This is a genomic window from Clostridium magnum DSM 2767 (genome assembly GCF_001623875.1).
GTDB lineage: Bacteria > Bacillota > Clostridia > Clostridiales > Clostridiaceae > Clostridium_AM > Clostridium_AM magnum.
This window is the reverse complement of the sequence record NZ_LWAE01000003.1, coordinates 692059-740872: the sequence shown is the minus strand read 5'-3', so window position 1 is coordinate 740872 and position 48814 is coordinate 692059. Positions and strand designations below refer to the sequence as shown.

The 48814-nt window shown below is 30.9% G+C and carries 50 protein-coding genes, 1 pseudogene and 1 riboswitch (1 of these 52 cut by a window edge); of the genes and pseudogenes, 38 read left to right on the top strand and 13 right to left on the bottom strand.

All coding sequences use genetic code 11. The features are described 5' to 3' along the window. Positions 1 to 459, top strand: a 459-nt coding sequence (locus tag CLMAG_RS16840; RefSeq protein WP_153040995.1) for a transposase, incomplete at its 5' end; no start/stop codon positions are given. Between the two features lie 501 nt (positions 460 to 960). Here CLMAG_RS16840 and CLMAG_RS16835 read toward each other — a convergent pair. From CLMAG_RS16835 to CLMAG_RS35015, 4 genes are read right to left on the bottom strand one after another with little or no spacing between them, the layout of a single operon-like run. Beyond that, on the bottom strand, positions 961 to 1479 hold the full coding sequence (locus tag CLMAG_RS16835; protein ID WP_066624991.1) for a transposase: 519 nt from the start codon (positions 1477 to 1479) through the stop codon (positions 961 to 963). Further along, positions 1460 to 1654 (bottom strand): transposase, encoded by a 195-nt coding sequence (locus tag CLMAG_RS16830; protein ID WP_161486993.1) that lies wholly within the window; start codon positions 1652 to 1654, stop codon positions 1460 to 1462. The genes CLMAG_RS16835 and CLMAG_RS16830 overlap by 20 nt, the downstream gene beginning before the upstream one ends. Further along, entirely contained in the window at positions 1638 to 1841 is a 204-nt protein-coding gene (locus CLMAG_RS31820) for a hypothetical protein (RefSeq protein WP_278330862.1), read from the bottom strand. The genes CLMAG_RS16830 and CLMAG_RS31820 overlap by 17 nt, the downstream gene beginning before the upstream one ends. Further along, positions 1811 to 2077, bottom strand: a complete 267-nt coding sequence (locus CLMAG_RS35015) for a transposase family protein (protein ID WP_423231081.1) — start codon at positions 2075 to 2077, stop codon at positions 1811 to 1813. Before CLMAG_RS35015 ends, CLMAG_RS31820 begins: the two co-directional genes overlap by 31 nt. 396 nt (positions 2078 to 2473) lie before the next feature. On the opposite strand from CLMAG_RS35015, the gene CLMAG_RS30905 reads away from it, so the two are divergent. The 5 genes from CLMAG_RS30905 to CLMAG_RS16815 all read left to right on the top strand — a co-directional run bounded on the left by CLMAG_RS30905 (position 2474) and on the right by CLMAG_RS16815 (position 5455). After that, complete coding sequence (locus CLMAG_RS30905; RefSeq protein WP_082831969.1) at positions 2474 to 2782, top strand: ATP-binding protein; 309 nt, start codon at positions 2474 to 2476, stop codon at positions 2780 to 2782. A 311-nt stretch (positions 2783 to 3093) separates the two neighbouring features. Next, positions 3094 to 3264, top strand: coding sequence for a hypothetical protein (locus CLMAG_RS33800; protein ID WP_242873054.1), 171 nt, complete (start codon positions 3094 to 3096; stop codon positions 3262 to 3264). A 95-nt stretch (positions 3265 to 3359) separates the two neighbouring features. Continuing rightward, a complete protein-coding gene (locus CLMAG_RS33795) occupies positions 3360 to 4040 on the top strand; it encodes a methyl-accepting chemotaxis protein (RefSeq protein ID WP_066624980.1) in 681 nt (226 codons plus the stop codon). A 12-nt stretch (positions 4041 to 4052) separates the two neighbouring features. Continuing rightward, positions 4053 to 4331, top strand: a complete 279-nt coding sequence (locus CLMAG_RS16820; RefSeq protein WP_066624978.1) for an STAS domain-containing protein — start codon at positions 4053 to 4055, stop codon at positions 4329 to 4331. 209 nt (positions 4332 to 4540) lie between these two features. Next, positions 4541 to 5455 (top strand): cellulose biosynthesis cyclic di-GMP-binding regulatory protein BcsB, encoded by a 915-nt coding sequence (locus CLMAG_RS16815; RefSeq protein WP_082831968.1) that lies wholly within the window; start codon positions 4541 to 4543, stop codon positions 5453 to 5455. A 236-nt stretch (positions 5456 to 5691) separates the two neighbouring features. Here the strand turns inward: CLMAG_RS16815 and CLMAG_RS30895 are convergent, their stop codons facing one another. Further along, positions 5692 to 6291: a transposase gene (locus CLMAG_RS30895; RefSeq protein WP_082831967.1), complete on the bottom strand. Its 600-nt coding sequence runs from the start codon at positions 6289 to 6291 to the stop codon at positions 5692 to 5694. Continuing rightward, positions 6230 to 6769, bottom strand: a complete 540-nt coding sequence (locus tag CLMAG_RS30890; protein ID WP_082831966.1) for a helix-turn-helix domain-containing protein — start codon at positions 6767 to 6769, stop codon at positions 6230 to 6232. The genes CLMAG_RS30895 and CLMAG_RS30890 overlap by 62 nt, the downstream gene beginning before the upstream one ends. A 416-nt stretch (positions 6770 to 7185) precedes the next feature. Between CLMAG_RS30890 and CLMAG_RS16805 the strand changes: the two genes are divergently transcribed. Further along, complete coding sequence (locus CLMAG_RS16805) at positions 7186 to 8043, top strand: DMT family transporter (protein ID WP_066624968.1); 858 nt, start codon at positions 7186 to 7188, stop codon at positions 8041 to 8043. 103 nt (positions 8044 to 8146) lie between these two features. Further along, entirely contained in the window at positions 8147 to 8413 is a 267-nt protein-coding gene (locus CLMAG_RS16800) for a metal-sensing transcriptional repressor (protein ID WP_066624960.1), read from the top strand. 106 nt (positions 8414 to 8519) lie between these two features. Here the strand turns inward: CLMAG_RS16800 and CLMAG_RS16795 are convergent, their stop codons facing one another. Next, positions 8520 to 8705 (bottom strand): hypothetical protein, encoded by a 186-nt coding sequence (locus CLMAG_RS16795; RefSeq protein ID WP_066624955.1) that lies wholly within the window; start codon positions 8703 to 8705, stop codon positions 8520 to 8522. A 137-nt stretch (positions 8706 to 8842) separates the two neighbouring features. Here CLMAG_RS16795 and CLMAG_RS16790 point away from each other — a divergent pair, with 137 nt between their 5' ends. The 8 genes from CLMAG_RS16790 (at position 8843) to CLMAG_RS16755 (ending at position 24379) form a co-directional block, all read left to right on the top strand. Beyond that, entirely contained in the window at positions 8843 to 9319 is a 477-nt protein-coding gene (locus tag CLMAG_RS16790; protein WP_139264288.1) for a hypothetical protein, read from the top strand. A 271-nt stretch (positions 9320 to 9590) separates the two neighbouring features. Further along, the gene (gene iscB, locus CLMAG_RS16785; protein ID WP_066624950.1) at positions 9591 to 10892 is read left to right on the top strand and encodes an RNA-guided endonuclease IscB; all 1302 of its coding nucleotides are present in this window, start codon (positions 9591 to 9593) and stop codon (positions 10890 to 10892) included. A 186-nt stretch (positions 10893 to 11078) separates the two neighbouring features. Next, positions 11079 to 14375, top strand: a complete 3297-nt coding sequence (locus CLMAG_RS16780; protein WP_066624949.1) for a type IV secretory system conjugative DNA transfer family protein — start codon at positions 11079 to 11081, stop codon at positions 14373 to 14375. Next, entirely contained in the window at positions 14360 to 14569 is a 210-nt protein-coding gene (locus CLMAG_RS16775; protein ID WP_066624948.1) for a hypothetical protein, read from the top strand. The genes CLMAG_RS16780 and CLMAG_RS16775 overlap by 16 nt, the downstream gene beginning before the upstream one ends. A gap of 215 nt (positions 14570 to 14784) precedes the next feature. Then, positions 14785 to 15768, top strand: coding sequence for a hypothetical protein (locus tag CLMAG_RS16770; protein WP_066624947.1), 984 nt, complete (start codon positions 14785 to 14787; stop codon positions 15766 to 15768). Positions 15769 to 16260: 492 nt separating this feature from the next. After that, positions 16261 to 17640: a cell wall-binding repeat-containing protein gene (locus CLMAG_RS16765; RefSeq protein ID WP_066624946.1), complete on the top strand. Its 1380-nt coding sequence runs from the start codon at positions 16261 to 16263 to the stop codon at positions 17638 to 17640. A 32-nt stretch (positions 17641 to 17672) separates the two neighbouring features. Then, entirely contained in the window at positions 17673 to 23669 is a 5997-nt protein-coding gene (locus tag CLMAG_RS16760; RefSeq protein WP_139264289.1) for a CARDB domain-containing protein, read from the top strand. A gap of 266 nt (positions 23670 to 23935) precedes the next feature. After that, positions 23936 to 24379: a hypothetical protein gene (locus CLMAG_RS16755; RefSeq protein ID WP_066624941.1), complete on the top strand. Its 444-nt coding sequence runs from the start codon at positions 23936 to 23938 to the stop codon at positions 24377 to 24379. Between the two features lie 183 nt (positions 24380 to 24562). On the opposite strand, the gene CLMAG_RS16750 is transcribed toward CLMAG_RS16755, so the two are convergent. After that, entirely contained in the window at positions 24563 to 26281 is a 1719-nt protein-coding gene (locus CLMAG_RS16750; protein WP_066624938.1) for a hypothetical protein, read from the bottom strand. A gap of 66 nt (positions 26282 to 26347) precedes the next feature. Next, positions 26348 to 26611: a hypothetical protein gene (locus tag CLMAG_RS16745; protein WP_066624936.1), complete on the bottom strand. Its 264-nt coding sequence runs from the start codon at positions 26609 to 26611 to the stop codon at positions 26348 to 26350. A gap of 125 nt (positions 26612 to 26736) precedes the next feature. Between CLMAG_RS16745 and CLMAG_RS35010 the strand changes: the two are divergent. The 8 genes and pseudogenes from CLMAG_RS35010 to CLMAG_RS16705 all read left to right on the top strand — a co-directional run. Further along, positions 26737 to 27551, top strand: a pseudogene (locus CLMAG_RS35010) (hypothetical protein); the annotation flags it as partial. Between the two features lie 724 nt (positions 27552 to 28275). Continuing rightward, positions 28276 to 29010, top strand: coding sequence for a serine/threonine protein kinase (locus CLMAG_RS16730; RefSeq protein ID WP_066624928.1), 735 nt, complete (start codon positions 28276 to 28278; stop codon positions 29008 to 29010). Positions 29011 to 29175: 165 nt separating this feature from the next. Beyond that, positions 29176 to 30339, top strand: a complete 1164-nt coding sequence (locus CLMAG_RS16725) for an AI-2E family transporter (RefSeq protein WP_066624927.1) — start codon at positions 29176 to 29178, stop codon at positions 30337 to 30339. A 56-nt stretch (positions 30340 to 30395) separates the two neighbouring features. Further along, on the top strand, positions 30396 to 30560 hold the full coding sequence (locus tag CLMAG_RS32530) for a hypothetical protein (RefSeq protein WP_161486992.1): 165 nt from the start codon (positions 30396 to 30398) through the stop codon (positions 30558 to 30560). A gap of 41 nt (positions 30561 to 30601) precedes the next feature. Further along, on the top strand, positions 30602 to 31465 hold the full coding sequence (locus CLMAG_RS16720; protein ID WP_066624924.1) for a cation diffusion facilitator family transporter: 864 nt from the start codon (positions 30602 to 30604) through the stop codon (positions 31463 to 31465). A gap of 293 nt (positions 31466 to 31758) precedes the next feature. Beyond that, complete coding sequence (locus tag CLMAG_RS16715; RefSeq protein WP_242873053.1) at positions 31759 to 32052, top strand: hypothetical protein; 294 nt, start codon at positions 31759 to 31761, stop codon at positions 32050 to 32052. Between the two features lie 363 nt (positions 32053 to 32415). Beyond that, a riboswitch (M-box (ykoK) riboswitch) is annotated at positions 32416 to 32604 on the top strand. Positions 32605 to 32880: 276 nt separating this feature from the next. Next, positions 32881 to 34107 (top strand): magnesium transporter, encoded by a 1227-nt coding sequence (locus tag CLMAG_RS16710; RefSeq protein ID WP_066624922.1) that lies wholly within the window; start codon positions 32881 to 32883, stop codon positions 34105 to 34107. A gap of 14 nt (positions 34108 to 34121) precedes the next feature. Then, complete coding sequence (locus CLMAG_RS16705; RefSeq protein WP_066625109.1) at positions 34122 to 35375, top strand: Nramp family divalent metal transporter; 1254 nt, start codon at positions 34122 to 34124, stop codon at positions 35373 to 35375. A 64-nt stretch (positions 35376 to 35439) separates the two neighbouring features. On the opposite strand, the gene CLMAG_RS31815 is transcribed toward CLMAG_RS16705, so the two are convergent. Further along, positions 35440 to 35679, bottom strand: coding sequence for an MntP/YtaF family protein (locus CLMAG_RS31815; protein WP_201787655.1), 240 nt, complete (start codon positions 35677 to 35679; stop codon positions 35440 to 35442). A gap of 364 nt (positions 35680 to 36043) precedes the next feature. Here CLMAG_RS31815 and CLMAG_RS16695 point away from each other — a divergent pair, with 364 nt between their 5' ends. Beyond that, entirely contained in the window at positions 36044 to 36646 is a 603-nt protein-coding gene (locus CLMAG_RS16695) for a hypothetical protein (protein ID WP_066624920.1), read from the top strand. 149 nt (positions 36647 to 36795) lie between these two features. Here the strand turns inward: CLMAG_RS16695 and CLMAG_RS16690 are convergent, their stop codons facing one another. Then, complete coding sequence (locus CLMAG_RS16690) at positions 36796 to 38091, bottom strand: Nramp family divalent metal transporter (protein ID WP_066624918.1); 1296 nt, start codon at positions 38089 to 38091, stop codon at positions 36796 to 36798. 239 nt (positions 38092 to 38330) lie between these two features. Here CLMAG_RS16690 and CLMAG_RS30875 point away from each other — a divergent pair, with 239 nt between their 5' ends. The 5 genes from CLMAG_RS30875 to CLMAG_RS16670 all read left to right on the top strand — a co-directional run bounded on the left by CLMAG_RS30875 (position 38331) and on the right by CLMAG_RS16670 (position 41106). Continuing rightward, complete coding sequence (locus tag CLMAG_RS30875) at positions 38331 to 38480, top strand: hypothetical protein (RefSeq protein ID WP_242873052.1); 150 nt, start codon at positions 38331 to 38333, stop codon at positions 38478 to 38480. A 51-nt stretch (positions 38481 to 38531) separates the two neighbouring features. Then, positions 38532 to 38717 (top strand): DUF2922 domain-containing protein, encoded by a 186-nt coding sequence (locus CLMAG_RS31810; protein ID WP_066624915.1) that lies wholly within the window; start codon positions 38532 to 38534, stop codon positions 38715 to 38717. 457 nt (positions 38718 to 39174) lie between these two features. Further along, the gene (locus CLMAG_RS16680; RefSeq protein ID WP_066624912.1) at positions 39175 to 39849 is read left to right on the top strand and encodes a polysaccharide deacetylase family protein; all 675 of its coding nucleotides are present in this window, start codon (positions 39175 to 39177) and stop codon (positions 39847 to 39849) included. A gap of 35 nt (positions 39850 to 39884) precedes the next feature. Continuing rightward, positions 39885 to 40559: a DedA family protein gene (locus CLMAG_RS16675; RefSeq protein WP_066624909.1), complete on the top strand. Its 675-nt coding sequence runs from the start codon at positions 39885 to 39887 to the stop codon at positions 40557 to 40559. Further along, positions 40534 to 41106, top strand: a complete 573-nt coding sequence (locus CLMAG_RS16670) for a phosphatase PAP2 family protein (protein WP_082831962.1) — start codon at positions 40534 to 40536, stop codon at positions 41104 to 41106. The genes CLMAG_RS16675 and CLMAG_RS16670 overlap by 26 nt, the downstream gene beginning before the upstream one ends. A gap of 21 nt (positions 41107 to 41127) precedes the next feature. On the opposite strand, the gene CLMAG_RS16665 is transcribed toward CLMAG_RS16670, so the two are convergent. After that, the gene (locus CLMAG_RS16665; RefSeq protein ID WP_175562218.1) at positions 41128 to 42525 is read right to left on the bottom strand and encodes an MFS transporter; all 1398 of its coding nucleotides are present in this window, start codon (positions 42523 to 42525) and stop codon (positions 41128 to 41130) included. 234 nt (positions 42526 to 42759) lie between these two features. On the opposite strand from CLMAG_RS16665, the gene CLMAG_RS16660 reads away from it, so the two are divergent. Then, positions 42760 to 43875 (top strand): MGDG synthase family glycosyltransferase, encoded by a 1116-nt coding sequence (locus tag CLMAG_RS16660; RefSeq protein ID WP_066624905.1) that lies wholly within the window; start codon positions 42760 to 42762, stop codon positions 43873 to 43875. A 22-nt stretch (positions 43876 to 43897) separates the two neighbouring features. Here CLMAG_RS16660 and CLMAG_RS16655 read toward each other — a convergent pair whose 3' ends face one another. Beyond that, positions 43898 to 44299, bottom strand: coding sequence for a hypothetical protein (locus tag CLMAG_RS16655; RefSeq protein WP_066624903.1), 402 nt, complete (start codon positions 44297 to 44299; stop codon positions 43898 to 43900). A gap of 183 nt (positions 44300 to 44482) precedes the next feature. Here CLMAG_RS16655 and uppP point away from each other — a divergent pair, with 183 nt between their 5' ends. The 7 genes from uppP to CLMAG_RS16620 form a co-directional block, all read left to right on the top strand. Further along, complete coding sequence (uppP, locus tag CLMAG_RS16650) at positions 44483 to 45274, top strand: undecaprenyl-diphosphatase UppP (RefSeq protein WP_066624901.1); 792 nt, start codon at positions 44483 to 44485, stop codon at positions 45272 to 45274. Between the two features lie 204 nt (positions 45275 to 45478). Beyond that, entirely contained in the window at positions 45479 to 46030 is a 552-nt protein-coding gene (locus CLMAG_RS16645; protein ID WP_066624898.1) for an RNA polymerase sigma factor, read from the top strand. Further along, positions 46027 to 46308, top strand: coding sequence for a hypothetical protein (locus tag CLMAG_RS16640; protein WP_066624896.1), 282 nt, complete (start codon positions 46027 to 46029; stop codon positions 46306 to 46308). Before CLMAG_RS16645 ends, CLMAG_RS16640 begins: the two co-directional genes overlap by 4 nt. After that, positions 46305 to 47225 (top strand): zinc ribbon domain-containing protein, encoded by a 921-nt coding sequence (locus CLMAG_RS16635; protein WP_066624894.1) that lies wholly within the window; start codon positions 46305 to 46307, stop codon positions 47223 to 47225. The genes CLMAG_RS16640 and CLMAG_RS16635 overlap by 4 nt, the downstream gene beginning before the upstream one ends. A 217-nt stretch (positions 47226 to 47442) precedes the next feature. After that, positions 47443 to 47997, top strand: a complete 555-nt coding sequence (locus CLMAG_RS16630) for a phosphatase PAP2 family protein (protein ID WP_066625103.1) — start codon at positions 47443 to 47445, stop codon at positions 47995 to 47997. Between the two features lie 74 nt (positions 47998 to 48071). After that, complete coding sequence (locus tag CLMAG_RS16625; protein ID WP_066624892.1) at positions 48072 to 48659, top strand: undecaprenyl-diphosphatase; 588 nt, start codon at positions 48072 to 48074, stop codon at positions 48657 to 48659. A gap of 64 nt (positions 48660 to 48723) precedes the next feature. Further along, positions 48724 to 48814: the 5' portion of a VTT domain-containing protein gene (locus tag CLMAG_RS16620; protein ID WP_082831961.1), read on the top strand. 1202 nt of this gene lie beyond the right edge of the window; the window shows 91 of its 1293 coding nt (coding positions 1–91); the start codon lies at positions 48724 to 48726; its stop codon lies off the right edge, out of view.

Genomic DNA, 48814 nt, shown 5'->3' with positions numbered 1-48814 from the left:
AACTGGGAGAAAGACAGAAGGTTTGTTGTGTCTCGCGTACTGAAACCAGAAAAAGAAAGAGCACAAATATCACTTTTAGAAGGCTCTGAGTACGAATACTTTTTCTTTGTGACAAACACTACATTGCTTTCTGAAAAAGTAGTTATATCCTATGAAAAACGTGGCAATGCTGAGAACTATATTAAAGAAGCCAAATACGACATGGCGGTGGGTCATCTTTTACTTAAATCATTTTGGGCAAATGAAGCGGTGTTTCAAATGATGATGCTTTCATATAACCTGTTTTTGTTGTTCAAGATTGATTCCTTAGAGCCTTCAGAATACAGACAGCAAATAAAGACCTTTCGTTTGAAGTATGTATTTCTTGCAGCCAAAATCATTAAAACCGCAAGAACTGTAATTATGAATTTGTCAGAAAACTATCCGTACAAGGAAGTGTATGAAAAATGTCTGGTATAATAAAGATATCATCTTGAAAATCGAGTGTTGCTCTGTGGATAACTTGCAGGGTTTAATAAGTATCTTTACTCCAAAGTTGCAATCAATAATTTATTGAAAAAGATTGAAAGGTGGTGGTAAATAATGTTACAATGTGGGAGTATCAGTTTAAATTTTTCTTGAAATAGTGTTCTTTTAAGCTAATAAAAAATGCACGTGGAATTTAGGTACAAGATTCAAATATGTACGATTTTAAAAAATATCTAGATGACTATTTAAATGATATGATATTAAAAGATGGTAAATTAAGGTTCAACCACGACTTTTGTGAAACCACCTAATAACTGTAAAAACATATCAGGAAATAGTACGACTATTTTCCAGTAATATGGAGTCCAAATATTTGTAACATATCATATGTTTTGTTAATAATGAAAAGTAAACATATATAGCATTTTACTGCCAAATGTAATATTTATAGTATCCTTGAGTTAAGATGTATACACTGCTATATGTCCAAATTCAGGCACATTCGGAACATATTCTTAATCTAAAGTTATCAATGTTACGGTAGCCATAACCCCTACGCTTAATATTTTTAAGTTTATGATTTCTACCTTCAGTTGGACCATTGCTTATAAAAAAATAATAATAGTTGAGTATATATTCTCTCCAGTTATTTAGAGTTTTACAAAATGATTGTAATTCTGGTATTTCACTTTCAGCTACAAGAGCTGTGAAATAGTCGATATAAACACTTGCTTCATCTATGTTTGTTATATGAAAAAATGTTCTAAACTCTTCTTTTAACTCATAACAAGTGCGAAGCATTGGGTATTCACTGCAAACTTGCTCCAAGAGTTTTTCTTCTTCTGCTTTTAAATCCTCATGATTTTTTAAAAAGGCCCAGCGTATACCAAATACTTTCTTTTTATCGCCATCTTCCTTACGGATTTTATTTTGGATGTGTTTCCTTGCCTTATCTACTGCTACATGGAAGGCCTGAGATATATGAAATCTATCAGTAAACCAGAGCAGCATTAGGAAAGCACTCTAATACTGCTGCCGCATAAGTTTTACTCATATCCAAGGATACAGCTAAAACACTTTCACGTTGTTCCTTAGTAAAATTCTTTGTAATGTATTTAACAACACTTTCTTTTGTTCTGCCGTCAATTAGTGCTGCTACATCACCAGTTTCATGATTGTATATCACTGGTATAATATACGTGTCCTTTAGATTTTGCAATATCATCAATGCCGAGGAAAATAAAAGGTCCCATTTCCTTTGTATCTATCTTAATTTTTGCATAATGATTGAATATGCGCTGTACCTTATTATCGCTAAATCCAAGTAATTCAGCCACATTCTTTATAGTGTTTTTGCACGTAAGTTTAAAGATAAACTCTTCAAATGTATAGTATGAGGCTGGTATTTTCTTATGAACGAAAATGCTTCATCAAATGGATGATTAAAATCACATTCACATATATATCTACGAATCTTTAGATGTAGTATAGTTGTTTTATCACATATGGGCAAATGCTCATATAATTGAATTCTATAATCATGAACTTTATATGTTGTTTTATTGCATTTAGGACAACTAACTGAATGAGTCTTTGATTCTGCATGAATTTCAACTATCCATTATTTACATTTACAAATATTACCTTAATATCTTGCAATCCTATTAGATTTTCTATAAAATTAAAGTCTAAAGGCATTCGATACTCACTCCTTATTTGATTTTTCGTGCAAGATAATCATAAAGGAAGTATCGGATGCTTTTCAACTTTTTTGACAATACATTGGTAATACAATTAATGGTTATCCTTATTAATCACAAAGGTCGTGGTTGAACCTAAATTAATTGATGATTCCTCAATGATTGCTATAGAAATAAATTAGACTTAGGGTGATAATTATGTTGAATTTAATAAAAAATACTCTAACCTTATACGGTATTAATGGTTACAATAATATAATCGAAAGTGTAATAAAAGCTTTAAATGCTTATGATTATTATTTGACATAAAATTAATTCTAACAGAAGCTTTATTAAATGCTTTTGAGCATGGGAATAATAGCGATAAAAATAAACCTATAAGTTTATTTTACAACTTTGATGGCAAATACTTAAATTTTAAAATAACTAGTTCTGAAAAAACTTTGCCAAAGATTAATATACCTGAATCTGTAAGCAATGAAGATTTACTAAAAGAACATGGCAGAGGACTTTTTCTTATAAAATCTTTATCTGATAAAGTAGAATTCAAAGGTAACTCATTGCTTATCCAAAAAAGCATTTTAGATAATACAAATACGGAGGTCTCTATATGAAAAAAAGTTTAGAAAAAAAATTGATTTCACTAATTCTTATTGCATTTTTAATCCTATAATACCACTTGAAATTCATATTCTTATGTTTACTTCAGACTCATATAAAAGCTATAATTTATCGATATTAATTATACTAATTGTATTAGCAGCAATATATATTACTTTTCCTGTATATTTGTTAAACATAAAATTATTAATCCGATAAAGCAACTTGAAACATCAATGACAAAAGCAGGCAATGGAGATTTACTGTAAAAACAAATATTAAAACTGGTGACGAACTTGAAACTTTAAGTAAATACTTTAATAATATGATAAAAGATCAAGATCATATAGTTAAAAACATAAGAAACTTTTCTGAAACTTTAACTGCAGAATCTGAGGAAATATCTGCATCTAGTGAAGAAATTAGTTCTGCAACTGAAGAAGTAGCTGCACATATTGAAGAGGTTGCCCAAAGCTGTGAAAAACAAATGGCTTAATTGTACAAACTTCAGAAGTTCTAGTTCAGCTTTCTAGTTTAGTTCAAATTGCTCAAAATAAAGCTTCAACTGCTAAAAACAATTCAAATACCACTATGAATGCTGCTAATAACGGAAGAACTCAGATTGAAAAAACATTGAATGCTATAAACAATATAAGCCAAACCTCTGCTGAAGCTGAAAATATTATGCATACTCTAGACGATCTTTCAAATAAAGTAAGTGGAATAATAACAACAATAAATGATATATCAGAGCAAACAAATTTACTTGCTTTAAATGCCGCAATAGAAGCCGCAAGAGCTGGTGAACATGGCAAAGGCTTTTCCGTAGTTGCTGATGAAGTTAGAAACCTTTCGGAACAAACAAGCAATGGTGCTAATGAAATATCTAAATTAATAACTGAAATGACTACTTTAACAAGAAAAGCTGTTGAATCCATGACTTCTAATAAAAAAGCAGTCGAAAATGGTGTATCTGTAGCTACAGATACCGATAAATCTTTTGTGAATATAATTTCTTCAGTAAATCAAATTGTAAGTGATGTTAATGAAATAGTTGATGTAACTAAAGATGAAGTTGCAAGTTCAGAACAGATAGTAAAGTTAATAGATTCAGTTGCAAGCATTACAGAAAAGAATACTGCAAGCAGTGAACAAGTTGCTGCTGCATCAGAAGAACAAGCATCTGCTATTCAAAATGTTGCCGCTAGTTCAGAACATACAAGTGAAACTGCAATCGACATGAATAAATTAATTGAAAAATACAATGTTTAGAAGGTGATAATAATGAAAAACATTACAATACCAGAGAATTTTTCTGTTGAGGAAGCTTCTGAATATAGAAAAAAACTTAATGAATTAATTGAAAATGGTGAAAAAGACTTTACATTAGATTTTAGTAATTGTACTTTTATCGATAGTACTGGATTGGGTGTCCTAGTTGGCGTTTATAAAAAGTGCAATGAACTTAATGGAAATTTTGTGGTTCAATCAATAACAAACCCTCAAGTTTTAAAGATATTTAAACTCACAAGACTAGATAAAGTCTTCAATATTGCGAAGTAGCAATGCTTCGTCACATAAACCAATAGGGGTTTGGGCTTTTAGCCCATGTGATTCTTGAACTAGATAAAAGTATTATCTTAAATAGTCCTATAAATCTAAGGTTCAAAAATTGTAAAATACTAAGAAATTTCAATAACTCGCTGAAAAAATTCTCAGACAATTGAAATATCTAAGTATTTTACAATTTTTGAGCCAAGATTTATTAGGGTATATATGTTAATGGAATTCCTATAGGCAGTAAAAAACTAGATAAGGATAAATGTAATGGAGATCAGTTAGAATTACCCATACCTAAGGATATGCAGATATCCAATTATATGGATATACAAATTGCATTTGATCTTGAACAGCCAAATTTAAATTGTCAGTTTAGGCAGGAGGAAATGCCCTGGGCTATTGTGACAGGGGATTCATATATCTATATACCTAATAATAAAGTGGATTTTTACAAATTCGATAACTATCCTCAACCGTTTATTTCAGACAAACAAGTTAATAACATAGGAATTGTAGTACCAGAAAATCTATCAGAAAAAGAGCTGGAAGGAATAAGCAGAATCTTTTCATATATGGGCAATGATATGGAATACAATAACGGAGAGTTAACGGTTATAGAAGAGAAAAATTTCTCAAGTAAGTATCATAATATGAATCTTATAGTATATGGTACTCCTCAGAGAAATAAGGTTATAAAGGAATTAAACTCTAAGTTGTGGTTTAAATATAATAAGAATTATAGCTCCTTTGAAGGAAGTGAAAAATTATATTTAACAGAACCCTATGCTTCAAATATAGCATCTTTTCAGTTTGATGTATCGCCATATAATAAAGGCAGGGCTATTTTAGTTTTAACGTCACCAAAGGATGACATACTTTTAAAATCATTGATGTTTTTATCCACAACAAAATATAGTTCAAAACTTTCAGGAGACTCTGTTTTAATAGATACCTATGGTAATATAAAGAACTTTAAGTTTAAAAAGGAAGATAATAAATCTTTAAAGGATAAGTTTAATATTATAGAGACAAATACTAAAGTTTTTCTTGGCTTCATAGGGCTGTTCTTAATATTTAGTGCCACTGCGGTAGTTTTATATTACTTTAAAAATAAGAGATTTAAATAAATATAGATAAACAAATTCATAAATTGACATATTCACTTAGCTAAGGTATTGAGTTTACTGAACAATAGTTAATGAATATGTAAAGCTTTGAAGTTGGATATCTATATATAGGGTTACACACCTACAACTTAACTTATACACATGTTAAAACCTTGTGGTTTCAATGCTTTGATTATATGAATAAATTAAGTTTAGACTAAGTAACCCTATATAGGGTTCAACGATTTAAATTTAACTTATACTAGGAAACTTCTAGCATATGCTAACGAACGAATCTTATCAAAGTCATTGTTGAGTTCGTCAAATAGCAACTTAATATCAGATATTAACTCAAAAATAGAACTTCTAGAAGAAGGTCTAAATAATTTAGCCTTTAGATAGTTCCAGATATTCTCCTGAGGATTCATGTTGGGGGAATACCTAGGTAGTAATATGACTGTTAGTTTTCCTTTGTTATCAAAGAAAAAACTTTGCATTTCATAGCTTGTGTGAAATTTAGCATTATCCATGAATAGTACTACTTTTTTACCTTCATTAATTTCTATTAGATTTTCTATGTGAGCTTTTACTTCTTTTGAAGTTATAGAGTGTTCGGAAGAATATAAGTCATTGACAGTATGGAAATTATTTAAAATTGAAGTAGAGCCTATGATATTAACACCATCATGCGAAGCATTTTTTTCAAGAACAGGGGGATTTCCTACAGGACTCCAAAAGAGACGGTTGTCCGATTCAACACAAACTTTAGTTTCATCTAAAGCATAGACAACTACCTCAGATGAAGACTCTAAAGTGTCTAGTGTTTCTAAAGTTTTTTTTAAAAGCTTCCTGTTCATCTTTGTCAGCTTTCGTAGGCTTTGGTTGAGCTCTTTTGTAAGATAGTCTATTAGCAATAAGAGTTACCCTTATTGTTTCACCTGATACTTTTATTCCATATGTTTTTTCAATATATAGAGATAAAAGTTGGCAAGACCAATTATGGCATGTGAATTCAAAATCGGCAGGTGACTTATTTGTAGCCACATAAATAAGATCATCAACCATCTCTGGTTCTAATTTACTTTCAGAACCGCCACGGTTATCTTTTATGGATTCTATGCCATGAGCATTCCATTCTTTAATATGCTTAACAATGGAAGTCTTGCTTAACCTGGTAGCCTCAATAATGTCAGTATTCGACTGTCCGAAGTATCGCATTGTTACTACAGCCAGTGCTAATCTTGAATATTTGCTATCTGTGTTATTCTTTAGATCAACTAAATCTTCAATTTTATATCCATGTAATGTTTCTATGCTGAATGACTTTCTTCCCATAATCAAAACTCCTTTCTCCGTACATTTAGTTTTTGGAGAAGAATTTTAATTATTCGGTATAAGTTAAGTTATGACCCTTGAACCCTATATACACACCCACACCAGAAAGTAGACTTCCACGCAGGTATATGTTTCCAAAGCTGAAGGCACATATAAAAACTTTTTAATCAATCTTAGCTTAGTATTTTAGAAAATCTTAGGACTTCTGATATGTTTGAGGTACGAGTTTATCAGATGTTCTTAGATTTTCAAAATACTAAGCTTTAGAGTGATAAAAAGTTTTTATAGTGCTGAAGCTTGGAAACATATACCGGAGTGTAAGTCTACTTTCGGTCGTGGTTATCTATGTAGGTAATTGATGAGATTTGTGTTATTATGGTATGATAGTGGTTGACTAGGAAAAGGAGTGGATGTAGATGTATTCGTGGCTTTGGATGGTGATTATATCGGGAATTTTATTGGGTTTTTGGGATATAACTAAAAAGCAAGCATTTAAAAAAAATTCTGTAGTAAGTGTACTAGCCTTTTATTCTATATTTTGTTTTATTTTTGTATCCTTTGAATTTAGTAATGCTGTTAATTTAAGTGGGGATAAGATTCTCGTAATTTTTGTTAAGACCTTTATTATATTTTTGAGCTGGGTTCTTGGTTTCACTGCAATAAAACAGCTGCCTATAAGTATTGTAACTCCCTTTGATACTGTAAATCCATTATTCTCTATAATTTTAGGTATCCTAATATTAGGTGAGAGCCTTGGATTATTACAAGGGATAGGTATTGTAATTATGTTAGTGGCTTATTACTTTATAGGAAAGGTTGGTTCAAAGGAAATAACAAATGTATTCAGAAATAAATATTTTTACTTTATGGTAGTCAGTGCTTTGCTAAGTGCTGTAAGTGCAACTATTGATAAAATAGCCCTAAGGTCAATTAATCCTGGACAAATGCAGTTTTGGTTTTGTTTATTTATATCAATATTTAATGTGGCATCATTGCTATATACTAAATGGAAATCAGAAGAGAAAATTCCTATAAGGTTTGATTATAACATACCTCTTATGAGTTTGCTTTTAACTATTTCAGATAGAATATATTTTACTGCAGTAAATATTCCTTCAAGCCAAATATCAGTAATTATGCCTCTTAGAAAAATATCTATCTTTATTTCTGTAATAATAGGTGGATTAATTTTTAAAGAGCAAAATCTTAGACAAAAATTCTGGTGTATCTGTCTATTGATTGTAGGTATTGGGTTAGTTTTTATTGCAAAATAAGATATACATACTTAATTAGGACAAATTACTATTGAAATAAATTAAAGGGTAATTTATAATCAAGATGCACCCACATAGGGAGGGGGCATAGGAGGCATAGAGTATGAATGATGAAAAGAAAAAGGCAATACAAGCTTTAAAAACTTCCAAAGGACAAATAGAGGGAATAATAAAAATGATTGAAGAAGGCAGATATTGTATGGACGTATCTAATCAAATGGTTGCCGCTCAGTCATTATTAAAAAAATCTAATTTATTAATACTAAAACAGCATTTAAATCACTGCGTTAAGGATGCTTTTATAAATAATAGCGGAGACGAAAAAGTAGACGAAATAATGGATTTACTTTCAAAGTTATTAAAAGATTAAAAATAGGGCTTCAGATCAGAAAGTTGACTTATACCTACGTATGAGTCAACTTTTTGCTCTGAAGCCCTATATAGACAAATGAATTATGAGGTTGGGTATCTATATTTTAAAATTCATCGTTATCATCTAATGGTATTATAGCTTCTGGATTTACTGATGATTTCATGTTTTTTGTTTTATTTTTAGCTGTAGCATATTTTGGAGTATTAAAGGCAATTTGCTTATTTTTATTTGTATTTTTCATCCTTGGCATAAATTGGTCTTCATTAAATTCTTCTAGGCCTTTAACCATTGCTGTTAAATTTCTTACTACATTTTCAAGTATATAGACTATTATTGAAGATTAATCAAATAAATGTTATAATAACAATATAATTATTTAAAAAATATAACAATATAATTAAATATTAAATTACAGAGGTGAATTAATTGTTAAATATAATAGATTTTAATAGAAAAAGGAGTGAGAAAAGCATGGTACTTGGAGAGATTATTTTTAATTTAGGCAGCATTCAATCAGGTGAAGAAATCCAAGTCTATTCAAAAGGAGAGGATCTATTTAGAAATGAAAAAATAGATATTTATACTATTGGAAGGGGAAGGGATGGAGGCATCTATATAAAGTTTGATAAAAAGACTAGTTTGGATGGAGTAAACGGATACTCAAGTAAAGAAAATGTAGCTAAGATAGGAGTAGCTGCTTATACAGAGGATAAGTGGCAAGAAATGAATTTAAGTAACTCTGAAATAGAATCACTGAAGCACAATTCTTTTGAGAATGGAATTATTAGAAGGGGATATGCCTTAGAGGGCCAATTTGAAAGCGGTCTGCACTTTAAATATCCAAATATAATCATGGTTACTTTGAAAGATGGGGTCAACTACTCACCACTTAAACTGCATTAGCATTTTTGAAGTGGGAGCTTGTGTAAACAAGCTTGGTTGAATAGCTTAAGTCTTAACTGACTACGTTATACAAAAATAGATAGTTACCTTGGGATGCTCCACAAGTTCCAAGCTCTAAGGTTTAATTTTAAACATCTCTAAAGAGTAGGAGAAGTGAGTTAAATTTAAAACTTTGTATAACATTAGCTATGTGGACTTACCTAAAGGGAAGGTTACTTCTCTTTAGAGATTTATAGTTTTAAACTATTATTTTAGAAAGGATGTGTACCTTATGGTATATGTTATTAGTAATTTAGATAAGCCACTTATGCCTACCAAAAGGTATGCAAAAGTTAGGATTCTACTTAAAAACAAACAGGCTAAAGTGGTAAATACTAAACCATTTACAATTAAACTACTTTACGACACAAGTAATTACACACAACCAGTAACCCTTGGAATTGATAGTGGTTACACTTACATTGGATTTTCTGCTGTTACAGATACTAAAGAACTAATTTGTGGTGAGGTAACACTACTAAAAGGTATGTCAGAACGCCTTAAAGAACGTTCTATGTATCGTAAACAGAGAAGAAGTAGGCTTCGATATAGAAAACCACGCTTTGATAATAGAAAGCGTTCTGATGGATGGTTTGCACCATCAATACAGTATAAATTAGATAGTCATTTAAGATTTATAGATAATTTAAAGAAAATACTGCCTATAACTAAAATAGTTGTAGAAGTTGCTAATTTTGATATTCAAAAAATTAAAAATCCTAATATTGAAGGGGAGGAATATCAAAATGGTGAACAAAAAGGGTTCTATAATTTAAGGGAATACATTTTTCATAGAGATGACCACACCTGTAAGCTTTGTGGTAGAGATGATTTGCCACTTCAAGTGCATCATATAGGTTTTTATAAAGGTGATAGGTCTAATAGACCTGGCAACTTAATTAGTCTATGCATTAAGTGTCATACACCTAAGAACCATAAAGAGGGACAAGTTCTTTATGGTTGGAAACCTAACTTGAAAAGTTTAAAAGAAGCAACATTTATGTCTTCAGTTAGATGGAAACTTAAAAATATATTAGGCTGTGAACACACTTATGGTTATGATACAAAATCTAAGAGAATAGTTCTAAATCTAGAAAAAACACATTATAATGATGCCTTTTGTATAGCAGAAGGCAATACTCATGATAGAGTAACGCCTATATATTTTGAGCAAATAAGACGCAATAATCGTTCTCTCGAAAAGTTTTATGATGCAAAATATATAGACTTACGTACTAATAATAAAGCAAGTGGTCAAGACCTCTTTAGTGGTCGCAGAACACGTAACAAAAACTTAAACTCTGAAAACTTACACAAGTATCGTGGAGAAAAATTATCTAAGGGTAAAAGAACTATAAGAAAAGAGAGATACTTTTATCAACCAAATGATTTAGTAAAATATCAGAATAGAATTTATGCAGTTAAAGGTACTCATAATAAGGGTGCAAGAGTTATGTTAAAAGAAAACAATAAGTCAATTAAAATTGGAGATTTAGTTCCCTATAAGTTTAGGAAAGGAATAGTAGCTGTTTAGCTTACGCTAAAAGAGCAATTCCTCTCCTCCTGTAGAGGAAGGAGGAGAGGAATTGCTCTATTCAGATGAAACTGAAAAATATGAATGAGGAGGACAAGTCTTGATAAAATCTCTGTTTGCAGTAGATATAATAAGTTTTAGCAGCAATAATACAAGTATCTTACAAAGGAAGAGAGGTTGCAATTTATGAATCATATTATGAAAGCCTCTAAGGATATGTTTCAGAAGGTTGTTGACAAGAATCATGGAAAGAGAGTAGATATTGCAGGGGCTATATGTTATTCACTTAGTTTATTGGTGGCTATGTACTGTATTTATGGGGTTGTACAAATTTTATGGTATCCTATTCTAAAAACAAAACATAGTTCATTTTTTTATACAATTTTTATCTTACTTCCAACTTTTACTTTCTATACTACAATGGCTGGTGAATACTTTAAGAAACCTTCACGAAGAGTTCAGCAGTTTTTCTTAGTTATAGTTACTACATCTTGTGTAACTTTAGCTTATATAGTTCAAATTGCAAATACAAGCTTTGTAGGTATGCTAAGAAGCATTAAGAACATAGAAGTTATTCCAAGTTCCTTATTAGAAGGTAATATTAGAATGGTTTCATTGTTTATACCATGTGCTATAGTATTACCAATAATAACTCTAACATTTAAAGTAATCATGGATAGGCAGATTAAGAAGGATCTAATAGAATATGAAGCAGAATTTTTAATTCCTAATGTTCACAAGATGGATGATACTACAATAGATATTAAAATCTGTGAGGACCTTCAAACAGGGGAGGATTGTATTGTACCTGAAAAAACTGCCTATGAGCACTTTTTCTTACAAGGTGGTACAGGTTCTGGTAAAACTGCTACTTACATTCGTCCATACTTAGGACAACTGTTCCATATGAAGGGTTATTTAAGGGAGATGGAAAAGAAATTAGCATTTGAAGCCCTTAAGGAAGGCATAGCATACTTGGGAGCACCAATTACAAACACATATTTCGCTAAGAATTTTACTATGGATTTAATAAAGCCAGTACAAGGAAAAGAGAATGAGTTTAAAGAGAAATTTAAGAGGTTTATAATAGGCACTAGAGATAAGGAGTTATTGCTAGTAGATAAAGTAGTTACAGAAGGAACTGTAGCTTTTAAAAAGCCTAAAAATGATTCAAACTCCGTAATAAAAGTTACAATCTTTGAACATGGTATGGAATTTGCAGAGAAAGAAATTAAATTCAAGGGAAGTGAAGTTCCTACAGAGATTGTAATAAAAGAAGGCTTAAAGCCTATTAGCATCAACCCAAATATCCAAGGAGGCCTTGGATTAGAAGTTAGAAATGAACTTGATGAGGTAGTAACATCTGCTCCTGACATAGAAGAAGGTGACGAATTAATTCTATCTTTCCCTCCGTTACAAGATGGTTTTACTTATCAAGTAACCGCTCATGAAAAGGGGGCAGGGGAGATAATTTACAAAGGATTAGGTGTAACCGTTGTAGCTCCAGATGGAGGTTTACCAAAGGATACGCTAAAGATAGCAAAAGAATATTGTGTTAAGGTATACAAAATTGATCCTGTAATGGAGGAAATCAGAAAAGGTGGGATTGCAAGATTCAATCCACTTTTGGGAGATTCACCTGAGAAAACAGGGGATATTATATCAAGTATATTGGTATCTATGGAACAAACTAATGGACAAGACAGTAATCCTTATTTCACTAATGCTTCCGTAAGAGCTGTAAGAAATATTACTATTTTAATAAAAGTTATGTATCCAAGGCTAAAGGGCATTAATCCAACGCTGCAGGATATATTAGATATACTAAATAATTTTAACTTAGTAGTACCTATAGTAAATGAAATGAAAAAGGATGAGACACTTAAGAAAAGATGGAGTTCTGTTATAAGCTACTTTGAATCAAGTTTCTTCCCTCCAGAGATGGATGATAAGGGAAGACCTATAGCTGGAGCTACAATAGGTTCTCAGCGTAAGAAAACAGAGGAAGCAATCGGTGGTATAATTAATCAATTAGACAACTTCCTTGGTAGAGAGGAAATTAAGTATATTCTTTGCGACAGAAAAGATAGCTTAGACTTAGCAGAAGTCCTTGAAAAAGGTGAGTGTATAGCAATAGCTACAAGACAGAATGATTTAGGGGAAAGACTAGGTAAAGCGTTTGCCCTCATGTTCATTTTAAGTATGCAGAACGTAGTATTATCAAGGTATTCAGAGGATGAGAATCCAGAAGTTCCGCATTATTTAATCATTGATGAATTCCCCTTCTATGTCAACGACTCAACGAAAGTTTTCTTTACTTTTGCACGTAAATACCGTACATCAGTCTGTGTGGCTATACAGAACATGGCTCAGCTTAAAGAAGTATCAGATGTATTTAGGGAAACAATATTTACGAATACTGCAACTAAGATACTTCTACCTAAGAGCAACGTTGAGGATAGAGAATATTGGTCAAAGTTCTTTGGAATAGAAGAAGCATTTGAAATGAAAACAGGTGTCAGCCAAAGTGCTTTAATGACTTCAAAACCAAGCTATAGTGAAAGTAAACAGGGTACTTTAGCAGAGAAGTCAAGAGTTACGGAACAGGATATAAATGATATGAACTTTAAGCAAGCTTTCTACTGTTATACTGACAGCAAAGGCAGACAACAGGTAGGGAAGGGCTTAACGGACTTCTTGAAAATTGATGAAAATAGCAAAATTGAAATAGGAGAATTTGATTTTCAGCAGTTTAATAGGGAAAGTATAGCTGAATATGCTGCTAGAGAGAAAGTTAAAAAAGAAGTTGCTCAGAAAAGGGTTGAAACAACTGCCGACTTTCCAATTAAAGAGGGCTCAGTATCAACAACTACTGTAAGTGGATTTGAGCCAATAGAAGAAAAAGTTGATATCGATACTATTCCAAGTGAACTAGAGATACCAGAGGTTGAAATCAAGATTGGAGCTAGTTCAGAGGACAGGGAAAAAATAGACTTAGACTTAGATTTTGCACCTACCTTTGATGATATTGATAAAATTAAAGCTGAAACAATGGTAAATATAGATGGGCCGGATATAGGTTTTGCTACTTCGGAACCAATAGAGGCAGGAACAAATATAAATATTCAAGTACAGGGGGCTTCAGATATTGATACCTTTGATATAGATAGTATGGAGCTTGAAGGTGCAGAGGAAAATATCAGTATCCCTGTGGCGGCAGAGAAGCTTACTGTTAAGGAAAAGGAGGATAATGAGAAGTCTGAGAAGGTAGAATTGAATGATGAAAAAATAAACCTTGATGAAAGCATAGAGGACATACTTTCTGTTTCTGAAAAAACAATCATAGAAGAAATTAATAATAATATAGAAGTGATTAATAAAAATGATGAAATTGCGAAATCTAATACTGAATCAAAAGAAATATACTTTGACTTAGATTTAGATTTCGAAGTTAAAGGGGTAGACAAATGGGTAAAAAAATAAACCTTGGGGATGTAATCTACATTCCTTCAGAAAGAAAAGACTTCACGATTACCTGCATTGAAGGGTCTACAGTAAAGCTAACAAACTTTAAATCAAAATCACGTATAACTATGGATTATGATACTGCTCTTGAAATTAAAAATATGGAAGAGTTAGATTTAAGCGGGCACAACTTAGAATCTCCAATATTATAATGAGTGAATAAATAAATACATTTAATATTTTTAACTATGTAGTATTTTTATAAATTGCATAGGAAGAAAAAAACATAATTATTGTTTAAAACCACAATAGATGTTATAATATTATTATAACATCTATTGTGGTCTATATTATTATTATTATTATAAAAATTAAAGATTAATATAAATAAACATCAGATATAAAGAAATAGGAAGGGATATAGGGTATGGAAGAGAGAAAGTGCAAGAAATGTGGAGAGTATATGTCTTATGGTCTATACGATTATTATAATGAAGATTGGAATGGTGTTTCTGATATAGAGAAGATGGCAGGATATAAATGCTTTAATTGCAACATAGTTGAGTTTGACGAGGACATCATTGAGAATCTTGATCCTGATTTCAAAATCATGAAGATGCTGTATGCAAAGAAAAGGGGTGCTGAAAGCCCAATACAGCCAATTATGATAAGTAAGGTTAAAAATGCAAGAATGGCCAAAGATATTGAGCCAAAAGTTATGGCAGATGTGCTTGACTTCACAGAACAGAGATACGGAAGCTTAGAGAGAAACAATAATACGCCAAACGTGTTTTTAGCTTTACAACTTGAGAAAATCATAGGAGTAGACATTCATGACCTTTATGAAATAGTATATATACCAACTACATTATATAATAAACTTAAAATATTAAATGATAAATTTGAGGTTATTGAAGGTATACCAGAGCTTTTAGATAGAAATACAGAAATTGACCAAGAGATTAAAGAGTTAAAGAAAGACTTAACTCAGCGTAGAGCAGCTATTAAAAGATTAGTAAATGAAGAAATATCAGAAGAAAAGAAGAAGAATCCAAAGCTTTCATATACTCCAAAAGAGGTAAGAGATAGGCAATCAGATAGAATTAAAGATGATGAAGTAAATATTAGAATAATGGACACTATGGTAAGTTTAAGAGCTGAAAAGATAGATATTAACGAACAAATTCAAAATCTAACAGGTAATAGCAAAGATCCAGATAAGCGAGGTAAGAAAAGGCCTAAAGAGGGCGAAATTGAAAGACAGGATTTCTTATTAAGATTGGGATATTGTATTGATCTAGAAAACTGGGAAAGAGCAAAAGAGATATATGCAGATGAACTCGATATAGAGAATGCTAAAGCATCTGATAATGATGCTACAGCAATCGATGATGAAAATTTAGATAATTAATAAAAAAATAGAATATAGAAATAGAGCGGATATAAGGGCTTTGATTCCACTTGAATCAGAGCCTTTTTATTGTTTTTTGATAAACTAATAGAAGCTGAAATTACTTTAACTAGGTTTACTTTAAAAACATAATATCTACAATGGGTTTACCATGTTTACTAAAATTCAATTAATATCAATAAGTGTTCGGTGGCATTTTGATGAGGTCTATTAATTTTCTGTTACTTATGGAAATTAGTGATTAAAATATCCTTAAAAACCGCTATTTTAATAGAAATTATATTTAAATTACATGCTTATAAAATAACACAGTTTGACAAAAACAATAAATTTATTGTATAATATAAATATAATTAATGATAGAGAAAATTAAAAAGAGGGAAAATGAAGTTAAGGAATGACACCATTTAGAAATTTCTCTATATATAAAGATTTCGGAAGCTACATATCAAAAGTGAACAGGATATTAAAGTAAAGATAGGAGAGATTGTTATGTTTAGAAGAAAAATGGTATTATCCCTCATGACTTCAATATTGGCTTTAGGAATGTATGCAACTAAGGCTCATGCTTCTACAATAGATATGAAGAGAATTTGGGGAGGGGATAGATACGACACCGCCCGAAAAATATTAAATACTGGCTGGACTAATACAGACTGTCTTGTTGTTGCTAGTGGAGAGAATTTCCCTGATGCCTTATGTGCAGTTCCTTTAGCTAGAAAATACAATGCACCAATAATGTTAGTTGGCAAAAATGGAATATCAGGTAATAATGAGCTAGAGCTTGCAAAGCTTGGTTTAAAGCATGTTTTTATAGTAGGTGGAAAAGGCTCAGTTAGTGAAGATTGTGAAAATGTTTTTAGAGCGTATTGTGATGAACCTCTTACTGCAATAACTAGGTTTGGTGGAAACAATAGATATGAAACATCTAAACAGGTAGCAGAATACTTAGGAGCTAACAATGGAGTAGTTATTGCAAACGGAGAGAACTTTCCAGATGCACTTTCTATAGCACCAATTGCGGGAATTAAAGGAATGCCTATATTATTATCACTACCAAATACTTTGCCTGATAGCACAAGTTCTTATATAAAGGATAAAAACGTTACCAAGTCTTATGTAGTAGGTGGCAGTGCAGTTGTTTCTGATGATATATTAAGTCAACTTCCCAATGCTAAAAGATTAGCAGGGAATAGTAGATATAGCACCAATGCTGCTGTAATAAATGAATTTAAAGATTCTTTGAACTTTGCAAACACATATATGGCTTCAGGACAAAACTTCCCGGATGCATTGTCAGGCTCAGCATTAGCAGCTTTAAATAATGCACCTATGTTCTTAGTAAATGATAGTAATTCACAAGAGCAAAAGGATATAATACAAGGGAAATTAGCATCAATAAATAAGATTACAATGCTTGGTGGTTATTCAGTTGTTAAGTATAATCCTATTAATAACTTGATAGACGGTATAAATGAAGCGGTAATACCTTATCAAAGTGGATGGAATAACGAGTTAAAATACAGATTAAACCGCTATGCAGATTCACCAGAGGCAGCTTGTCAATGGTATCAACCAATATATGACCAATTAAACTATATACTTTTTCAATACGCTACAGGTAAGTTGTCTACAGAAGAAGCAATTAGTAAAGTTAATTCTACTAAGTATTTAGAACTAGGAACAGAAAGCCAAAATACAATAGTTAGAAAATACACTTATGCTACAAATAGTACCGCCGACATTTACAGAACTTATGGGATTTTTTCTGGCATGTGTTACAACTATTCTAATTGTTTTATATATTATGATGCTAAAACAAATACCAATACTATATATGCGATAGGGACTCGTATTTTACCAGAAAACTAGATGTTACGTTTTTTTAAGGAGGTGATAGCGTTGTGATAAGGAAAAAACGGATAAAAATGTTCTGCTATATTATAGTTTTAATCTTATTTAGTATTAATGCTATAAGAGGTTCACCAGTTGAGGCTGCAGCGACAGTTGTAGCCCAAAAGTCAAAGGATGTTACCCAAACTAAAACATATAGTGTTCATGTAAATGATAATTTAATTGATCCGACCAATAGTATATTTACTGGCAGTAACTATACTTACCTAAATGGCTTGGTTGGAAAGTTTGGGTTTGATGGAATTGATAATACTAAAATTATTAATTATATAAATGACCAGAGTTATTCTCTTAATGGAACACTAGTAGATAATAACAATGCACAGATTAAAGTAGCCGAGAATGCAGGTCAGCTTAATTTTAATAATGGAAGTATACCTATACCATTAAGCAGTATGGGATTTGATGGCTCACAGGATACAATGACAATAGGATTTTACTTGAAAACTGATAACCCTAGTGCTAACCAAATGCCGATTACTATTAATGGTGGTCCAAGGATCAATTTATATCAATATGGAAATAAGTTTGGGTTGAATACTGGAAATGCAGAGGTATATGGGACTAACGTACCTTTATCTACATCATATTATACCCATATTCTTATGACTTTGCACAAGAATAACTCCGCTGCTACTGAGCTTTATGTAAATGGAACGAAGCAAACAAATAGCTATGTTCTTGGAAGTAGTAGTTTAGATTCACTAATTTACTTTAGTGGTAATTTAAATATTAATTCTACTGATACGTCATATAGATACAAGGGTGGTTTTATTGATGAGTTATGTGTTTGGAACAGGGCACTTAATCAAGACGAAATAAACACAATAACAAATTTTTACGGTGCAGATTACCAATTTAATGATTTCTATAGAGGTGGTTATGCTACGAGATTAGCTTCTTATACCAGCGGGGGATACAATGACAATGGTTATTTATCTATGAGTGGTAATGTTGGGGCTTCCAATAACTCTGGAACAGGTTTAGTAATGAAAGGATTAAAAGCTAATACAAATTATACACTATCTTTCTATTACCAAGTTCCAAGTGGCTCAAGCAGTAATCCTCTAAATGTTTTTATTAATGATGGATACAATGCAGCCAATCTGCATGCTCCTGTAAGTTATGGTATGGCTTCAGCGTGGACAAGACAAAGTTTAACATTTACAACAGGTGCTGACGGAGGATTATGTGCAGGTTTTGTAAGGAAAGATGTTCCTACTGTAAATCTGAATTGTCTGAAGTTAGAAGAGGGAAGTAGTCCAACTTTATTCATATCATATGGACAAGAAGTAACCTATGATTTTGCTGAATTACCCGAAATCAGTTCATATGGAATAAGTAACTCAATGGCATATAGTGAAACGGGCTATTTGAGTACCACACTAACTGCACCAAAAATGAAGTTTACCCCAAGCGGTGGAATGATAACTCACAATGGGAAACCTATTATGATGCAGCAGAGCTTCACTAAACAGTCAACAGGAACATTTGCTACGAATAATGATTCTAACTTTGCAAGTAGCTATAATGTAAATGAACTTGGATATACAGGAACAATACCTAGAGTATCAACCACTTGGACACCTAATTGGGTGACAGGAAGAAGCATTTACTTATCTGGTAATGCACAAAGTGATCCGAATGTTTATTATGCACAGTTATCTGATTGGAGTTATCCGAGTAGTGTTGTTAAAAATTACTTTGATACTGCTTCTGGAAAAAATGTAGTTGCTACTCTACCATTATTAAGTACACCATATGCAATTAATTCAAGGGTAGAGACTGATCAGAATACAAGCTTAGGAAGATATAGTATGTATGACCCATACAATCACTCTACTTTAGGATGGATGTCCAACAACTCCAGCACTTACTATGGAGGGGCAGAATCATATTCTGATGCTTCACCAAGAAGACCAGTTGATTACTACGGACCGAGTGGAAGTGGCTGGACTTTGATAGATATAGGTTGGGATGATCCTTATGTTATATATGCACCAGACGTAAACCGTACAACATGGACTTCTGATGCAGGATCAGGTGGTAATACTAATCTTTATAGAAGAGGTGTGTGGCTAACCTATGAAAGATCAGTTACTAAATATCAATATCAAGCTGATTATGGGGCTACTGTTAGTTTACCAGACTACATCAAGGATTATAGCGGAATAGCAAAATATCAAGGTGTTGTAAGTAAAACTACTGGAACTACTACAAGTTATAACAACTATACAGATTGGACAGTTACAGTAGATTACTCAGGGACAGAACAAGCTATAGATAATCCACCTGTTGCACAATTTACATGTAAGAGTCAAGTATTTGTGGGCACAGGTGCAGCGGAGCCTTCCTTACAATCATTAGTTGATAGCTATGGAAGAAATGTAATGATAAAAGATACAAGTTATGATCCAGATCCTTGGGATAGTATAACTGAAACTTGGGCGTACAGCACTGATGGAGGAGCTACTTATACAAATGCTTCCTCGATAACATCATTTAATACCCCAGGAACTTATAAAATAAGGCTAACAGTAAAGGATACTGGAAATCCACCTTATTCGGGGCCTTTTACATCTACTGCTTATCAAACAGTTAAGGTTTATCCATTAAACCATATGCCTGTAGCATATTTTGAAATAGGAAATGCACAACCTATGAAAACAGGGGATGCAATATCTTATCTAAATACAAATATGTCAGAGGCGGGAGATAGTTGGGATAGCATAACAACTTATACATGGGAGTGGAAAAACCACACAAGCAGTACATGGACTTCTGGAAAACCTGCAAGTTTTGCTACAGAAGGCGCTTATGATATAAGATTAAAGGTAACTGATAAAGGTAACAATCCTGATATTAATGATAGCTTAACATCAGATTGGCTTCAGAGAACAGTTATAGTTCAAAACAACCCACAGCCAATGAATATTAAAATGGATTCGATAGAAGTTGTAGGAGCTTCCGACAATTTACCAGTAACTAAAATGGCTTACGGAGATTCTTATAAAATAAAAATAGTTCTAAGAAACACTGAACTACCTGATATTAAATTACCTTTTGATATTCTTTATGACTTTGGCTCAATGGGATATGAAATTATAACTTACTCAGGTAATATAATTGGTCAAAATAATCCGATAACATTGTATTCTTCAGCATTTGTGGCAAATACCACAAAAACATCAGAATCACCACTTGCATATGCGGATTATGCTAATTTTATTCCAGAGACAAATGAAAATGATAATGCTAAAAAAATAACTCTACCTCTAGTGAATAACCGACCACCGATAGCTAGTTTTACTTTAACACCAAATCCTCAACTAAGTACACAACCTATAACTTATAATAATACATCTTCTGATCCAGATGGGGATGCATTAACAAACTTTTGGTGGTATCAACAAGCAGATAGCTCAGGAAACTTTGATACAAATGATGCTAGCGTAAAGTGGGTAAGTACAGGAAGTTCACCACAGAGTTCATTTACAGTAACAGTTTTAACTAAATATAGAATAAGACTAAGAGTTAGAGATGTTAATGGTGCTTATTCTGGTTACGCTTATCAAGACATAACTGTATTACCATATAGCGTAAAGCCGACTGCCGATTTTACAGTTGCTCCAAATCCTCAGTTAACAGGACAAGCCTTAACTTATACTGATAATTCCCACGTAAATGATACTTGGGAAACTATAGTGCAAAGAGAATGGTCTTGGTCTAAGGATGGAGTTACATGGAATACAGCTGCAACCCCACCGAGTAGCTTAACTACAGGTGATTGGACAATAAGAGAAAGAGTACTCGGAAGTGGTAATTCTCTAAGTCCGGGGCTATGGAGTGATATGTGCATTAAGACAATAACAATATTGCCTTACAACACAAAACCAACTGCAAACTTTACAGTTACTCCAAATCCTCAATTATTTGCACAAACTTTAACTTATACAGATTCCTCAACTCCTAACGATTCATGGGATGCACTTACTACATGGGAGTGGAGTTACAGTTCAGATGGAGGCACAACATGGTCAACTGCAGCTAGCACACCACCTTCATCATTTAATACTCCAGGTGCTTACAAGGTGAGATTGAGGGTTAAGGATACAGGAAATGCTCTAAGTCCAGCTTTATGGTCAGATTACTGCATTAAAGATGTAAGTATTTTAGATCAGAATATAAAAGCAACATCAATTGATATAGTAAATGTAGCTGATACTAATCCAGTTGCAACACTACAAATGAATAAACAGTATAGAGCAAAAGTTGTTCTAAACAATACTGGAAATACTACTATATCAAGCTTTAAAGTTGATTTAAAAGAAAATGGAACTTTATTAAGTAATACAACTACCGTTACAAATTTAGCAGCAGGAACTTCAACCACAGTATATATAACATTCACAGAAACAAGTAACGGAAGCAGAACTTTCACATCAATGGCCGACTTTGATAACGCTGTATCTGAAACAAATGAGAGTGATAACACTGTTTCAGTAACAGAAACCTCAGTTAAAGTAAATCTTAAGGCAGTTTCAATAGATGTAGTAGGAACTGCTGATGATATATCAAAAACTGAATTGCAACAAGGAAAGCAATACAGGGCAAAAGTATCTATCTTAAATGATGGAGATACTGATTTAACAAACTTTGTTGTAGGTTTATATGAAAATGGAACTAAGTTATCGACATCAACTGTAGCAAGTTTAGTCCATACGGCTGGCTCAAATTCTAAAACTGTATATATAACATTTACTGCAAGCAATAGGGGAACCAGAACATTTATGGGAAAGGTTGATGATTCTAACATCATTGATGAAAGTGATGAAACTGATAATACAGTGAGTAAAGATTTAATCAGTAATAGACTTAATGTAAAAGCAGTTTCAATCCAGCTGCTAGATACAAATAATGTAGCAGTAACTTCAATGACACAAGGATTACAATATAAAGCAGCAATAAATGTTACAAATGATGGAGACAAAGATCTAAGCGCATTTAACGTTGGATTATATGATAATAGTTCAAATACTCTAACAGGAGCGGTTAAGGTTGGAACAACAAGTTTAACTCTTGCAAAAGGAGCTTCAACCACAGTTAATATAACATTCACTGCTCAGAATAGGGGAGTTAGAACATTCATTGGTTTTGCTGATGACACTAATGTATTAGATGAAACTGATGAAACAGATAATCAGGTTAATGCCTCAACTACTGTAAATAAAGTGAATGTAAAAGCAGTTTCAATAAGCGTTCAAGACAGTAATGGAGTTGCTCAAACTGTCTTATCAAAGGGAGTAGCTTATAACGTAAAAATAAGTCTTACCAATGATGGAGATGTAAACTTAGGAGCATTTAACTTAGGTTTATATGAAAATGGTGTAAGAAAGTCATCTGTAGCTATAACAAGCTTAAATATAGGGATAACAACAACTTACACAATAGCATATACTCCACAAATTACTGGAGGAGTAACACTTAGGGCTTTTGCTGATGATAACTTACAGATAGTTGAAAGTATTGAAACTGATAACCAAGTATCTACAGTACTTACAGTTAATGACCTGATGCTAACTAACTACAGAATATCATCTATGGTAAATCCACCAAGCACGTACACTTATCCAATGGATATTACTAAGATGCCAGTAGGGGTTAAAGCAGGTTACAATGTAACATTCCTCGTTGATGTAGTTGGAGTAGCAGATACAGTAACTGCAGATTTCTCTGATAGCTCAACACTAAATAACAAAACTGTAAGCTTCACTAAGATACAGGATATTGATGCAAGTCACTCAACATGGCAAGCAGTTGTAAACACTGATATGAATACTCCTATAAATACTATAGTGTATTCAACAGTCAAAGGAACTAAAGGTGCTTTAGTTTATAACTATAATACTGCCAACAGTTGGGGTGGACAAACATTGAATATCGTAGGATCAGCTCTTGAAGATTTTATGATTAATAGAACGTATTAAAATTTACAAGTGTCACTAGTTTTTTAGTAAAGTACCCTTGAGGATGAAACTTCAAGGGTACTTTTTATTGCTAATATATTTATTACGTTATTATCCTGTTGTAACAATGGCAATACCATGGTAATAACAGGGTAACAATAGGGTGTGGCTTATCAAAATAATTATATGCATAGCACCTATATGGGTGCTATGCAAAATTGACAAGAGCACCTATACGGGTGTATGATTTACATATATTGGAAATAGAGAAAAGGGGGAGGCGGTTAATGGAGTTAGAGAAGGTCGTAGATTATAATGATTCAAAAATAGCAGAAGAACATTGTGCAATATGCGATTGTACTTTGTCCGAGTTTAACCGAACTTTCAGCATTAACGACTTTAACAAGATTATATGTGTAAAATGCCAGATGAAAGAATCCTATGAATTACTTACTAAAAGTAAAAAAGTAAAAATAAAAATATTCAATACTCATTTTGCATGGATACATGAATACTTATTAAATACTTTCGATAGAAAAACTGGCATAAAGAATAGAACAGAATGGATTTTTATGTGTGCTAGAGCGGATTTTGATTTTTGCTTTAAAAGTAAGGAGGATATCGAAAGATTTGATATAGTGGTGAGATTAAATAATTACTTAGATAAAACGGATTGGCTTAGGGAAAAAATGAGACTTGCTATAAAGAATGTTGAAGGTAATCAACCCTAGATTTTAAGCTCTAGGGCTTTATTTCTATATAAATTTAGCGGTTTTTATAAATTATCTAAGCATGGATTTTGCATAAAAATAGAATAACACCCCTGCAAAGGTGTTATCCTAGATGCAAACGTTAAACCGTATTTTAAACTAATCTGAGTTTAACAGCTCTTTATCTTTATTATAGCATAATTTTTATGCCTTTAGCTTATTGCTAGATACTACATTACAAACTGCCTGTACTTTTCTTACATAAGAATCAAAGGCCTTCGGCAGCTTCCTATTAAGAATATCTACAGCTATATTAAGTGCATTATTGTCACACTCTAATATTATTTTATTTTCTTGAATTCCTACAATATGAATTTTATATTTATTACTGCTATTGAAGGCAGTTACCGCCCCATTTACATCTATTACTGCAGTTTTAAATATATCAGCCTCTGTCATTTTAATATATTGATGTAGGGAACTTTCTTCAGTAAAACAGAATCTTTTATCTCTGCTCTGATCCCTATAAAATTTCTTTATAAACTTAATAATTTTATTGGTACTTGAATCAAATATGGATTGAAGATTAGCAAGGCCTTCCTCTTCAAATTTAGTATCTAATTTTTCAAAGAAGTATTCCTTTAATTCAAGAGTTTCAAAACAACCTTCTATATAAGCCCTCAAGAAGTTTTTCGCATTGAAACATGAGGCAGGGGAGATAAACTTAAATGCTCCATTCGCCAATTCTTCAGTAAATTTATTTTCATTCATTGAGGTTACTACATATTCTAAGTTAGTAAGGCTTACAAAAATCCTAAGGTACAAATCAACGAAGGTTCCTGCAACAATACTTTTGCCTTCCTTACAGGTTATATAAAATCCATCTGCTTCAAAGTTGCTTTTTACATTTCCATAATCATCATAGAAATCATATTTTAAAAACAATCTATCATCTGGTGCATCAAGAGTGATATCCTTATATTTTTCAACTAAGGCTTTTGACACTAAAAAGCCATGTAGATTTTCATTTTCTTCTGGAATCCAAAAATCTTTATTAGCAGAATATATCTTTTTCTCAATAAGAAGATCAAGAAACTCATCCTTATTATCTAACTTTCCTCTAAAGTCTGCATCATAAGTCTTTTTAAGTTCTAGTGCAGTGCTTTCGTAACCTTCCAGCATTCCTTTTTGAAATTCCTCATAAGCTTCTTTAGAGAAGGGGAGTCCCACTGATTCTATTTTGCACATAACAGATATAAATTCCATCTCTTTATTTATTAATGTCATTAAGCTGTAGTTAGAGAGAATATCGTTTAAGCTAGTTTTAATTTGAAATAAATTATATAAAAGCAGATTTTTATCATCAACTATTTCCTTGGTGAATAGCTTTATAAGTTCTTTTAAATCAGAGAATTTATCCTTATAAAACATTTTTACAATATGACTAATATCATAAGGGGAGTTGATACTTAGCCCCTCTAAATATTTGCTTGTAAAAATAGATCTATTATCAACCAATATCTTTCTTGGAGAGTGAGCTTCTATAATTACAGAATAGATATGCTTACTTATTTTATCCATATCTATTATGAATACTTGCTTCTCATAGTTAACAACTTTTAATATGTTATCTTCTATATCAATGACTATATATCCATTGCTTAAGAATAGGTGCTGCTGCAAAACAAAGTCAGTATCATCTGCTATTATATGTTTCTGCATAGTTTCTTTTATGAAATCAAAACTATTGAGCAAACTGTTTAAGCTATCAAGAATTTCTTTTTTTGTAGTCTTCTTTACTTCTTTAGTTAGATTACTTTCTTTATTTTTTATATTCTTTTTTACTATTTCATTTTCAATGAATCCCAAACCCTCAATATCGTTGAAGATAGTGGCGTGTTCTTTTAGCCCTAAGTAATCCATAGAGAAGAAACCTCCTTGTATATTATAGTTTAATTATATCATTAAAGTTGAAATAAATAAATAAAATTATTTAGTTGAAAACATAAGTATAATTAAAAACAAATGATAATTTTTATAATATGGAATGAAGCTATTACCTTTATTGGTAAAATAAGTAGAAAGATTATTAACACCTAAATCAATAGTAAGTGCATGAGTTTGGTCTAAATCTATTTGGGTTTCAGTACATTCATAAATGTATTGAATCTCAAAGAACCTTGCAGAATGTTTAGGTAATATTCTCACTTCTTTAATTTTCTTACCTTCAAGGTTGTCAGGATCCTTAATCATAATTTTCCCATACTCCTTTTTTATAAGCAGGAGACATAGGTACAGTAAAGTAGCTATTTTTAATATTGAACTCACTAAAAATTAAAGAAAAATAACTATCTTTCTTTAAGTAGCGAGGTAGTGTGCCTATAACCTTTTATAATAAGCCCAAAGAAACTATAATTCCAACAAAAGTTCAAGATGAAAAGGCACTTGTTGAATCTAAGGATTTATCTTATAACCGGATAACCGTTAGGGATGGTGGAATACCTTCTGATGATATGGGTGATTACTTTGTAGAATCAGTAAAATCCCAGCCTAAAAATTCTTGGTTACATTTTCATTGTAAACATGGTATAGGAAGAACTAATACTTTTATGATCATGTATGATATGATCAAAAACTATAGGGAAATTGGTGACGATGATATTATAAAAAGGCAAGTAGCATTAGCAGACTTTGATGAGAGTACTGCGAAATCTTTTTATAATAACGAAAGAATAAGCTTTTTAAAAAAAATTTATCAATATTGAAAAGAGAATGGAGAATCTTTTAATGTAAAATGGAGTGATTGGAAAAAAGCTGCTGATGACAAAAGTTCAGCGGCTTTTCATGTTAGTTTTATTGCTTTTTTAAATAAAGCCATAGTTGTTGATGAAGCTATAGAATCAAAGGTAAGACATAACGGAATAGCAAAAATTAAAGGGGATTGTCGAAATATAGATGAAAGCTGGGACTGTGACAATTTGTGGAATAAGGGCTTAAATAACTCAACAGCAATTCAGCTTTCTCAAAGCAAAGCTGTTACACTAAGAGATTATGCAATAGTGACAAAGACTCTCATATTTTATGGATATAGTATAGATAAAACAACTTTCAGAGATAAGATATTTTTGTCTATGAAAGATAACCCTATTTATATAGGTTGGGGTTAGATCAGTTTAATAATGTAAGTATAGCTTGAAAGTATGGTGTAAGCATAGTTGCGGTAGATTGGTCATATAATTTAACAACTTTAAGTTCTTTTGCGTCAACACCTAGAATTAAAAAATTATCGTCATCAATTAGTCTAATAATAAACCTATAGCGTCTTGCGTAGAGTTAATTTGGAGCAAATGTGTTGGAAATCTTGAGGCAGTTGTAACTAAATTAAAGCAAAATCCTGATGTAAGAATAGTTAATCTTGAAATATTTATGGAATTTATAAGGAAAAATATTAAACACTAGGTAATGGTAAATCCTTAAGAATATATTGTTTATTATAAAAGAGGTTATCATTTATATTTTATTATCAATTGATAATAAAATTCGATTGTTATTTTATTTTGTAAACTGTTGACAAATATGAATTTATGACATATTATTGGTATATAAATTGCATTTTCAATTGACAATTTATTAAGTTTATATTGGTAAAAAACAACTTAAAATGAGGTGTATTAAATGGGGTTATTTTCAAGATCATCAGAAAAAAGACATTATGGAGATAAACATATGGGGAGTGATTATTATAAGAGAAAAGGACTCTTGGGGCGCATATTAAGGATGCTTGGTTCCTTTTCTAGTTCAAGAAAGAGACATGATAACCATCACTCCAATAATAACCATAATTCGCATGATAACCATTGTTCTCATCAACATCATTATTCAAATGAAAAACATTATAAAAAAAGGTATAAGAGCTCATGGTCATAATACCATTCTGGAGAAGAAAGATATATCCACCAGGTCATTTACTTGGTGGATATAAGGTCATAAGGTTAATGGGGGAAGGTAGGTTTGGGATATGTTATTTAGTTGATTTAGATGGAAAACAATATATCATAAAAGAGATTAAGCCTAAAACCATTAAGAAAAGTGGCGAGAAAATCATATTTGAGGAAAAAATACTTTCCAATATTGATCATCCATCAATTCCTAAGCTGGTTAACACAATAAAAGATGATAATATGTATGCTTATATTTTGGAATATAAGAGTGGAAAGACAATAGAAGATATGATTTTTGGAGATAATCATATTTTTACCTCAGATGAAATTTATAAAATAGGAATAAAGCTTATAGATATAATAAAGTATTTGCATGAGAGGAATATTGTACACAGAGATATAAGGGTGCCAAATGTTATTATCAATGAAGATGCTGTTTGTCTTATTGATTTTGGACTTGCAAGATTAGCAAATAATGAACGATATAGGATGTCTGAGGACTTTTTATACTTTGGTCATTTACTTCTTCATTTATATTATACTTCCTTCAAAAAAACTAATAGAAAATCACAACCGTGGTATTATGAATTAGAGTTAACAGAAAAGGAAATGATGTTTTTGAAAAGACTTATAGGTATTGAAGAAAGGTATAACAGTATTATTGATATCGAATGTGACTTTTTCGAGATATTTAAGGCGAATTGTGAATAATAGTAAAAATGCAGAACTAAAAAAGTTTATAAAGATTTTCGATTTTATATTTAGGCATTCGCCGGTTAATGTTATTATGGGCTTTCTTAAATAGATTGACGATATTTTTATAAAGAATCTATTTAATGAAAACTAATAATGTACAAAAGCAAGGAGAATATAATTATGCAAATCAAATTTGATGGAAAGTATCTTAAGTATGTACTGTATGTTGCTCTTGCAGCAACTCTAATTTTTATTAGCTATAATATAGTCTTTAATTTTGGAGAATTTTTGAGCAATATAACTAGTATAATTAAGGTTTTATTCTCAATAGTTTCTCCTCTCATTATTGGTTTGATAATTGCTTATTTATTATATCCATTATCAAGGCTAATAAATGTTTTTTTAGTTAAACATCTAAAACTTAAATATAACACCCATTTGTTCAGCGTTATACTAACATACTTAGTGATAATTTTCTTGTTTATTATACTTGTCTATAGTATCTATGCAATGATTGGTGGACAAATTAGTCGTAATGAAACCTTAGCAGGTATGTTCACTACTATTGGTGCTTATATAAAGCGTTATAATGAGTTCTTTGAATATATTAATACAAGGATTGCTCAAAGTGGTCTTTCACTGAATATAAAGGAGTATTTGTCCCAAACTATACAGCAAGTATATCACTATTTATTAGTTTCTATAAACAGTATCATTAAATTATCAGCAGGTATAAGTAAAAGTGTTATAAATAGTTTTATTGGTTTGTTTATTTCCTTCTACTTACTAAAAGATTATGAGTTTTTTAGTAAGCTCTATTGGGATTCCATGAGTCTTATAATGAACGAAAGTAAAATTAAGAGTCTTAATCAAACTGCCTCTGAAATTAATGATATTATGGCTAAGTTTATAAGAGGCCAACTGCTTGATGGTTTAATAGTTGGTTTAATTAGTAGCATAGGACTATCTATTATAGGCATTGATTTTGCCTTTCTTATTGGCTTTACTGCTGGTATAGCCAATGTTATACCGTATGTAGGGCCGCTAATTGGTTGTATTCCAGCAGCTATTGTCGGTCTTCTTAGCCCTAACCCTATTATGGCGTTATGGGCAGTGCTTGTGCTTATTGCTGTTCAACAGATAGATAGTGCTGTTATATCCCCTAAAATTGTAGGAGATAGCATGGGTTTACATCCAATCTTTGTAATTATGGCAATAACTATTGGTGGTACTTTAGCGGGTGTAATTGGGATGCTTTTATCAGTACCTGTTGCCGGTATAATAAAACTCTTCTTAACAAAGCTTATAAAAAAACGTCAGGAACAAGCTAATATTGAGGCTTAAGTATGAATTAAATTAATATAGTTTTACAGAATCCCAGCTTTTTATGGGGCGAGCTTATGATAAATAAGATAAGTAGTTATGAACTAATAAAAAGGTCTGTAGATGCTACAGTTGAAAGGTCTAGAGTAATTTCAAATAATATTGCAAATATTAATACTAAAAGCTTAAAAGATGCTATGGAAAATGAAAAGCTGGAGCTTAAAAAATATGTAGGGCTATAATTATATTATACAATTTTTATTTTAAAGGAGAATTTAAACCTATGGTATCATCAAACAGAAAAGTTAAGGTTGCTGCATTATCAATTGTCTCAAATACAACTCTTATTATTTTAAAAGTGGTTGCAGGACTACTTAGTGGTTCAGTCAGTATTGTTTCAGAGGCAATTCATTCGGGTATGGATTTAGTCGCATCTATTATTGCTTTTTTATCTGTCCGTGTTTCTTCAAGACCGGCAGATGAAGAACATCCTTACGGTCATGGCAAAATTGAAAACATATCTGGTCTGGCAGAAGGGTTGTTAATATTTATAGCGGCTTTTTTAATCATAAAGGAATCTGTTATAAAATTGTCACATCCTGCAGAGATAGAGGAAACTGGCATGGCTATAGTAGCAATGTTCATATCTGCTGTAGTAAATATAATTGTTTCAAGAATCCTTTATAAAGTAGCGAAAGAAGAAGACTCTCTTGCTCTTGAGGCAGATGCACTCCATTTAAAAACCGACGTGTACACTTCTTTGGGAGTTGGTATAGGGTTGGTTCTTATAAAATTTACAGGAATCAGTATCCTTGACCCAATTGTTGCTATTGCTGTTGCATGTCTTATTGTAAAAGAGGCATGGCACTTATGCAAAAGTGCCCTAAATCCATTGCTGGATACAAGACTTTCTAATGAGGAAGAACAAGAAATAAAAGAAGTGATAGAAATATATAAAACAGAAGTGATTAATTTTCATAAATTGAAGACACGAAAATCTGGAAATATACGTCATATTGATTTTCACATGACTGTAAATGAAGCACTTACGGCAAAAGACAGCCACAAACTAATTAAAAAGATAGAAAAGGATCTGGAAGAGAAAATAAAAAATATACATGTAACTGTACATATAGATCATAATTAAGAATATATTTTCAATGTGAATTAACTGCTAAAGTGCCAGAGAATAATTGGCATAATTGTATTAATGCTATAATATTATCTTTTAGAGTAGGTAATGCATTTTTAATATCAAATGTGAGGGACTGTGCTAATATGATCAGCAGATAGGAACTTAAACCTGTGGTATTATGACTTCTAATTAAAGCCATAGTTTCGCAGGTTTTTATTTTTAAAATCAAAGAGGGGGTAGGTAAGAGGAATGTAAGAGTATTATTGATGTTTAAGACGGTTTTTACCAAATATTTGAGAGTAGTTATGAAGGTAGGTGATAATATGGATTTTCAGGAAATATTATATCAATTAAAGAAGAATAGATTAGGGAAAAAGGCTGTAAAGCTGATATTCACCGGATGCTTGTTTATGATGATTATTTTCATAATTTTAATAATAATTGCAATGATACTTGCGGTTAAGTATCATACCCAGATTTTTGACGGGCTTATGAGGATTTTCAATTATGTATTTGGAGATTCCCCAAATAACGTTATTAGTGGTTATGTTAAACAGATTATTGATAATTTTATAAAGGATTTGTTCAATAAAAACTGATAATGTACAAAGGCTTATGGGGAATTAACAGAAGTACAAAAGTTAACTTCCTTGGCGCATTTTCTTATAGAGTAGCCATTAATCATGCATTTCGAATATTGTATCCATTTTTTATATCTTTCTTATTATTATGAGATGATTTTATTTGTAGTTATAAGAAAATTCGACATTATTAATAAATTTTAATGACAATAAGTATAAGTATCAACTGCATAGTGTTATCAATTGATAATGTAAGTCATTGTATATTTTTTTTGAAAAATCATTGACATTATTTCATCTTGTGCATATTATAATAATGTAAAGTCAATATTAATTGATAATGAACTTGTTGTTTATTAATTTACTTAGTTGTATAAAACTAAATAATCTTGTTAGGTGAGGTTACTGTATAGATATACGCTACTGCCCAGAAATGTCGAGAGACGCCAATGGGTCAGCAGGTACTACCGGATTAAGGTTTTACTTAATGTAGCTGACAACATTCATAGAAATATGAATGCTTATGCTCTAAGCTTTACAGAGTCAAAACTCAACGAGTGAAGATGTACTAGTTTTTGATTTGGGATTTTTTGGGAATCTAATCTCTTCATTTTGTTGTGAAGAGATTTTTTTATTGCCCAAATTATGCTTATGTATTTATGTAATAAAATGTATAAGAATTATTTTAGGTTGGAAATCTAAGGAGAGTGATAAGTTTAATGGACGGTGCCCCGAATTATAAAAATGTTCATATTAAAATTAGAAATTTATTATTTAAAAATGTAGTAAGGGTGTACTTGCATTAAACTTTGTATTGTGCACCCTAAAAGAAAAGGAGAGTGTACAATGCAACTTAGAAGTGTTTATTTAAGCAGAATACTAAGTAACAAAATCTATAATGATAATAAAGAAGTAGTAGGAACTTTGAAAGATTTAGCTGTTGATATAAACTTTAAAAACCCTAAAATTACTATTGCTGTTGTTAAAACAAAAGAAGGAGTAAAATTTATTGATTTTGATAATATTAATGTTTCCAAAGAAAAAGGCCAGTATGTATTAGTATGTAATAAAGTTGAAGAAAAAGATTTAGGTGATTACATGCTATTGAAGAAGTATGTTTTGGATAAACAAATTATTGATGTTAACGGCAGAAAGGTAGTTAGAGCTAACGATGTTAGGTTAGTTATTTTATCTTCAGGTATGTTCATTGCTGCAGTAGATATTGGTATGGACGGAGTTTTAAGAAGGATTGGAATTGCTAAACCGTTAAAAAAATTAGGACTTAAAGTATCAAGTAAACTAATGTTATGGGATGATGTTCAAACAGCTTTTGCTTCAAAAGATATTTTTCTTTCAAAGACTTATAATAAATTACACACACTTCATCCTTCAGACCTTGCAGATATAATTGAAGATTTTGATGTAAATACAGGTGCAATTATTTTTTCAACATTAGATACCGCAAAAGCTGCAGATGTATTAGAAGAGCTAGAAGAAGATGTACAGATAAACTTGCTTAGAACATTATCTACGGACAAGGCAGCTGATATTTTAGAAGAAATGCCTGCAGACGAGGCGGCCGACGTCTTAGATGGATTAAATGAAAATAAAGCAGAAGAATTGCTTAATAATATGGAAAAAGAAGCTTCAGACGAAATAAGAGAGCTTATGGATTATGAAGAATATTTAGTTGGAAGTATTATGAATACTGATTTTATATCATGTCCAGCGGATAGCACAGTAGCTGATGCAATAAATGATATTCGTCAATCAACAGAGGAAGTTGATCAAGTTTATTATGTTTATGTTGTAAGTGATACTCATAAACTTAAGGGTGCAGTATCTTTAAGAGATTTAATTATTGCTGAGGATGATAAAAAGTTAGAAGATGTTATGACTAAGGAAGTTATATATATGAAGGATACAGATGAAATAAGCGAATTGGTTAGAGATGTATCAAAATATAACTTATTTGCCATGCCTGTAGTTGACGAACAAATGCATCTAATTGGAATTGTAAGTGTAAATGATATTGTTCATGAACTTACTAAGTACAATAAGAGGTACAGATAATGGGAGGTGGAAGAATGAATGCAAAAAGAAAAACATGGGTGGCAAATTTATTAATATTTTTAAGCGTTTTAGGTCCTGGAATTATAACCGGTAGTGTAGATAACGATGCAGGTGGTATTACAACATATTCTGTAGCTGGTGCCACCTATGGATATAAATTGCTTTGGTCATTAATTCCGTGCTTTATAGTACTTCTTGTAGTACAGGAAATGAATGCTAGAATGGGTATAGTTACAGGAAAAGGATTGGCAGACTTAATTAGGGAAAATTTTGGTGTTAGGATAACATTCTTTATATTCATTGGATTAATTATTGCAGATATAGGAAATACGGCTACTGAATTTGCAGGTGTTGCTGGTAGTATGCAAGTTTTTGGAATAAGCAAATATGTATCAGTGCCGCTGGCAGCTATTGCGGTATGGATTCTAGTTGTAAAGGGTACCTACAGAACTACAGAAAAAATATTTTTGGTTTTTAGTATATTCCTGTTATCCTATGTTGCTTCTGCGTTTCTTGCTAAACCAGATTGGCATGAAATAGGTAGTGCTATAATTCATCCTACTATTGAAACTAATCTTGACTATATAGGTATGGTTATTGGTATGGTGGGAACGACTATTGCTCCTTGGATGCAGTTTTATATGCAGTCTGCAGTTATTGAAAAAGGTCTTAAGGTTGAAGATTTTAAATATGAAATTTGGGATGTAGTTGTTGGTAGTATTATTACAGTAGTAGTTGCTTTCTTTATAATTGTAGCTTGTGGAGCAACACTTCATAAAAGTGGAATTCAAATAGAAGAGGCTAAAGATGCTGCATTAGCATTAAAACCACTTGCTGGTGCTTTTGCTTCTCAAATTTTTGCTTTTGGACTATTTATAGCTTCTATTTTCTCAGCTACAATACTTCCGCTAGCTACAGCATTTTATATTTGTGAAGCTTTTGGTTTTGAAGCTGGTATAGATAAAACATTAAAAGAAGCACCAGAGTTTTTTACGCTATTTACTATAATAGTTATTGTTGGAATTGCTATCATATTAATTCCTGGAGCACCCTTAATCCAGATAACATTATGGTCACAGGTTATAAATGGTGTGTTACTGCCAGTAGTTTTAATCTGTATGATGCTTATGGTAAACAATAAGGAGATTATGGGTGAGTATGTGAACAGTAGAATTAAAAATATAATTGGATGGATAACTATCGTAGTTTTAATTATATTAACAGCAATTTTAACTTTTGAGCCTATTATAACTGCTTTAAAAAAATAAAAACTAATAATACAAAAAAGACAAGAGCAGCAAATGAAATAGGTAGTGTAAAAAAATACATGATTTATCCATAAAACTGGTGTCTATATAATGATGCCAGTTTTTTATAACAAAGTATACTTTTTATAGCTAATAATTGATCAAATATAATTGTAAGAATACTAAATATAAATGTAAACATGACTGTAAATTGAATACTAACTCCTGTTATACTGGTTGCTACGCCAGTGCCTAAGTTGTTGAAAGTTAATCCGAATGTGACAAGGAAAGCTTCTTTTATATTTATATCACTAGAGTTGTTCAAATCTGATTTTTTAACATATTCAATGTAATTTAGTGTAAAATCTTAGTCGAATTTTACCACACCAATTATTAATAATCAAGACTTTGTATCGTATTATTGAAATACATATTATAATTGCAATTGATAATTGATTTGATACGTATTAATAAAAATCAATTTAAAAAGGGGTGTATTGAATGAGTTTCTTTTCAAGATCATCAGGAAAAAGACATTATGGTGATAATCACAGAGGTAGTAATTATTATAAGCGAGAAGGACTTTTGGGCGTATATTGGGAATGCTTAGTTCCTTTTCTAGATCAAGTAAGAGACATAGTAAACACTATTCACATCACTCCCACACAGCCATCATTCAGACCAAGGGTATGGTAAAAGAAGGTATAAAAGTTCATAGTCATGATACCTTTTGGAGAAGAAAGACGTATCCACCAGGTTATTTGCTTGGTGGATATAAGGTCATAAGGTTAATAGGTGAAGGTCGGTTTGGGATATATTATTTGGTCGATTTAGATGATAAAGAATACATTTTAAAAGATATTAAGCCTAAAGCACTTAAGAAAAGTGGTAATAAAGTCATCTTTGAGGAAAAAATACTTTTAGATATTGATTATCCATCAATTCCTAAAATAATTGATACAATAAAAAATAATGATGAAGAAGTCTATCTTATTAATTTTGGACTTGCTAGATTAGTAAATAATGAGAGATATATTCATTCTGTAGATTTCTATTATTTTGGACACTTACTTCTTCATTTCTATTATTCTTCTTTTAAAAAAACTAATACAAAATCACAACCTTGGTATAATGAACTTGAATTATCCTTAAAGGAAGTAGGATTTTTGAAAAGATTGCTGGGTTTAGATGATGAATATAAAAGTATTTATGATGTTGAAAAGGACTTTTGGGAATTAGAAAGTAATTATATAAAAAATAATAAATGCTTCTACAATGGAAATATTCCTTAAAGTTAAAAAGGAATGAGTTTAGATTGTAGAAGCATTTATTATTGGTATGATTGTGTTTAATTTATTTTTAGTAATATTAAGTTTTTGTTGTATATAAATTAAAAATGTTTTTTCTTTCTTATGATAACATAAGTATAAATAATATTTGCTTATACATTTCCTGTAAAAGTTAGATACAGTAAAACAGCATTCATACCGATAATTAATGTTGCAATTATCCAACCTAGTGATTTAACAAAAGGTTTGTTAACAAAGTCTCCCATTAAGTCTTTCCTGCTGGTGATTTTTAGCATGGAAATAATTGCGACAGGAAGTACAAAACTCAAACATACTTGACTCATTAAGAGTGCTTTCATTGGATTTACACCAACTACAATAACAATCACTCCAGGAAGCATGGTTATTAGCCTCCTAATAGTTATAGGAATTTTCAGATCTACAAAACCATCCATAATCGTTTCTCCTGCCATTGCACCTACAGAAGAGGATGAAAAACCTGAGGCAAGCAAGGCTGCTCCAAATGCTCCACTTGATAGTCCGCCTAAAAGTGGTTCCAATGATCTATGAGCCTGTTCTATTGAATCAACAGATATTCCTCGACTGTAGAATACTGAAGCAGATACTACAACCATGGCAGCATTTACAATAAATGCAATATTCATTGCTATAAAAATATCAACCTTTTCCATACGTAAGTGTTTTTTCTTTTCGTCTAATGTCAATCCGGTATTACGGCACTGAACCAGTTGAGAATGAAGATATATAACATGTGGCATTACTGTAGCTCCCAACATACCGACTGCAATTAAAACTGCTTGACCATTTGGGAGAGAGGGGATTAAAGTATGAAGTGCTACCTGTGGCCATTCAGGTTTTGCAAGAAACAATTCTATAGTATAGGAAACACAGATAACAGCAACAAGTAAAGTTATAATAATTTCAACGACTCTTTGACCATATTTCTGTAAATATATAATTATGAAGGTTACTATTGCAGTTAATATAGCAGAATAGGATAGAGGAATACCAAATAATAAGTAAAAACCTAATACGCCTCCTAAGAATTCAGCCATTGTTGTAGCCATTGCAGCAAGCGTTGCGACAACATAAAAGAACCAATTCATTCTTTTTGAAAAGACTTCCCTGCACATCTGAGTGAGATTTTTTCCTGTTGCAATACCTAATTTTGCAGACATTATTTGAAGGAATATAGCCATTAAGTTACTCCATAGAATAACCCATACAAGACTATAATTAAATATTGACCCGCCACTAATATTAGTGGCAAAGTTACCAGGATCAATATATGCAACACTGACAACAAACGCAGGGCCTAAATATTTCAATAGATTTTTAAACTTATTTAAAATACTAAGGTTATGATTTACTCTATTTTCTACGGATTCTAAGTCATAATGATTTTTTAAAATACTCTCCTTATTCATGTTAAACCCACCTTTTTCATTGAATATAATACCTAGATATAGATAGTTAACTTAGTCTAATATATTTAGGTTAAGCTAAATTTTTTAATCTAATATAAATTATGTATAGCATTATAAAAATGTTACACGAACAGTACTTTTTTCTCTCGCGTATGCATATAATTTATTAAGGGGCTATGCACCCTAAAAGTAGGTGAAAAATTATTAGCAATAATGATTTTCGTACTTTTAGTGAATATATGAAAAAAGAAGATAACTTACTTACAGAATCAATGAAGGATTACCTTGAAATGATATATAGGTTATCAACAAATACAGGCTTTACAAGAGCCCCTGAATTATCTGAAGTCCTCAATATCCATCCTCCATGGACTATTAGAATGGTATAGAAACTGGGTGAACTGAATCTCCTACATATGAAAGGTATGGAGTAATCATTTTTGAACTTAGGCAATATTAATGCAGATGAAGCAACAGGACAACCTTCTGTTATTCAAGCAGAAGTAAATACTCTTATGAATCTTATAGTGCAAAAGAAAATCTTTGCAACTAGCTATGGTGTAATATTTGGTAAAAAAGATGCTAAAGTTGTCAGCACAACATCACAAGAATTTACTATTTCCTAGACTTTATAGCCCTGCAGATTCTGCAGGGTTATTATAATTTGAAGGTGTTATTTTTGGATATTATAGTGAAATTCTTAGCGAAATAAATATTGAAATTTGAAGTACGGAGAATATTGATAACTAAACAATGTGGTGTTAAAACATAAATCATCTATTTTTAAAGTTTTTAAAAATAATGCTAATAAAAACGTTTATTTTGAAAACAAGGTCTAAATAAATTAGAACTTTTTAATTTTTATCTAATCACATTTTAATGTTGACTTGGTAAGATATGTTTAGATTAGAATAGTTCATTAATAACAGGAGGCAATTAAAAATATAATTTAATAACAAAAAGTTAGGTTTGTTTGCAACCTAACTTTTCTTTTACCGTGTAATTAACAGAAACAAAGGTCAAAATATCATATAAGCAACTAGCTTAATTTTACATAATTGATTAAAAGGATAGGTGAGTAATATGTACTGGGATATATTTCCTATAATTTTAGGTTATGCTGTATTACCAAGTTTGTATTATAGGAGTTTTTCAAATAAGGTAATCAAAACAGCTCCAACAAAAGACAAAGTTATTGCTTTAACTTTTGATGATGGGCCTGATCCTCGGTATACACCAAAACTTCTAGATGTGCTTAGAACAAATGGTGTGAAATGCACGTTTTTTGTTCTTGCAGAAAATGCACAAAGGTATCCAGATATAATTAATCGTATTAGAAGCGAAGGGCATTATATTGGACTTCATTCTTTAAGACATAAGAATGCAATTTTTTCATTACCAGATCAAACTCGAAAAGATTTTTTTAAATCTGTAAATATTATGAACAAGTTAGGGGTGAAGATTAAATTTTTTAGGCCCCCATGGGGAATATTTAATCCACTAACATATCATTATGCTAAAGTGTATAATTTAAAAATTGTTCTTTGGTCAATCCATGCTATGGATTGGAGTAGGTGGGTAACTGAAGATTATATAAGAAAAAGGCTTATAAATAATATAAAATCTGGGGATATTATATTGCTGCATGATAGTAGAGGTTCAAAAAATTCACCTAACAGAACAATAACAGCTCTTAAAACTGTTTTGCCTCTTCTTAAAAGAAAAGGCTATCATTTTATTCTTGTTAGTGATTTGTAAATTTAGAAAGATTTAAATAATGAAGGGAGAAAAATATGAGTATTGTAGGAACTTTAATTAATGTAATACTACATCTTGATAAATATTTAAATGTAATATTACAAAACTACGGAATATGGACATACGCTATTATATTTTTAATTATATTTTGTGAAACTGGACTGGTAATCACCCCATTCTTACCTGGAGATTCAATTCTCTTTGCTGCAGGAGCACTTGCGGCTATGGGATCAATTGATATTTTCATTTTATTTATTGTTTTTTATATTGCCGCAGTAGTTGGTGATACTGTAAATTATTTCATAGGGAAAAAGATTGGAAATAAGATTTTAGAAAAAGAAGATATAAAGTATATAAATAAAGAGTACTTAAATAAAGCGCATAGATTTTATGAGAAAAATGGATCAATGACTATTGTATTAGGAAGATTTATTCCCATAATAAGAACTTTCGTACCATTCGTAGCTGGAATTGGAGAAATGAACTACTTTCAGTTTATAGTTTATAATGTGATGGGAGGGTTTGTATGGGTATCAATATTTTTATGGGGAGGGTTTTTCTTTGGAGATTTACCTTTTATAAAACATAATTTTTCTTATGTATTGACAGCTATAATAATAATTTCACTTATTCCAGCGGTTGTTACATTTATTAAAGAAAAAAGAAATGGAGGTAACAATGAGGATGGTATCCCTAATACAGAAACTTGATAATTATATTCTATGTGCTATTAAGAAGTATGTACAAAATAAGTATTTAGATATATTAATGCCTATAATAACAGCCATGGGAAACTTGGGATTTATTTGGATTATGATGGCTGTTGCTTTATTATTAGACAAACCATATAGATTAATTGGAGATATAGTAATACTTACATTAATTATAAGTACAATTATTGGAGAAGGGATAGTCAAGCATATAGTAAGACGAGTTAGGCCTTGTAATCTTCAAAGTAGTGTTAGTCTTTTGATTACAAAGCCAATATCTTATTCTTTTCCTTCAGGACATACCTTATCTTCTTTTGCTGTTGCAGAAGTGTTATCCATGTATTTTACTGAGTATAAATTGATATTTATGACAATAGCATTTTTAATAGCTTTATCAAGGTTATATTTGTATGTACATTATCCAACTGATGTTATAGCAGGTATTATAGTTGGCATATTATGTTCAAAATTAATCTTCATCATTTTACCAGACGGTTGTGTAGGAAATTTTGACACATTTTATCAAATCCTAGTATGGAAAGGATAATTAAAATTATTTCTAATGGGGTTAAGCTAACTTTCCACGCTTACGAAGAGTTGACTTAACATCACTAATATCTTTAATATTACTTTTGGCCATTTTTATATAGTAATATGCTGCTGGAATAAGAAACAATTGAAATATTATTAATGTAATCATATAGTTTTGAGGTTCTCCTCTATATATAGAAATAATAGCAAGTACATAACCAATTCCTACATTTCCTAATGTCCTACCTAAACTGTTAGCAAGATTAGATACACTAAAGGCTGTTCCCCTGTGTTCTGGAAGATTTACATCTGTTATTAGTGCAAGCCAGTTTGGTGTATTGGCAGATTGTGAGGCAGAAGCTAAAAATGATAAAATAAACATTCCAGCAATCCAAGGGTTCATAACTATTTGCTTTAATAAGCTTATAAGAATTAAAGAAGGATTGTTATTATTAGGTAATGCTAAATTATTCATAGGTATTATAAACATTGCTATATAAAAAGGCATTGTAATAAAAACAAAAAATGAAGTTAATAATGCTCTTCCTTTGTAACTTTTTCTTTGAAATACATCTCCAAGATAACCAAAAAACGATGATGTCAAACCACCTATTTGAAATAGAGCAAAAAGATATCCTGCTGCAATAGTTGCTGTACCGGAACTATAACCTTGATGCTGAATTTTTGAAATATATAATGTTGGCAGCCATATTAAGCTTCCAGTTGTAATATTCATAAAAAAGCCTTGAAAAAACAATAAAATATTGCTTTTCTTTGAGGCTATTTCATATAAATGATTGAATTCGATACTATAATTATATTCATAGCCTTCTTTAATAAGTTCTTGTAGTTCAGGTTCCGATTCACCTAGTGTAGGTTCTTTTATAAAGAAATATAAAATAATTAGGAAAAAACCAATTATACTTACAATTTCAAAGGGTTTCCTCCAATTCGCAGCAGTAGCAATAAGTGAAGCCATTAGCGCTCCTGCTATTCCACCGAAACCTTGTGACATTCCCCAAAGACTAAGGAGCATTCCTCTAAATTTATGTGGAATATAATCAGTTAAAACGCTAAATCCAATCGATGCTATGCAGCCTAGTCCTATACCAGTAAAAATTTGAAAAACTAAAAGCTGAATATAATTACTGCAACGAGAAGTTAAAAACACTGATATTGACCAGAAAATAGTCCCTATAATAATAAGTCTTTTTCTATTAAACTTTCCCGCAAGATAGCCCCAGTAAATTGAGGACAGGGATGTAACTAAAATATTAACTGCTGAAACAACTCCTAGTGCGGATAAATTTACATTTAAGTCCTTTGCAATAGAAGAAAAAAGTGGTGGAAATAACCCTATTATTATGTTGTCAAAAGCAGCCAAGGCTACAAAAACAAATATGGTATAAATCATTTTTATATTGGTGATGTTCATGAAAAAACTTCAGCTCCTTTTAACGATAACTTAAAAATAGTATATATAATAAGTATTTTGCTTTATTTATTATAGCCTATTTCTTACTGACATATAAAGTTACACTTTATTAAATTGTAATGATAGACTTATAGAGTCTATGTTAATCTACATAATAAGGTAATTTTCAGGATAAAATAATCACTAAGATATCTTGAAGTGGACTCAACACTTATTAATGAAAGGAATGCTATTATGATAAAAAATATACTTATTATTTCTTCTGATTATACAGGACACGGGCATAAAAGCATAACAGAGTCTTTATTAGAAAGATTTAATGAAAATAAAGAGGTTAAAGTTCATGTTGTAGATGGTTTTTCATTAGGTGGGAAAACTCTGCTTAAAATAGGCAAGACCTATGGTCCAATAACTAGAACTTCAAAAAATTTATGGGAACTAATATGGGATGTATCAGCAATTAAACCATCATTGGTTAACGAATTTATTGAATTAATAGTAAAGGAAACTTTTATAAAGCTATTGGAAGAAGTAAAGCCTGATCTGATTTTAACTGTACACCCAAATTTTAATGGATCAATTATAAATATTTTGAAAGAACAAAAAATTAATATACCATTTGTTACCTTGATAGCGGATTTAGTAAGCATATATCCACTTTGGGCAGACTCTAGGGCAAGTTATATTATAAGTCCAACTGAGGAAGCGAAGAATAAGTGTATTGAATACGGTGTTTCAGAGGATAAAGTAAAAGTTTTAGGATTTCCTGTGCGTTCGAGGTTTTATAAGCATATAGAGGAAGATCAAGAGAATAATACCTATAATACAGATATCCCACTAAAATGCTTGATAATGAGTGGGGGTGAAGGAGTAGGGAATATGAGGAAAATAGCTCAAATTCTTTTAGATAACTTTAACTGTATTGTAAAGATTGTTGCGGGCAGAAATACAAGGTTAAAAAAATCATTAGAAGAATCATTGGTTGAAAAATATGGTGATAAGGTTGAAATTTATGGATTTATGGATAACATACAGGATTTAATGCAATCTTGTGATATTGCATTCACGAGAGGCAGCCCGAATGTTATGATGGAAAGCATAGCTTGTAATATACCTTTGGTGATAACCGGTGCTTTGCCCGGACAGGAAGAAGGAAATCCTAAATTTGCTGAGAAATATAATCTTGCGGTAGTATGTGAAAATGTTAAAAACATAAAGAATACCATAAGCAATTTACTGGAAAATGATGCACAAAAATTAAACGAAATAAGGAGATCCCAAAGGAATTACAGTAATCCTAATATTGCAAAAGATATTGTGAGTTTTATTTTAAATATAGAAAACACTTAAACCCATCATAAACAGATGGGTTTTACTCATTCGCCGCTATTTTACAAGCTATTTTCCAATATGCCTGTAATAGATCAGTATTGCCTGTCTTTATATTATTAATTATGTATCCCTCATCTAAATAATAATATGGGATTACTGGGCTGTTTGTTTTATCTTCTATAAACTTTCTTAATTGTCCTTCGGTAAATAGAGGCTCTATATCTTTTATTTTTACATAGGATATTTCTAAAGAACCTTCTACATAATCACAATATCCAATTGTGTTATCACTATTGGTTTCAATTATTGAATGATTAGGATTGTATTCTTTATAGTTATCGATAAAAAACAAATCTCCCCTTTGTGGGTTCCACCAATCCTTGAAAGTTTTTTGAACTTCTTCTGTCTGATTTAGGAATTTATCTATATCTATGTAATCCATAATAACCACCTCTTCATGTGATATAGTATTCCCGTTGTAGATTTAAAGTATAAACAAATTTTTTTGAATTTAAAACATCATTTATAATAACAACTGTATGCAAAGTTTATATATGGTAAAATTAATCTATAGGCATAATAATATATATTTAATTACATTAAATTCACTTTAGGAGGAATGAAAATGTCAATAATACAAGCAATTATCTATGGTGTTGTTCAAGGTATAGGAGAATTTCTACCTATATCCAGTTCAGCCCACCTAATAGCTATTCCCCAAATATTTGGATGGGAAGATCCTGGTCTTGCATTTGACGTAGCACTACATCTTGGAACTCTTGTTGCGGTAATCGCATTTTTTTGGAAGGATTGGATTAACCTAATTTATTCTGGTATTACTAAGCCAAAATCTAAAGATGGTAAATTATTTTGGTTTATAGTAATTGCCTGCATACCTGGAGCAATAATAGGAAAGCTACTTGAAAAACAAGCTGAAGCTGCCTTTAGAAATCTTGGCCTTATAGGTACTATGCTTATTATAATGGGTATAATTTTATACATTGCAAACAAAAAATACGACGGTGAGGTAGAGGTTGAAGATATAGGCCTTAAAAGAAGTTTTTTGATTGGTTTATCACAAGCTTTAGCGATTATTCCTGGAGTATCTCGATCAGGAATCACTATGACAACTGGATTGTTTTCTGGTCTTTCAAAAGAAGGAACAGCTAGATTTTCATTTCTACTTTCTACTCCAATTATTTTAGGAGCTGGATTACTTAAAGTAAAAGATTTAGTACATACTCCAATTAGCAGTATGTCATCCTTTGCTATAGCTATCTTAACATCAGCTGTAGTTGGATTTTTGAGTATCAAATTTTTATTAAACTATTTAAAAGACAAGGGATTTGGTATATTTGTAATTTATAGAATTATAGCAGGATGCACTTTTATAGCTATTTATTTTCTAAGAAAATAGAAAAAAACAAGTACAATATTTTTGATAAAATTAGGTTGTGGAATTGCAACCTAATTTTATTTATTACGTGTAATATATAAAATAGATACAATTCAGTATGACAAAGAAGTTAAGATTAAAAAACATTATAATAAATCATAATATGGATATATCTTTATATTTTTCTAAAATTTGGTGTTTTTGTTTTTCAAAAGGTGGTGACATATGGAAGACGACAAATTAGTTAAAAGGTGTCAGGTAGGAGATAAGGAAGCTTTTCAAGAACTCATAAGTAAATATCACCCTTTTGTATATAAGTTTCTTATTAAAATTACGGCCAATGAAGATGTTGCAGAAGATATAACCCAAGAAACCTTTCTTAAGCTTATAAGAAATATCGAAAAATTTGATGTGCATGGAAAAGCAAAGTTTTCGACTTACATAATTACCATATCGAAAAATTGCTATATTGATTACTTAAGAAAGGAAAAGAAGTTTTCACAAGACTTGGCTATAGATGAGAATATAAATGCTGAGGATATTAATACAAATACAGAAAGTATAGTTTTAGAAAAGATATACAGTAAAGAAGTTAAAAAGGAATTAGAAAACTTATCAGAAGAACAAAAGCTAGCAATAAAAATGAAGTATATTGAGGGGTTAACGCTTAAAGAGATTGGAGAAAAGTTAGAGCTTGAACCTAAAACTGTAAAGAGCAGAATTCATAATGGTATTGTAAAACTTAGAAAAATATTTGAAGGGGGGGATAAATTATGAAGGAGATAAATGAAAGAGATACCGCAGTACTTTTAGCAGCATTAGACATAGATATTGATATAAAATGTATGGAACTAAAAGAAAAACAAAGACAAATGAGAGTAAAGAATATATTCTTTTCAAGTTGCATATTTATATTCTTTTCATTTTTAATACAAGTATTTTTCAAAATATTTAATGTGAACTTAATAGCAGCAATTATACTTTATCAGACATTAATTTTAATTCTGTTTATACCATTTATACCTAATTTAAGTAAGGGGGGAATATTAAGATGAAAAAACTAGAGGAATTTATAAATCGTTTAAATTTTAAAGCTGCAACAAAAATTTATTTAATTGTTTCAGCTGTGCTTTTAATTTTATGTATAGCTGCTATCACCTACGTAACAAGGGATAAAATTAATATGGCAATTGATTATGAGAAGCTTTCTCATACTTTTGAAAAACAAGGTTTAAGTGATAATGTGAATTTGCAGCTAAAGAAACTAAACTCTGACTCTAAGGATGTAATAAATACTATTGCTTTAGATAAAGAAAATAATATTGTTTTTAAAGTTAACAATAATCTTGTAGGAAGCAATACTAAATTATTACTAACATCCTATGAATCTAATAGGAGTTATCTTCAAGACAATATAAATAAAAGTGTACTTTATAGAATAGTTAAAGACGAAAATATTCTTTTAAACAAGGATTATATTCAAAATAATGAAAAATTAAAAAATGATATTGATGAGGAATTTTATTATGAAAGTGGCTTAAGTTCTAAAAATATTTACCTGATCAATTATATTGCTAATAGAAATACACAAAATAAAATATTTATAATAAGAACAGTAACCCCAATACCATATGCTGAAAGATTATTAGAGCTTACAGGAACATTACTTAGTCTTATATTTATGATTTATTGGATTGGGTTAGCATTATGGGTATACAAGGACGCTAATTCAAAAACAACTAATCCTGCTCTTTGGGGTGGCTTAGTGTTATTGACTAACTTAGCAGGACTGATTATTTACTTTATGTATAAACAGAGCAATATAATATGTTATAAATGTGGAGTCATACAAAATAGGGAAAATGTATTTTGCAGTCATTGTGGCACAAAAATAAATGAACAGTGTAGCCATTGTGATAATATTGTAAATAAAGGTGAAAATTACTGCAGTAAATGCGGCGAAAAATTATAAAAAAAATAATCAGGCTTTGCAACCTGATTATTTTTTTTACGTGTAATATACGAAAGTAATAAAAACAAAAGATATATTGAGGAGGTACTTTTTTGAACAACTACCGTTTGTGAAATAGCATTTTTCCTATATATTAATTGCTATTATAATAATATCTATATTACAGGAACAGTTACATTTATTAAAGAAAAGGAAAATGGAGGTAATAAGGTCGATGATGTCATTAATACAGAATGTTGATAATTCTATTCTTTTATATATAAAAAATAATATGCATGAACCTAATATGGACAAGGCAATGGTTGCTTTTACCACACTAGGTAACGCAGGAACTATATGGATTGTAATTGCGGTATTACTAATTGTAAATAAGAAATACCGAAAGATAGGATTTATGGCTTTGGGAGCTTTGGTATTATGTACAATATTAGGTGAAGGAATATTAAAACATGTGGTTCAGCGTATAAGACCATCTGCAGATATATCAGCAGTTAATCTTTTGATTCCAAAACCGTTATCTTATTCATTCCCATCAGGGCATACTGCTTCTTCTTTTGCAGTAGCAGGAGTATTGGCAAAGTATTTTAAAAAATATGCACCTGGATTTTGGATTTTAGCATCTTTAATAGCTTTTTCAAGATTGTATTTGTATGTTCATTATCCTACAGATATTTTAGGTGGTATTATTTTGGGGGTAATATCTAGTAACGTAGTAATCTATATGTTTAGTAAATTTAGTGGAGTGCAGGAGAATGATACAATTTCAATGTAGTGCGAAATATAAAGGATAATTTCAGAAGTTTATAATTTTAGGTAAAAGTATAAAATAGAAAGGATATTTTAGATATGAATATGGAACTTTTTAGATTAATAAATAATTTAGCAAATAAAAATACAGTTTTGGATAAGATAATGATTTTCTTTTCAAAAGATGTACCCTATATATTTATGGCAGTTATTGCATTAGTATTTATTTTAGGAGTTATTAAAAAGAAGGAAGAGTATAGAAAAGTGTCTGTAAATACTTTTGTTATTACAGTAATCAATTTAATTCTAAGTTTTATAATTGGAAGTATATACTATGTGGACAGACCTTTCGTTCATAATAAGGTAAATTTATTAATAGCTCACTCAGCAGATGCATCCTTTCCAAGTGATCATGCTACAGGAACAATGAGCATAGCTTTAGGACTGGGAAAAAGCAATAGAATACTAGGTGTGATAATGACAATACTATCATTAATTGTAGGATTTTCAAGGGTGTACGTTGGAAATCATTATCCTTTAGATGTTATTAGTGCATATATTATAGTGTTTATTACAAACTATTTATATAATTTAGTATTAAAAAATAAAATTGAAGAGCTTTATACAAAAATTGAAAGGTTGTTAATTAGTAAATTAGAGTTTGATAAAAATATATTAAATAACTAATAGGATAATTTCTTTTCATATGCTGATGAGTTTATGAAAGGAAGATATTGGAGGGAGTTGCGAATTGCAGTCTATAACAGGGCTTCTTAATCATTACGGATATATAGTTTTATTAGTAGCATTAATGTTGGAATTGATTGCATTTCCACTTCCAG

What these genes read in the sequence shown, in the direction of transcription:
- CLMAG_RS16835 (WP_066624991.1), bottom strand. Translation starts at nt 1,479, where the DNA reads ATGCTGCTCTGGTTTACTGATAGATTTCATATATCTCAGGCCTTCCAT.
- CLMAG_RS33800 (WP_242873054.1), top strand. Translation starts at nt 3,094, where the DNA reads ATGATAAAAGATCAAGATCATATAGTTAAAAACATAAGAAACTTTTCT.
- CLMAG_RS33795 (WP_066624980.1), top strand. Translation starts at nt 3,360, where the DNA reads ATGAATGCTGCTAATAACGGAAGAACTCAGATTGAAAAAACATTGAAT.
- CLMAG_RS16820 (WP_066624978.1), top strand. Translation starts at nt 4,053, where the DNA reads ATGAAAAACATTACAATACCAGAGAATTTTTCTGTTGAGGAAGCTTCT.
- CLMAG_RS30895 (WP_082831967.1), bottom strand. Translation starts at nt 6,291, where the DNA reads ATGAACAGGAAGCTTTTAAAAAAAACTTTAGAAACACTAGACACTTTA.
- CLMAG_RS30890 (WP_082831966.1), bottom strand. Translation starts at nt 6,769, where the DNA reads ATGGGAAGAAAGTCATTCAGCATAGAAACATTACATGGATATAAAATT.
- CLMAG_RS16805 (WP_066624968.1), top strand. Translation starts at nt 7,186, where the DNA reads ATGTATTCGTGGCTTTGGATGGTGATTATATCGGGAATTTTATTGGGT.
- CLMAG_RS16800 (WP_066624960.1), top strand. Translation starts at nt 8,147, where the DNA reads ATGAATGATGAAAAGAAAAAGGCAATACAAGCTTTAAAAACTTCCAAA.
- CLMAG_RS16795 (WP_066624955.1), bottom strand. Translation starts at nt 8,705, where the DNA reads ATGGTTAAAGGCCTAGAAGAATTTAATGAAGACCAATTTATGCCAAGG.
- iscB (WP_066624950.1), top strand. Translation starts at nt 9,591, where the DNA reads ATGGTATATGTTATTAGTAATTTAGATAAGCCACTTATGCCTACCAAA.
- CLMAG_RS16780 (WP_066624949.1), top strand. Translation starts at nt 11,079, where the DNA reads ATGAATCATATTATGAAAGCCTCTAAGGATATGTTTCAGAAGGTTGTT.
- CLMAG_RS16775 (WP_066624948.1), top strand. Translation starts at nt 14,360, where the DNA reads ATGGGTAAAAAAATAAACCTTGGGGATGTAATCTACATTCCTTCAGAA.
- CLMAG_RS16770 (WP_066624947.1), top strand. Translation starts at nt 14,785, where the DNA reads ATGGAAGAGAGAAAGTGCAAGAAATGTGGAGAGTATATGTCTTATGGT.
- CLMAG_RS16765 (WP_066624946.1), top strand. Translation starts at nt 16,261, where the DNA reads ATGTTTAGAAGAAAAATGGTATTATCCCTCATGACTTCAATATTGGCT.
- CLMAG_RS16755 (WP_066624941.1), top strand. Translation starts at nt 23,936, where the DNA reads ATGGAGTTAGAGAAGGTCGTAGATTATAATGATTCAAAAATAGCAGAA.
- CLMAG_RS16750 (WP_066624938.1), bottom strand. Translation starts at nt 26,281, where the DNA reads ATGGATTACTTAGGGCTAAAAGAACACGCCACTATCTTCAACGATATT.
- CLMAG_RS16745 (WP_066624936.1), bottom strand. Translation starts at nt 26,611, where the DNA reads ATGATTAAGGATCCTGACAACCTTGAAGGTAAGAAAATTAAAGAAGTG.
- CLMAG_RS16730 (WP_066624928.1), top strand. Translation starts at nt 28,276, where the DNA reads ATGGTCATAATACCATTCTGGAGAAGAAAGATATATCCACCAGGTCAT.
- CLMAG_RS16725 (WP_066624927.1), top strand. Translation starts at nt 29,176, where the DNA reads ATGCAAATCAAATTTGATGGAAAGTATCTTAAGTATGTACTGTATGTT.
- CLMAG_RS32530 (WP_161486992.1), top strand. Translation starts at nt 30,396, where the DNA reads ATGATAAATAAGATAAGTAGTTATGAACTAATAAAAAGGTCTGTAGAT.
- CLMAG_RS16720 (WP_066624924.1), top strand. Translation starts at nt 30,602, where the DNA reads ATGGTATCATCAAACAGAAAAGTTAAGGTTGCTGCATTATCAATTGTC.
- CLMAG_RS16715 (WP_242873053.1), top strand. Translation starts at nt 31,759, where the DNA reads ATGAAGGTAGGTGATAATATGGATTTTCAGGAAATATTATATCAATTA.
- CLMAG_RS16710 (WP_066624922.1), top strand. Translation starts at nt 32,881, where the DNA reads ATGCAACTTAGAAGTGTTTATTTAAGCAGAATACTAAGTAACAAAATC.
- CLMAG_RS16705 (WP_066625109.1), top strand. Translation starts at nt 34,122, where the DNA reads ATGAATGCAAAAAGAAAAACATGGGTGGCAAATTTATTAATATTTTTA.
- CLMAG_RS16695 (WP_066624920.1), top strand. Translation starts at nt 36,044, where the DNA reads ATGGTAAAAGAAGGTATAAAAGTTCATAGTCATGATACCTTTTGGAGA.
- CLMAG_RS16690 (WP_066624918.1), bottom strand. Translation starts at nt 38,091, where the DNA reads ATGAATAAGGAGAGTATTTTAAAAAATCATTATGACTTAGAATCCGTA.
- CLMAG_RS30875 (WP_242873052.1), top strand. Translation starts at nt 38,331, where the DNA reads ATGAAAAAAGAAGATAACTTACTTACAGAATCAATGAAGGATTACCTT.
- CLMAG_RS16680 (WP_066624912.1), top strand. Translation starts at nt 39,175, where the DNA reads ATGTACTGGGATATATTTCCTATAATTTTAGGTTATGCTGTATTACCA.
- CLMAG_RS16675 (WP_066624909.1), top strand. Translation starts at nt 39,885, where the DNA reads ATGAGTATTGTAGGAACTTTAATTAATGTAATACTACATCTTGATAAA.
- CLMAG_RS16670 (WP_082831962.1), top strand. Translation starts at nt 40,534, where the DNA reads ATGGTATCCCTAATACAGAAACTTGATAATTATATTCTATGTGCTATT.
- CLMAG_RS16665 (WP_175562218.1), bottom strand. Translation starts at nt 42,525, where the DNA reads ATGAACATCACCAATATAAAAATGATTTATACCATATTTGTTTTTGTA.
- CLMAG_RS16660 (WP_066624905.1), top strand. Translation starts at nt 42,760, where the DNA reads ATGATAAAAAATATACTTATTATTTCTTCTGATTATACAGGACACGGG.
- CLMAG_RS16655 (WP_066624903.1), bottom strand. Translation starts at nt 44,299, where the DNA reads ATGGATTACATAGATATAGATAAATTCCTAAATCAGACAGAAGAAGTT.
- uppP (WP_066624901.1), top strand. Translation starts at nt 44,483, where the DNA reads ATGTCAATAATACAAGCAATTATCTATGGTGTTGTTCAAGGTATAGGA.
- CLMAG_RS16645 (WP_066624898.1), top strand. Translation starts at nt 45,479, where the DNA reads ATGGAAGACGACAAATTAGTTAAAAGGTGTCAGGTAGGAGATAAGGAA.
- CLMAG_RS16640 (WP_066624896.1), top strand. Translation starts at nt 46,027, where the DNA reads ATGAAGGAGATAAATGAAAGAGATACCGCAGTACTTTTAGCAGCATTA.
- CLMAG_RS16635 (WP_066624894.1), top strand. Translation starts at nt 46,305, where the DNA reads ATGAAAAAACTAGAGGAATTTATAAATCGTTTAAATTTTAAAGCTGCA.
- CLMAG_RS16630 (WP_066625103.1), top strand. Translation starts at nt 47,443, where the DNA reads ATGTCATTAATACAGAATGTTGATAATTCTATTCTTTTATATATAAAA.
- CLMAG_RS16625 (WP_066624892.1), top strand. Translation starts at nt 48,072, where the DNA reads ATGAATATGGAACTTTTTAGATTAATAAATAATTTAGCAAATAAAAAT.